Annotated in this window: 50 protein-coding genes, 1 tRNA gene and 1 pseudogene (2 of these 52 cut by a window edge); 17 read left to right on the top strand and 35 right to left on the bottom strand. The window is 66.2% G+C overall.

Going from position 1 to position 57,671, the window contains the following annotated elements:
* From JCQ34_RS07560 to dinB, 7 genes are all read right to left on the bottom strand, one after another.
* Window positions 1-721, bottom strand: partial view of a UDP-N-acetylmuramoyl-L-alanyl-D-glutamate--2,6-diaminopimelate ligase gene (locus JCQ34_RS07560; RefSeq protein ID WP_286403338.1) — the beginning only. It extends 911 nt beyond the left edge of the window; 721 of the gene's 1,632 nt are visible here — the first part of the coding sequence; the start codon lies at window positions 719-721; the stop codon falls past the left edge of the window.
* A 96-nt stretch (window positions 722-817) separates the two neighbouring features.
* Window positions 818-2,620, bottom strand: coding sequence for a peptidoglycan D,D-transpeptidase FtsI family protein (locus JCQ34_RS07555; protein ID WP_286403337.1), 1,803 nt, complete (start codon window positions 2,618-2,620; stop codon window positions 818-820).
* A 48-nt stretch (window positions 2,621-2,668) separates the two neighbouring features.
* Window positions 2,669-3,391 carry a hypothetical protein gene (locus JCQ34_RS07550; RefSeq protein WP_286403335.1) on the bottom strand — a complete coding sequence of 241 codons (723 nt, stop codon included), beginning with the start codon at window positions 3,389-3,391 and terminating at the stop codon, window positions 2,669-2,671.
* Window positions 3,388-4,380 (bottom strand): 16S rRNA (cytosine(1402)-N(4))-methyltransferase RsmH, encoded by a 993-nt coding sequence (gene rsmH, locus JCQ34_RS07545; protein WP_142134347.1) that lies wholly within the window; start codon window positions 4,378-4,380, stop codon window positions 3,388-3,390. The genes JCQ34_RS07550 and rsmH overlap by 4 nt, the downstream gene beginning before the upstream one ends.
* Before the next feature lie 167 nt (window positions 4,381-4,547).
* Window positions 4,548-4,976: a division/cell wall cluster transcriptional repressor MraZ gene (gene mraZ, locus JCQ34_RS07540; RefSeq protein WP_018763545.1), complete on the bottom strand. Its 429-nt coding sequence runs from the start codon at window positions 4,974-4,976 to the stop codon at window positions 4,548-4,550.
* 352 nt (window positions 4,977-5,328) lie between these two features.
* Window positions 5,329-5,700 (bottom strand): DUF3040 domain-containing protein, encoded by a 372-nt coding sequence (locus JCQ34_RS07535; protein WP_286403332.1) that lies wholly within the window; start codon window positions 5,698-5,700, stop codon window positions 5,329-5,331.
* 251 nt (window positions 5,701-5,951) lie between these two features.
* Entirely contained in the window at window positions 5,952-7,184 is a 1,233-nt protein-coding gene (dinB, locus tag JCQ34_RS07530) for a DNA polymerase IV (RefSeq protein WP_286404366.1), read from the bottom strand.
* Window positions 7,185-7,307: 123 nt separating this feature from the next.
* Here dinB and JCQ34_RS07525 point away from each other — a divergent pair, with 123 nt between their 5' ends.
* A complete protein-coding gene (locus tag JCQ34_RS07525) occupies window positions 7,308-7,832 on the top strand; it encodes a hypothetical protein (RefSeq protein ID WP_286403331.1) in 525 nt (174 codons plus the stop codon).
* Window positions 7,829-8,923, top strand: coding sequence for a polyprenyl synthetase family protein (locus tag JCQ34_RS07520; protein WP_286403329.1), 1,095 nt, complete (start codon window positions 7,829-7,831; stop codon window positions 8,921-8,923). The genes JCQ34_RS07525 and JCQ34_RS07520 overlap by 4 nt, the downstream gene beginning before the upstream one ends.
* Window positions 8,924-8,932: 9 nt before the next feature.
* Here the strand turns inward: JCQ34_RS07520 and JCQ34_RS07515 are convergent, their stop codons facing one another.
* The gene (locus JCQ34_RS07515) at window positions 8,933-9,286 is read right to left on the bottom strand and encodes an Rv2175c family DNA-binding protein (protein WP_286403327.1); all 354 of its coding nucleotides are present in this window, start codon (window positions 9,284-9,286) and stop codon (window positions 8,933-8,935) included.
* A gap of 249 nt (window positions 9,287-9,535) precedes the next feature.
* On the opposite strand from JCQ34_RS07515, the gene JCQ34_RS07510 reads away from it, so the two are divergent.
* Both JCQ34_RS07510 and pknB read left to right on the top strand, forming a co-directional pair.
* A complete protein-coding gene (locus tag JCQ34_RS07510) occupies window positions 9,536-10,924 on the top strand; it encodes a lytic transglycosylase domain-containing protein (protein WP_286403326.1) in 1,389 nt (462 codons plus the stop codon).
* A 101-nt stretch (window positions 10,925-11,025) separates the two neighbouring features.
* Window positions 11,026-13,122 carry a Stk1 family PASTA domain-containing Ser/Thr kinase gene (gene pknB / locus JCQ34_RS07505; RefSeq protein ID WP_286403325.1) on the top strand — a complete coding sequence of 699 codons (2,097 nt, stop codon included), beginning with the start codon at window positions 11,026-11,028 and terminating at the stop codon, window positions 13,120-13,122.
* Window positions 13,123-13,167: 45 nt separating this feature from the next.
* Here pknB and JCQ34_RS07500 read toward each other — a convergent pair whose 3' ends face one another.
* Entirely contained in the window at window positions 13,168-14,559 is a 1,392-nt protein-coding gene (locus JCQ34_RS07500) for a class II 3-deoxy-7-phosphoheptulonate synthase (RefSeq protein WP_286403324.1), read from the bottom strand.
* A 99-nt stretch (window positions 14,560-14,658) separates the two neighbouring features.
* Complete coding sequence (locus JCQ34_RS07495; RefSeq protein ID WP_286403322.1) at window positions 14,659-15,483, bottom strand: lysophospholipid acyltransferase family protein; 825 nt, start codon at window positions 15,481-15,483, stop codon at window positions 14,659-14,661.
* A gap of 111 nt (window positions 15,484-15,594) precedes the next feature.
* Between JCQ34_RS07495 and JCQ34_RS07490 the strand changes: the two genes are divergently transcribed.
* From JCQ34_RS07490 to JCQ34_RS07480, 3 genes are read left to right on the top strand one after another with little or no spacing between them, the layout of a single operon-like run.
* Window positions 15,595-16,383 (top strand): alpha/beta hydrolase, encoded by a 789-nt coding sequence (locus tag JCQ34_RS07490; RefSeq protein ID WP_286403320.1) that lies wholly within the window; start codon window positions 15,595-15,597, stop codon window positions 16,381-16,383.
* A complete protein-coding gene (locus JCQ34_RS07485) occupies window positions 16,380-17,186 on the top strand; it encodes an alpha/beta hydrolase (RefSeq protein WP_286403318.1) in 807 nt (268 codons plus the stop codon). The genes JCQ34_RS07490 and JCQ34_RS07485 overlap by 4 nt, the downstream gene beginning before the upstream one ends.
* The gene (locus JCQ34_RS07480; protein WP_286403316.1) at window positions 17,173-17,730 is read left to right on the top strand and encodes a hypothetical protein; all 558 of its coding nucleotides are present in this window, start codon (window positions 17,173-17,175) and stop codon (window positions 17,728-17,730) included. The genes JCQ34_RS07485 and JCQ34_RS07480 overlap by 14 nt, the downstream gene beginning before the upstream one ends.
* Before the next feature lie 54 nt (window positions 17,731-17,784).
* Here JCQ34_RS07480 and JCQ34_RS07475 read toward each other — a convergent pair whose 3' ends face one another.
* Window positions 17,785-18,873 carry an ROK family glucokinase gene (locus JCQ34_RS07475; protein WP_286403314.1) on the bottom strand — a complete coding sequence of 363 codons (1,089 nt, stop codon included), beginning with the start codon at window positions 18,871-18,873 and terminating at the stop codon, window positions 17,785-17,787.
* Window positions 18,874-19,044: 171 nt separating this feature from the next.
* On the opposite strand from JCQ34_RS07475, the gene JCQ34_RS07470 reads away from it, so the two are divergent.
* Complete coding sequence (locus tag JCQ34_RS07470) at window positions 19,045-20,853, top strand: AMP-dependent synthetase/ligase (RefSeq protein WP_286403312.1); 1,809 nt, start codon at window positions 19,045-19,047, stop codon at window positions 20,851-20,853.
* A gap of 63 nt (window positions 20,854-20,916) precedes the next feature.
* Here JCQ34_RS07470 and JCQ34_RS07465 read toward each other — a convergent pair whose 3' ends face one another.
* Complete coding sequence (locus JCQ34_RS07465) at window positions 20,917-24,315, bottom strand: pyruvate carboxylase (RefSeq protein ID WP_286403311.1); 3,399 nt, start codon at window positions 24,313-24,315, stop codon at window positions 20,917-20,919.
* Window positions 24,316-24,617: 302 nt separating this feature from the next.
* Here JCQ34_RS07465 and JCQ34_RS07460 point away from each other — a divergent pair, with 302 nt between their 5' ends.
* Window positions 24,618-25,436 carry a ParA family protein gene (locus JCQ34_RS07460; protein ID WP_286403309.1) on the top strand — a complete coding sequence of 273 codons (819 nt, stop codon included), beginning with the start codon at window positions 24,618-24,620 and terminating at the stop codon, window positions 25,434-25,436.
* 95 nt (window positions 25,437-25,531) lie between these two features.
* On the opposite strand, the gene JCQ34_RS07455 is transcribed toward JCQ34_RS07460, so the two are convergent.
* The 5 genes from JCQ34_RS07455 to gcvH all read right to left on the bottom strand — a co-directional run bounded on the left by JCQ34_RS07455 (window position 25,532) and on the right by gcvH (window position 28,620).
* Window positions 25,532-26,125 carry a MerR family transcriptional regulator gene (locus tag JCQ34_RS07455; RefSeq protein ID WP_142134380.1) on the bottom strand — a complete coding sequence of 198 codons (594 nt, stop codon included), beginning with the start codon at window positions 26,123-26,125 and terminating at the stop codon, window positions 25,532-25,534.
* 232 nt (window positions 26,126-26,357) lie between these two features.
* Window positions 26,358-26,861: a bifunctional nuclease family protein gene (locus JCQ34_RS07450; protein WP_056331728.1), complete on the bottom strand. Its 504-nt coding sequence runs from the start codon at window positions 26,859-26,861 to the stop codon at window positions 26,358-26,360.
* Complete coding sequence (gene ftsR / locus JCQ34_RS07445; protein ID WP_018763526.1) at window positions 26,861-27,577, bottom strand: transcriptional regulator FtsR; 717 nt, start codon at window positions 27,575-27,577, stop codon at window positions 26,861-26,863. The genes JCQ34_RS07450 and ftsR overlap by 1 nt, the downstream gene beginning before the upstream one ends.
* Before the next feature lie 23 nt (window positions 27,578-27,600).
* A complete protein-coding gene (locus JCQ34_RS07440) occupies window positions 27,601-28,077 on the bottom strand; it encodes an FHA domain-containing protein (protein ID WP_142134384.1) in 477 nt (158 codons plus the stop codon).
* A gap of 156 nt (window positions 28,078-28,233) precedes the next feature.
* On the bottom strand, window positions 28,234-28,620 hold the full coding sequence (gene gcvH / locus JCQ34_RS07435; protein ID WP_142134386.1) for a glycine cleavage system protein GcvH: 387 nt from the start codon (window positions 28,618-28,620) through the stop codon (window positions 28,234-28,236).
* 167 nt (window positions 28,621-28,787) lie between these two features.
* Here gcvH and JCQ34_RS07430 point away from each other — a divergent pair, with 167 nt between their 5' ends.
* Window positions 28,788-29,657 (top strand): Fpg/Nei family DNA glycosylase, encoded by an 870-nt coding sequence (locus tag JCQ34_RS07430; RefSeq protein WP_286403305.1) that lies wholly within the window; start codon window positions 28,788-28,790, stop codon window positions 29,655-29,657.
* A 115-nt stretch (window positions 29,658-29,772) separates the two neighbouring features.
* The gene (locus tag JCQ34_RS07425; protein ID WP_286403303.1) at window positions 29,773-31,551 is read left to right on the top strand and encodes a polysaccharide deacetylase family protein; all 1,779 of its coding nucleotides are present in this window, start codon (window positions 29,773-29,775) and stop codon (window positions 31,549-31,551) included.
* Window positions 31,552-31,717: 166 nt separating this feature from the next.
* On the opposite strand, the gene JCQ34_RS07420 is transcribed toward JCQ34_RS07425, so the two are convergent.
* From JCQ34_RS07420 to JCQ34_RS07375, 10 genes and pseudogenes are all read right to left on the bottom strand, one after another.
* A tRNA-Pro gene (locus tag JCQ34_RS07420) sits at window positions 31,718-31,791 on the bottom strand.
* A gap of 136 nt (window positions 31,792-31,927) precedes the next feature.
* The gene (der, locus tag JCQ34_RS07415; protein WP_286403301.1) at window positions 31,928-33,475 is read right to left on the bottom strand and encodes a ribosome biogenesis GTPase Der; all 1,548 of its coding nucleotides are present in this window, start codon (window positions 33,473-33,475) and stop codon (window positions 31,928-31,930) included.
* A gap of 12 nt (window positions 33,476-33,487) precedes the next feature.
* Window positions 33,488-34,163, bottom strand: a pseudogene (locus JCQ34_RS07410) (lysophospholipid acyltransferase family protein); the annotation flags it as partial.
* Window positions 34,164-34,194: 31 nt separating this feature from the next.
* Window positions 34,195-34,908 carry a (d)CMP kinase gene (gene cmk / locus JCQ34_RS07405; protein WP_286403298.1) on the bottom strand — a complete coding sequence of 238 codons (714 nt, stop codon included), beginning with the start codon at window positions 34,906-34,908 and terminating at the stop codon, window positions 34,195-34,197.
* A complete protein-coding gene (locus JCQ34_RS07400; protein ID WP_286403296.1) occupies window positions 34,908-36,014 on the bottom strand; it encodes a prephenate dehydrogenase in 1,107 nt (368 codons plus the stop codon). The genes cmk and JCQ34_RS07400 overlap by 1 nt, the downstream gene beginning before the upstream one ends.
* Before the next feature lie 3 nt (window positions 36,015-36,017).
* Entirely contained in the window at window positions 36,018-37,226 is a 1,209-nt protein-coding gene (locus JCQ34_RS07395; protein WP_286403294.1) for a pseudouridine synthase, read from the bottom strand.
* A gap of 123 nt (window positions 37,227-37,349) precedes the next feature.
* Window positions 37,350-38,039 (bottom strand): SMC-Scp complex subunit ScpB, encoded by a 690-nt coding sequence (gene scpB / locus JCQ34_RS07390; RefSeq protein WP_286403293.1) that lies wholly within the window; start codon window positions 38,037-38,039, stop codon window positions 37,350-37,352.
* Window positions 38,036-38,851 carry a segregation and condensation protein A gene (locus JCQ34_RS07385; protein WP_286403291.1) on the bottom strand — a complete coding sequence of 272 codons (816 nt, stop codon included), beginning with the start codon at window positions 38,849-38,851 and terminating at the stop codon, window positions 38,036-38,038. Before JCQ34_RS07385 ends, scpB begins: the two co-directional genes overlap by 4 nt.
* Window positions 38,852-38,858: 7 nt before the next feature.
* Window positions 38,859-39,758 carry a ParA family protein gene (locus tag JCQ34_RS07380; RefSeq protein ID WP_286403289.1) on the bottom strand — a complete coding sequence of 300 codons (900 nt, stop codon included), beginning with the start codon at window positions 39,756-39,758 and terminating at the stop codon, window positions 38,859-38,861.
* A gap of 231 nt (window positions 39,759-39,989) precedes the next feature.
* Window positions 39,990-41,333, bottom strand: coding sequence for a cation:dicarboxylate symporter family transporter (locus JCQ34_RS07375; RefSeq protein WP_286403288.1), 1,344 nt, complete (start codon window positions 41,331-41,333; stop codon window positions 39,990-39,992).
* Window positions 41,334-41,491: 158 nt separating this feature from the next.
* On the opposite strand from JCQ34_RS07375, the gene JCQ34_RS07370 reads away from it, so the two are divergent.
* Both JCQ34_RS07370 and JCQ34_RS07365 read left to right on the top strand, forming a co-directional pair.
* A complete protein-coding gene (locus JCQ34_RS07370) occupies window positions 41,492-43,126 on the top strand; it encodes a sensor histidine kinase (RefSeq protein WP_286403286.1) in 1,635 nt (544 codons plus the stop codon).
* On the top strand, window positions 43,123-43,836 hold the full coding sequence (locus JCQ34_RS07365) for a response regulator (RefSeq protein ID WP_286403285.1): 714 nt from the start codon (window positions 43,123-43,125) through the stop codon (window positions 43,834-43,836). The genes JCQ34_RS07370 and JCQ34_RS07365 overlap by 4 nt, the downstream gene beginning before the upstream one ends.
* Window positions 43,837-43,869: 33 nt before the next feature.
* Here JCQ34_RS07365 and JCQ34_RS07360 read toward each other — a convergent pair whose 3' ends face one another.
* Window positions 43,870-45,774, bottom strand: a complete 1,905-nt coding sequence (locus tag JCQ34_RS07360) for a propionyl-CoA synthetase (RefSeq protein ID WP_286403282.1) — start codon at window positions 45,772-45,774, stop codon at window positions 43,870-43,872.
* Between the two features lie 172 nt (window positions 45,775-45,946).
* Between JCQ34_RS07360 and JCQ34_RS07355 the strand changes: the two genes are divergently transcribed.
* From JCQ34_RS07355 to JCQ34_RS07340, 4 genes are all read left to right on the top strand, one after another.
* Window positions 45,947-46,603 (top strand): GntR family transcriptional regulator, encoded by a 657-nt coding sequence (locus JCQ34_RS07355; protein ID WP_286403281.1) that lies wholly within the window; start codon window positions 45,947-45,949, stop codon window positions 46,601-46,603.
* The gene (locus tag JCQ34_RS07350) at window positions 46,596-48,116 is read left to right on the top strand and encodes an MmgE/PrpD family protein (protein ID WP_286403279.1); all 1,521 of its coding nucleotides are present in this window, start codon (window positions 46,596-46,598) and stop codon (window positions 48,114-48,116) included. The genes JCQ34_RS07355 and JCQ34_RS07350 overlap by 8 nt, the downstream gene beginning before the upstream one ends.
* Window positions 48,116-49,018 carry a methylisocitrate lyase gene (prpB, locus tag JCQ34_RS07345; protein ID WP_286403277.1) on the top strand — a complete coding sequence of 301 codons (903 nt, stop codon included), beginning with the start codon at window positions 48,116-48,118 and terminating at the stop codon, window positions 49,016-49,018. Before JCQ34_RS07350 ends, prpB begins: the two co-directional genes overlap by 1 nt.
* Window positions 49,019-49,105: 87 nt before the next feature.
* Window positions 49,106-50,245, top strand: coding sequence for a bifunctional 2-methylcitrate synthase/citrate synthase (locus JCQ34_RS07340; protein WP_286403275.1), 1,140 nt, complete (start codon window positions 49,106-49,108; stop codon window positions 50,243-50,245).
* An 85-nt stretch (window positions 50,246-50,330) separates the two neighbouring features.
* On the opposite strand, the gene JCQ34_RS07335 is transcribed toward JCQ34_RS07340, so the two are convergent.
* The 7 genes in view from JCQ34_RS07335 to JCQ34_RS07305 are tightly spaced (at most 38 nt apart) and all read right to left on the bottom strand, a layout consistent with a single transcriptional unit that may run on beyond the window.
* Entirely contained in the window at window positions 50,331-50,813 is a 483-nt protein-coding gene (locus JCQ34_RS07335; RefSeq protein ID WP_286403273.1) for an 8-oxo-dGTP diphosphatase, read from the bottom strand.
* A 9-nt stretch (window positions 50,814-50,822) separates the two neighbouring features.
* Complete coding sequence (gene xerD / locus JCQ34_RS07330) at window positions 50,823-51,842, bottom strand: site-specific tyrosine recombinase XerD (RefSeq protein WP_286403271.1); 1,020 nt, start codon at window positions 51,840-51,842, stop codon at window positions 50,823-50,825.
* Window positions 51,842-52,501, bottom strand: a complete 660-nt coding sequence (locus tag JCQ34_RS07325) for an NUDIX domain-containing protein (RefSeq protein ID WP_286403269.1) — start codon at window positions 52,499-52,501, stop codon at window positions 51,842-51,844. The genes xerD and JCQ34_RS07325 overlap by 1 nt, the downstream gene beginning before the upstream one ends.
* 25 nt (window positions 52,502-52,526) lie before the next feature.
* Window positions 52,527-54,302, bottom strand: a complete 1,776-nt coding sequence (locus tag JCQ34_RS07320; protein WP_286403268.1) for a CTP synthase — start codon at window positions 54,300-54,302, stop codon at window positions 52,527-52,529.
* Window positions 54,303-54,340: 38 nt separating this feature from the next.
* The gene (gene recN, locus JCQ34_RS07315; protein WP_236801979.1) at window positions 54,341-56,080 is read right to left on the bottom strand and encodes a DNA repair protein RecN; all 1,740 of its coding nucleotides are present in this window, start codon (window positions 56,078-56,080) and stop codon (window positions 54,341-54,343) included.
* Between the two features lie 4 nt (window positions 56,081-56,084).
* Complete coding sequence (locus tag JCQ34_RS07310; RefSeq protein WP_236801978.1) at window positions 56,085-57,110, bottom strand: NAD kinase; 1,026 nt, start codon at window positions 57,108-57,110, stop codon at window positions 56,085-56,087.
* Between the two features lie 13 nt (window positions 57,111-57,123).
* A protein-coding gene (locus JCQ34_RS07305; RefSeq protein WP_286403264.1) for a TlyA family RNA methyltransferase crosses the window boundary here: on the bottom strand, window positions 57,124-57,671 show its 3' portion. It continues 268 nt past the right edge of the window; only the last 548 of its 816 coding nucleotides appear in the window; its start codon lies off the right edge, out of view; the stop codon is at window positions 57,124-57,126.

Below are 57,671 nucleotides of genomic sequence, written 5' to 3'. Positions count from 1 at the left end.
GGTCCTGGGTGAGGTTGGTGAAACCCGCGACGTCGAAGAGCAGGCCGTCGACGCGCTGGTAGGAGATGGCGTGGGAGGAGACCTCCATGGCGGCGGCGTCAAGCCCGCGTTCGCGCATGAGCGCCACGAGCCCGTGGACCTCGGTGGATTCCGGCGTGGTCAGGAGGCTGGGGATCGGCTTCCCGCCGGCCAGGATCTCGATGGTTCCGATCAGACCGGTCTTCTGCCGCAGGGCACGCAGCAGGGAGGTGATGAAGTAGGTGGTGGTGGTCTTCCCGTTGGTTCCGGTGACACCGAACAGCCGCAGTGGCTGCCCGTCATCGGCCTGGCTGCGGTAAATCATGGCGGAAAGCGGTCCCACCTCGTTGCGGGGATTCCCGACGACGAGCACCGGGACCGGTGTGTCCGCGGACAGGGCGAGCAGCCGTGCCCCGGCGTCGTCGGTGAGGACGGCCACTGCCCCTGCACCGATGGCGTCGGAGGCGAAGTCCGCCCCGTGCCTGGTGGCTCCGGGGAGCGCCACGTACAGGTCGCCAGGCTCCACAGTGCGCGAGTTGAGCGATATGCCGGTGATCTCCGCGTCAGCGGCAGGTTCGGGCACGGCTACGCCAAGGGCCTGCCCGACGGCGGCCAGCGGGACGGCAGCTACGGCTGCGGGCCGGAAGCGGCCTGGACTTTCGTCCCGGCCAGCGTCGCTGCCGGGCGTGGTGAACTCTGACAAGGGGATCTCCGATGGTGCTAGTGCGTGCCCGGCATGGTTCGCCCCGGGCACTGTGATGCGCTGGATGCTGCTGGTACTTCCGGCCCCGCGCGGCGGCTATTTGGCGTACTGGGGCATCCTGGCCGGCGTACCGGTTGAAGGCTGGACGTTGTAGGTCCGCAGCGCCTGGCTCATGACGGACCGGAACACCGGCCCGTTGGTGATGCCGTAGATGCTGCCCTTCGGCCGCTGGAGCACCACCTCCACAATAAACCGCGGATCATCCATCGGCGCCATTCCCACGATGGAGGCCGTGTAGCCGCAGTAGCCCGACTTGCCGTCGTCGCATGGCGACTCGGACGTGCCGGTCTTGGCTCCCACCCGGTAACCGTCGATCCCGGCGTCCTTGATTTCGCCCTCGGTGACGGCGCTTTCCAGGATATCCTTGACCTGCTGGGCCGTACTGCCGGAGACAACCTGCCGCGACGGCTGGGCCGGCACCTTCTCCTCGGTGCCGTCAGGCGAAATGTAGGAATCGATCAGCCGTGGCTGCAGCATGACGCCGTTGTTGGCGATGCTTTGGTAGGCACGGACGGTCTGCAGCGTGGACTGGGAAACGCCCTGCCCGAACAGCACGGTGTACTGCTGGCGTCCATCCCACTGGTCCGGCGGTGTGAGGATGCCCGAAGCGGTCGCCGGCAGTCCGATGTCCGGCGCCTCGCCAATGCCGAACTTCTTCAGCCAGTCATACCGCTGTTCCTTGCTGAGCCGCTGGCCGGCCATGACAGTTCCGGTGTTCATGGAGTACCCGATGATGCCCGCAAGCGTCCGTTCCTCGGTTCCGTGGGTGAACGCGTCGCTGAACGTCTGGCCATCAACCGTGTAGGTGGGCGGGATAGTGAAGGTGTCCAGCGGTTTTGCAAGTCCCTCGTCGATCACAGCTGCCGCAGTCATCATCTTCTCCACGGAGCCGGGCTCGTAGGCTGCGGTCACGGAGCGGACACCGCGGTCCTTGGCAGCCACGAGTCCGGGGTTGTTCGGGTCCGGTGAGTTCGTGTCTGCCAAGGCCAGGAGGTTCCCGGTCTTGGCGTCCATCACGATGATGACGCCCCATTCGGCGCTGAGCTTGTCCGCCTGGCTCTGGATGGCCTGCTGGGCAAAGTACTGAAGATCGGAGTTGAGCGTGAGCTTGACGTCCTTGCCGTTCTGGGGCGGGGTCAGCTCGTCAAGGCCCACCGGAATGCGCAAGCCATCGGCGCCAATCTCGAACAGGCGCTTGCCGTCCTTGCCCTTGAGTTGGTCGTCCTGGGTTTGCTCAATACCGGCCAGGCCGGTGGTGCCGTCCTGGAGGAAACCCACCACTCCCCCGGCCACGGCACCGTTCGGGTAGACGCGCTTGCTCACGCCCTCGGCAACGATGCCGGGCACCTGGAGTTTGGAGATGCGGTCCTCGACGTCAGGCTTCACGTCCTTGGCCACGATGTAGTAGGGCTGCTGGCCGGTGACGGCATCCCGGACAGCATTCGTGTCCATGCCAAGGGCGGCCGCAAGCTCGGAAATTGCCTGGTCGCGGCTGACGTCCACCAGCTTTTCATGGCCGTCCGTCTGGTCCAGCCGCTTGTAGGATTCCGTCTTGGTGTTGACCCGCTGGTCCACCACGATGTTGTAGCGGATCACGCTGTTGGCCAGGACGGTGCCGCGGGAGTCCAGGATGCTGCCACGCTCCGCAGGCAGGATGGCGGAGGTCATCCGGCTGTTCAACGCCGCTTCAGCCATGCCCCCGACGTCCAGCCCCTGGACCAGGAAAAGCTTCCCGCCCACCACCAGCAGGAGCGTGAGCATGACGCCCAGTCCCAGTCGCAAGCGTTTCGTGGCGTTGGGTGCCTTGCCTTGTCCTGCCTTGCCGGTCTTCTCCGCCACCGTGATATTCCTTGCTGCTCGACGCTGCTGCCTGACCTGCCCCTTGGCCTAGTGTCCGGGGACCTTCTGCTGGGGCGCCGGAACGGAGCCGCCGTGAAGCGCGGGTGCCGGAGCCGCCGCAGCAGCCTTGGCGGCGGCTGCCGCCTGGGCTGCGGCTGCCGGCTGGGCCACATTGGCCGGTGCCGTGCCCGTAGCTGGGGCCGGGCCTGCCGACGGAGCGGGGGCCGCTTTGCCCGCGTCCGGCGTCGTGGCCTTGTCCGCTGTTGCACCCGTGGGAGCCGGTGGAACAATGAGCTGCCCGGCCACGGCCGGCGCCGGAATCACCGCTCCTCCTGCCGCACCCTTGACTGCAGGGGTGGCTTTTCCGGTGACTGAGAGGGTGGACAGGTCAATCTGGCCCTTCACCGTGGAGGCCACCATGCCAAGCTCGGTGGCTTTGGCCGCCAGGTTCTGCGGGGCCTCGTAGTTCTGCACCTGCTGGGTGAGGTCCTGGTTCGTCTTGGTCAATGAGCTCTGCTTGGCGCGCAGCTCCACCAGCTGGTACTGGGCGGTGGATACAGAGATGTTCAGGACCAGTACAGCGACCAAGGCGACGGCGAGCATGGCAAAGCAGAGCACGACGAAGGGGGCCCGGCGCCTTTTGGGCGCCGTGCGGACCACGGAAAGCGGTGTACGCCCCTTCCGGCCGCCGCCGGGTTCACCTGCAGGCTTGGCATCTGCCGCCGAACTACCGGAAACGATGGGAAAGTTCTTGACGGCGGCGGTGCTCATGCAGCTCTCCTGGCTCTGATTCGTTCTGCCGCGCGGAGCCTGGCGGAGGCAGCGCGCGGGTTTTCAGCAATTTCGACGGCGGTAGGCACCTCAGTGCCTTTGGTCAGGGTCTTAAGTTCAGGCTTGTGTTCTTCCAGCTCGACGGGGAAGCCAAGCGGAGCTGAAGACTTGGAACGGGCCTGGAGGACACCCTTGACGATCTTGTCCTCCAGGGAGTGGTAGGACATGATCACGATGCGCCCGCCCAGAGCCAGTGAGTCGACGGCGGCGGGGACGGCCCGTTCCAGGACGTCGAGTTCTTCGTTGACCTCGATCCGCAGGGCCTGGAAAGTCCGCTTGGCAGGGTGTCCGCCGGACTTCGCCGCAGAGGCGGGAACCACGGACCGGATCTGCTCGACGAGCTCGCCGGTGGTGGTGAACTCCTTCACCGCACGTGCTGCAACGATCCTGTTGGCGATCCGTCCGGCGAACTTCTCCTCGCCCCACTTGCGGATGATCCGGACCAGGTCCGCTTCGCTGTAGGTATTGACCACATCCGCTGCCGTTTGGCCGCGGCTGGTGTCCATCCGCATGTCCAGCGGGGCGTCGAACGAGTAGGCGAAGCCGCGCTCCCGTTCATCGAGCTGCAGCGAAGAGACACCAAGGTCCATCAGGATGCCGTGCACTTCGGCCACGCCGAGGTCTGCCAGAACGTCCTGGATTTCGTCGTAGACCGCGTGGACCAGGTCGGTCCGGGCGGCGAAAGGAGCCAGCCGCTCCCCCGCGAGGGCCAGCGCTTCCTCGTCACGGTCGATGCCGATGAGGTGGAGGTCGGGGAACCTCTGGAGCATGGCCTCCGAGTGGCCGCCCATCCCCAGGGTTGCGTCTACGGCGATGGGGGTTTCGCCGCGGAGCCTCGCCGCTTCGAACCCCGGTGCCAACAAATTGATGCACCGGTCGCGGAGGACCGGCACATGGCGTTCGGACGTGGGCTTGGGTTGATCGGTCATGCCTGGTCCTTTCCCGCCGTCGTTGTCACCTGCTGCTTCTGGGACCAGATCCCCATCCGCGCCTACCGTTCCGCCCGCCTGGCTCCGGGGAAGGTGAGCCAGGTTGGCAGCCGGTGGGCCGGCTGGAGATCTCATCCAAGAAACCACCTGCTGCCCCGCTCCGGGATTCAGAGAATGCCTGGAATGGGATCGTCAGTTTCGGAAAAGGCCGTCTCCTTCTCCGCGAGGTACTCATTCCAAGCCTGGGCGTCCCAGATCTCGGCGCGGGTACCGGCGCCGATGACGGCAAGTTCCCTTCCGAGTCCTGCATACTCCCGGAGCGCCGGTGGAATGGTCACGCGCCCCTGCTTGTCAGGTACCTCGTCAGAGGCTCCAGAGAGAAATACGCGGATGTAGTCACGTGCCTGCTTGGAGGAAATTGGCGCCTCCCGCATTTGCTCGTGAACCCGTGCAAATTCCTTCTCACTGAAGACGTAGATGCAACGTTCCTGGCCCCTTGTGAGCACCAGGCCGCTGGCAAGCTCCTCGCGGAACTTAGCGGGGAGAATGATCCGCCCCTTTTCATCCAGACGCGGCGAGTGAGTGCCCAGAAACACTGGCCCACCGCCTGTCCGCTGTCAGGAACTGCACATCCCCTATGTTGCAACCACCCTCTTATGTCCTCCACATTACTCCACTTTCCACCACAGTCAACGCAAAACGGCTCCTGCGGCGCTGTAATTATGGGATGAAAGGCCTGAAATGGCGGGAAATACGCGTGGTGGTGGAAAGTGGAGGGCTTTTGGCCTTGCTGGGCCCAAGCGAATCCCTCAGTGGCCGGGCACCGGCAGAATGCGTGGACTGTGTTCCTTAAACGCGAAAAGACCCGCCGTAGCGGGTCTTCACGGGCGCTCCCCCTGTATCAGGGGAGCGGAATGGAGGGACGTGGGACGCGGAGTCCCAAGGTGGTTACGGCTCCCCCCTGCGGCGCTCGTCCCAGCGCTCTTCCAGGCTGCTCATGAATGAACTCCGTTGCTTGCCTGGCTTTGTTCCCCCGCCCTTGGCGGCAGAACCCCCACGGGAACTTCGCATTGTGGCGAAGTACACTCCGCCGCCCATGACCACGAAGCCCAGGACCCCGACGAAGATGTTCTGGAGGGTGACACCGACCAGCAAGAGGAAGACACCTGCCAGCGCGCACAGGACCCCAATAACAACATGCCTCGTGGACCATGAACGCCCGGGGTCCGAACCCATTGAGTTCGCGAACTTCGGGTCGTCCTCGTGAAGCTGCTTCTCAAGCTGCTCAAGCAGCTTCTGTTCGTGCTCCGACAGCGGCATCACGACCTCCTTTTGTAGGCCAACGTCCGGGCTGATCCCAGCCACTACTTCTACTCCGTAGAACGCCTGCCGTTGCTGGTAAGTTCCCCGTTTTGCCGGCCGTGGCAAAACGGGAATTCAGCATGCGGTCGCGGGAGCGGGAGCATGTCCAAGAGGGTCCGGCAGTAAGTCCATTCACTCGAAACTATGTATCTATAAGGATAGATTGTTGAGGGCTGATCTGAAAGACGGCAATGACTTCGGCGAACCCGTCAGGCAGGCCGTTGCGTGCCGTCTCCGGGCCGGTTTTCCGGCTCCATCAGACGTGCGGGCAGGACAGACTTGCTGCCAAACCTCCGGGTCACCTCATCAAGGGCCTGCTCGGCCGCCCTCCAGTTCTCGTCCCGGCGGTCGATGCTTAGCTGGAGCGACGTGCGCGCTGCCTCCTCGAGCTGCTCCGCCCGGACTCCAACGAGCCTTACGGCCATGGCCCTGGTTCCGAGCGACTCCAGGAGCTGCAGCGCCACTGCGTAGATCAGCTGGGCGCTGTCCACCGGAGTATGCACCGTCCTGCTGCGGGTTACCGTGGAAAAATCGGCGAAGCGCAGCTTCAGCGCCACTGTCCTGGCCACCATTCCGGAGCTCCGCAACCGGGCGGCGGTGCGGTGCGAGAGCCGCAGGAGTTCACGGCGAAGGAGTGCCTCGTCGTCGGTATCCGTGGCAAAGGTCTCTTCGGCTCCGATGCTCTTCTCCAGCCGCACCGGGGTAACCGGTCGGGGGTCGATGCCCCAGGCAAGCTGGTGCACATGCTCCCCGGTGGCCCCCAGGACCTTCTTGAGCGAGGACACCGGTGTTGCGGCAACGTCCGCCACCGTCCTGATTCCCATCTTCGCCAGGACCTCCCCGGTCTTGGCGCCCACACCCCACAGTGCACCCACGGGGAGGCTGTGCAGATACGGCACGGTTTCATCCGGTCCGATAAGCAGGAGCCCGTCGGGCTTGCATCGGGTGGAGGCAATCTTCGCTACGAATTTGGTCTCTGCGATCCCCACGGAGGCAGTGATGCCCAGCTCCGCGGCGACCCGACGGCGGATCAGCTCACCGATTCCCCTGGGCGGCCCCAGCCGGCGGAGTGCGCCGGTGACGTCCAGGAACGCCTCGTCCACGCTAAGCGGCTCCACGAGCCCGGTGATGGATTCGAAGATGGCCATCAGCTGCCCCGACACCTCGTAATAGAGCTTGTGCCGGGGTTCAATGACCACCGCCTGCGGGCACATGCGCATGGCCACGGCCATGGGCATTGCGGATTTCACCCCGAAGGCGCGGGCCTCGTAGGAGCCGGAGAGGACAACTGAGCGCTCTCCCGGGAAGCCCACTATCACGGGCTTGCCGCGAAGTTCGGGGCGCGTCCTGAGCTCCACGGAAACGAAGAAAGCATCCATGTCCACGTGCATGATGCATGTGCGCCTGCGCCCCTGGGGGCGCGCGGCTGATGGCTGGTTCATACCTGCGGGCCCCACGGCTGCAATCCTATCGGCTTGTGGCGGCTTTGCTGTTTGTCAGGGGCGCAGCGCAGGCTGGCTAAACTGGAGGCTGGTTTTGCCAACAACACCAGGAGGAAAGTCTCTGTGACGGCTATTGGAATCTCTAAGCCAGCAGGCTTGGCCGCGCTTGCCGCTGCGGCGGTGCTGGCCCTGGCCGCCTGCAGCCAGACCCCATCCGGACAGGCAGAGCCATCCCAGTCCGCGTCCGTTGCTGCCACCCAGTCCACCCTCACGGCCGCTCCCAGCCCGTCGGCGTCACCGAATACCTCCGCGACGGTCGGCGCGGTGGTGGCGGGCTTTCCGCAGCAGCTCCTCCCCCTGATGACCGGGGCAACAGTCGTGTCCAGCAGCTTCGACAAGGCCTCCGCCCCGGCCACGGCCGCCCTTGTCGGGACCGTCACGGCCCCCACCGCCTCCGTCCTTGACTTCTATACAAAAGCCTTGGAAGGCCAAGGCTTCAAGGCCGTCCCCGGGGACAAGGTGGGCGGAGTCGCTTCCAAGGATTTCGTCCGCGGTGACAACGAGACCGTCAACCTCTCAGTGGTTGAAGCCGCCGGCGTTTCCACGTTCACCATCGGCGCCAACGTGGCAGCTGAGTCAGCCAAGTGACCGGGGCAGAGCAGCTACGGAATGAACAAGCCGACTTCGTGGCGGGTGTGGCAGGCGAACTGACTGGGTTCCTGACCGAGAGGCAGTCAGTAATGTCCGGCATCTCCCCGGATATCGAACCAATCATGGGTTCCATCTCGAACCTGGTCACCGGCGGCAAGCGCCTCCGTGCCCTGATGTGCTACTGGGGCTGGCGCGGCGCAGGGGGCGAGGCCGGAGCCAGCCAGGTGGTCACAGCCGGCGCTGCGCTTGAGCTGTTCCAGGCCGCCGCATTGATCCACGACGACATCATCGACCGCTCCGACACCCGGCGCGGTGGTCCCAGCGTGCATCGGCGCTTCAGCCAGCTGCATACCTCCCAGGGCTGGGCCCTGGACAGCGAACGGTTTGGCCAGGCGGCAGCCATCCTTGCGGGCGATCTTTGCCTGTCCTTCAGCGAGGAGGCGTTTACCGATATCGGCGAACGGGCTGCGTCGGGAAGCAGGGCGAGGCTGATTTTCAACCTGATGCGCGCAGAGGTCATGGCCGGCCAGTACCTGGACATCCTGGAGGAAGTGGCGGGACCTGTCCGGGACCGGGCGGGGGCGGTCGGAAGGGCGCAGTCCATCATCCGGTTCAAGAGCGCCAAATACTCCACCGAGCACCCCCTGGCCCTGGGCGGAGCCCTCGCCGGAGCAACGAATGAATTGCTCCGCGGCTATTCCGCCTTCGCCCTTCCACTCGGCGAAGCCTTCCAGCTCCGCGATGACGTCCTTGGCGTGTTTGGCGATCCTGTCACCACCGGCAAACCGGCAGGCGACGATTTGCGCGAAGGAAAGCGCACTGTCCTGGTGGCCCTCGCCCTGGCCCAGGCTTCCCCTGAAGAGTCCGCATTCATTGATGCGAGCCTGGGCAGCCCCGGGCTTTCGGACGATGACATCGTGGAAATCCGGCGCATCATCGAGGATTCCGGAGCGTTGCAGGCCACCGAGGTCCTTATTAGTGAATTCGGCGCTGCGGCCTTCGAGGCACTTGACGGGCTCCCCTTGGAGGAGTTGCCCAAAACCGCGCTGCGGAAGCTGGCTGAAGCGGCCGTCAGCCGAGCCTCCTGAGGCGGACGTTTACCAGGCCAGGGTCTGGGCCCTGCGCCTGATTTCGGTCTTGCGGCCTTCGCGCAGGGCATCTATAGGGCGGCCGCGCAGTGACTCGTCGGCAGTAAACAGCCAGACAATAAGGTCCTCGTCCGAGTAACCGGCGTCAGCCAACACCACAATGGTGCCCTTCAGGCTGTCCACCACCTGGCCGTCCTGGATGAATTCGGCCGGAACGGACCGGATTTTTCGTTCCCCCACCCGCAGCGCCGCCAGCGCACGTTCATCAATAAGGCTGTGGACCTTGGTGATGGAAACATCCAATAAACGGGCGACATCGGGCAGTGGCAACCACTCGCCCACCAGGTTTTCTACATTACTCACGGATCAAGGTTGCCATGTGGCCCGCCCCGGCGCCTAGTCGGGGCAATTCATTCCGGCCCTGGCCTGCGGACACTCCCGAAAAGAAGGCATTACACGGAATCAGGAATTTCTTGTGCTAATCGCAAATTCATGAGAGATTCACATTCATCACAGTTGTAACACGAATAACTTAAGTCACAGTAGTATCAAGATTGACAGCGGCATCCCCGTCCGCGTCCGCACCCGCAGTTGAGAAGAGGATTCTTTCCGATGACGATGTCCCGCTCGCCCAAGCAGCCCCCCAAGCCGAGTCTGCCGATGATTGCCGCCACCACCGCGGCACTGCCAGCGGTCGTCCTGTCATCCCTGGCCCTTGCCCAGCCCGCTGCAGCGCAGCAGCCCGCGCGGAGCATCCCCAGCAGCCTCGCAGCTGCAATGAAGGCCCAAGCCGACGCGAAGGCAGCCGGCGCTGTGATCCCGGCTTCTGTAGTCTCCACCACCATTCCGGCAGCATTCCAGCCGGCCCAGCCGGCGGCCCCCGCCGAGTACACGATCGTCCGCGGCGATACGGTCAGCGCTATCGCGGGCCGTTTCGGCCTGGACACGGGTGAGATCCTCAAGCTGAACAACCTGCAGGCCAACACCATCATTTACCCTGGCCAGAAGCTCAAGCTGTCCGGTTCGCCTGCTCCCGCCGCACCCGCGCCTGCGCCCGCCGCTGCCCCTGCAGCCCCGGCGCCCGGCACCGGGGCAACCTATACAGTGAAGTCCGGCGACACCCTGGGCGCCATCGCGGCCAGGCACAACGTGGCGCTGTCGGATGTCTTCACATGGAACAACCTCTCCATGCGTTCCATCATCTATCCCGGACAGAAGATCAAGGTGGGCGGCGGGTCCGCCCCTGCTCCGGCCGCACCCGCGCCGGCGGCTCCAGCACCCGCACCCGCCGCCCTGGCCAGCACCTCGGCACCGGCAACAGGGTCCTACACGATCAAAGCCGGCGACACACTCTCGGCCATTGCATCCCGCAACGGCGTAAAGCTGTCGGACCTGCTGTCTGCCAACAAGCTGAGCATGAGCACCATCATTTATCCAGGCAGCAAACTGGTCATCCCCGGTGGCTCCGGCCAGCCGGCAGCGCAGCCCGCGGCACCCCAGCCGGCTGCTGCTCCCCTGGTGCCCAGCTCGTTCCTCGGATTCAGCTACCCGGCTGCTGTTGTCAGCTCGGCCAATGAGAACAAAGCTTTGCTGAACGCTTCACCCGTTCCCTCGCGGGAGGAGATGAAGAACATCGTTGCCGACACGGCGCGCCGCATGGGTGTGGATACTTCCCTGGCCCTTGCCTTTGCCTTCCAGGAGTCCGGTTTCAACCAGCGCGCCGTATCACCGGCGAACGCAATCGGCACCATGCAGGTCATTCCCAGCTCCGGTCAGTGGGCGTCGGACCTGGTGGGACGGAAGCTGAACCTGCTGGACCCTTACGACAACGCCGCAGCCGGCGTGGCCATCATCCGGCAGCTGCTGGCCACCAGCAAGGACCAGGACACTGCGATCGCCGGTTACTACCAGGGCCAGTACTCGGTGAGCAAGTACGGCATGTACGACGACACCAAGGCATACCTTGCAGCGATCAAGGCCCACCAGAAGAACTTCAGGTGAGCTCCTGACACTGACCAGTGCAGTAGTGCGGGTCCGAACCGTTACCGGTTCGGACCCGCTTTCGTTTCGGGCGCGTTTTGCTGCGGGATTAGGATCATAAGGTGCAGGAACACGTGTCGGACCCCGTTGCAGGGACGCTGGTGGACAACCGCTACGCAGTCATCTCCAGGCTTGCCCGCGGCGGCATGTCAACTGTCTATCTCGCCGTGGACCAGAGGCTGGACCGCGAAGTGGCGCTCAAGGTGCTGCATCCGCACCTTGCTGCTGACGAGAACTTCCTTGGCAGGCTGGGCCGGGAAGCAAAGGCAGCTGCCCGGCTGTCGCATCCCCACGTGGTGGGCGTCCTGGACCAAGGCAATGACGGCACCACGGCCTACCTTGTCATGGAGTACATCAAGGGCCACACGCTCAGGGATGTCATCCGGGACCGGGGCGCCCTGCCGCCCAGGCTGGCGCTGGCACTGATTGATCCCGTGGTGGAGGGTTTGGGCGCGGCGCACGCAGCGGGTTTCATCCATCGTGATGTGAAGCCCGAAAATGTCCTGATCGCCGATGACGGCAGGATCAAGATCGGTGATTTTGGCCTGGCCCGTGCCGTCACCAGTTCAACCAGCACCGGAGCGCTGATCGGGACGGTGGCCTACATCTCACCGGAGCTGGTTTTGGGCAAGCCGGCAGACGCGCGCAGCGATGTCTATTCCGTGGGGATCATGCTGTATGAAATGCTGACCGGCCGGCAGCCGTTCGAGGGCGAGGTTCCCATCCAGGTGGCCTACCAGCACGTCAACGGGACGGTTGGGCCGCCGTCGGACCAGGTGCCCGGTCTGGCGGGAGAGGTGGACGAGCTGGTGCAGTGGTGCACGGCCAATGATCCCGAGAACCGGCCGGTGGACGGCAACGCGCTGCTTCAGGAACTGCGGCATATCCGGACCCACCTCACGGACGCCGAACTCGACCTGCTGCCGCCCGCAGCGGTTGGTCCCGCGTCGCAGCACCACACCGAGGTCCTGGCGCGCGCCAGCAACCCGACAACGTTGCTGCCGCCTTCGCGGCCTGCTGCGCCGCCGCACCCGCCCGGGCACTTAACGCCCGGACAGCACACGGTGGACGAAGGACAGGCTCACACCGCCCGCGTGGCCTACCACCAGCGCCCCGGGCTGGCACTGCCCGACGACGACGATTCGGACGGCGAGTGGTCTCCCCCGCCGCCCCGGCTGGGCAAACGGGCCCAGCGCCGTGCCGACAAGGAAGACGAAAAACTCCGGGCCGTGGCCGCTGCCACCCCGGTGCGTACGCTGCGGGAGGGAAACCCACGGCGACGCGGCGTCCTCTGGGTCCTGGTCCTGATCCTCGCCGCATTGCTGGCCACCGGCGCGGGATGGTTTTTCGGCATGGGGCCCGGCGCGGCCGCCGCCGTACCCGCCGTAGCCAACAAGACAGTGGCCCAGGCCCAGCAGGTCCTGAGCGGGGTGGGTTTCCGTTCCACGACGAGCGATGTGTTCGACGACGAGGTGCCCTCCGGACTGGTGGTGGGCAGTGAGCCGGCTGCGGGGACCGAGATCCGGAAGTTCCAGCCCGTCTCCCTGCTGGTCTCCAAGGGTCCTCAGCTGTTTCCCTTGCCGAACCTCACCGGTGGCACGCTGGACCAAGCAAAGAGTTCCCTGAACGCGGCGCAGATGGCCCTGGGGACCGTGGCCGAAAAGTTCGATGAAGACGCGGAGGCGGGCATCGTCCTGTCGCAGGACCCGGCAGCCGGCACCCCCGCACGTCATGGCACCCCCGTGGCACTTGCGGTTTCCAAGGGTCCACAGCCGATTGCAGTTCCCTCCGTCATAGGTAAGTCCGAGGATGACGCCGTGGCGGCAATCGAGGCCGCGGGCCTTACAGCCCGGGTGGCCCCGGATGAGGTGTTCGACCGGAACGTCCCGGAGGGCGACGTGGCCAGCCAGTCCCCGGCCAACGGGACACTGACCAGGGGCGGGACGGTGACCTTGACCATCTCCAAGGGCCCCAGAATGGTGAACGTCCCCAGCTACATTGGCAAGCAGGCCTCCGAGGCGCGCAAGGCGCTGGAGGCACTGGGTTTCCAGGTCCGGGTAAATAACATCCTCGGTGGTTTCTTCGGCACCGTGCGGGACCAGTCGCCGGTGGACCGGGAGGTCCCGGAGGGCTCGGTCGTCACCATCACCGTGGTATAGCAAAGGTGGGCCGGCACCGCCGGCCCACCTTTGGCAGTGGTGTCCCTAGTGCTTGGCGAGGGCGCCGGCCACCAGGAAGGCCATTTCGAGGGACTGCATGTGGTTCAGTCGCGGATCGCAGACAGACTCGTAACGGTCCAGGAACGCATCCTGGTCGATCGGGTCCGCGCCGCCCAGGCATTCGGCCACGTCGTCGCCGGTCATCTCCACGTGGAGGCCACCCGGCACCGTCCCCAAGCCGTGGTGTACCTCGAAGAACCCGCGCACTTCGTCGATGACGTCGTCGAAATTTCGTGTCTTGTAGCCGTTGGGCGAGGTGACCGTGTTGCCGTGCATGGGGTCGGTGACCCACAGGACCTGCGCGCCCGAGGCGGTGACCTTCTCGACGACGGCGGGCAGCTTTTCACGGATGTTGCCGGCGCCCATGCGGGTGATGAACGTCAGGCGGCCGGGCTCGCGGTCCGGGTCCAGCTTGTCGATCAGGCGCAGGGCGTCATCGCCGGTGGTGGAAGGGCCGAGCTTGACGCCGATGGGGTTGCGCACGCGTGACAGGAAGTCGACGTGGGCGTGGTCCAGTTCGCGGGTGCGTTCCCCGATCCACAGGAAGTGCGCGGAGGTGTCGTAGGGGAAGCCGGTGCGGGAGTCGATGCGGGTCAGGGCCCGTTCGTAATCCAGCAGCAGGGCCTCGTGGCTTGCGAAGAACTCGACCCGCTTGAGTGCCTCGAAGTCGGCGCCGCAGGAGTCCATGAACTTGATGGCACGGTCGATGTCCCTGGCCAGCGACTCGTAACGGGCGTGCGCGGGATTCTCGGTGAACCCCTTGTTCCACTGGTGGACGGAGCGAAGGTCCGCGAAGCCGCCCTGTGTGAAGGCCCGGATGAGGTTCAGGGTGGACGCGGAGGTGTGGTACGCGCGCAGCATACGGGAGGCGTCGTGTCCGCGGGATTCCGGGGTGAACTCGTAGCCGTTGACGATGTCGCCGCGGTAGGCCGGCAGGGTGACGCCGTCGCGGGTTTCGTCGTTGGAGGAACGGGGTTTGGCGAATTGGCCTGCCATCCGGCCCATCTTGATTACGGGCATGGCCGCACCGTAGGTGAGCACCACGGCCATCTGGAGGATGGTCTTGACGCGGGCGCTGATCTTGTCCGCCGTAGCGGCTTCGAAGGTTTCCGCGCAGTCGCCGCCCTGCAGCAGGAACGCCTTGCCCTGGGCCGCAGCGGCCAGCCGCTCACGAAGCACGTCCACTTCGCCTGCGAATACCAGCGGCGGAAGGACGGACAACTCCTTCACAGACGCATCAAAGACTTCCCGGTCCTGCCAGCTGGGCTGCTGGGAAATGGGGAGGTCCCGCCAGTGGTCCAGTCCGGGATAGTTGGCCGCTCCGCTCTGGGCGGTGCTGGACAGCGAAAAGGCGGGTTTTGCAGATAGCTCAGTCACCCTCTAAGACTAGCGGCAGGGGGACGCCGGAGGGCACCGGGGCGTCACGCTGCCGGCTCTGCCCGTCACAACTGCGGTGTGTCCCCCGCGAAGGTTCCCCTATCCCGCCGCTGTTCTGCCGGCGTCGTCCTCCACGTCAGGAGGCCCGGCGGCCGGACTGCCGGCACCGGTGTCCAGCACGAACTCTCCCTCGGCTGCCACCGGGGCGGCCAGGGGCTCGGCTGCCGCCTTTGCTTCCCCGGGCTTGCCGGCCAGCCGAAGTTTCACCACGGCCGCATATTCGTCCACGTACTCCTGCCCCGAGAGCCGCAGCAGGCTGGACATGATCTCGTCCGTGACCGTGCGCTGGACCGTCCTGTCCTCGGCCTGCTCCCGGTACTGGCTGAAGTCCAGGGGTTCACCGAAGATCATGCCGATCCTTCGGATGTTGGGCAGCCTTTTGCCAATGGGCTGCACTTTGTCGGTGCCGATCATGGCAACGGGGATGACGGGGACGCCCGCCTGCAGTGCCAGCCTGGCCACGCCCACCTTTCCGCGGTACATCCGCCCATCGGGGCTCCGCGTGCCCTCGGGGTAGATGCCCAGCAGGCCGCCTGCGTTGAGCACTTCCATTCCCGCATTCAAGGATGCGGCGGAAGCCGCGCCGCCGGACCTGTCCATGGGCAGCTGGTTGGTGAGGCGGAAGAACGCGGCTGTCAGCCTGCCCTTGATGCCCGTCCCGGTGAAGTACTCCGATTTTGCCAGGAAGACCACGGGCCGGCGCACCATGAGGGGCATGAAGATCGAATCGGAAAACGAGAGGTGGTTAGAAGCGATGATGGCCGCCCCCTGCGCCGGGATGTTGTCCAGGCCTTTGACCCAGGGCCGAAAAAGCAGCTTGATCACCGGACCGAGGAAGATCCTTTTCATGACCCAATAGAACACGTGGTGAACCTCTCCGGAAGGCAGCTTCCAGTCCCCGCATCGGGCCTGGCCAGCGATTCAATGCAACCCTACTCTAGTGAGATTTGGGTGGAACAGTGACACGATGGAGTCATGACTGAAAGCAGCATTCCGCCCCGTCCGGCCGCTTTCAGCTATCCAGGCCACGGCGCCAATGCCCGCATCGGGGTGGCCTTATGCCATGGATTTACGGGCAGCCCGCTGAGCATCATGCCGTGGGCGCAGCACCTTGCGGACCTCGGGTACGCGGTGACCGTACCCCTCCTCCCCGGGCACGGGACAGACTGGCGCCAACTCGCACTGACCGGCTGGAAGGACTGGTACCGCAGCTACGAAAAGGCTTACCTTGACCTTGCTGCGCGGACGGACGCCTGCTTCACCGCGGGCCTGTCGATGGGCGGTGCCATCGCACTCCTTGCTGCTGCCCGCCATCCGGTGGCGGGGGTCAGCGTGGTCAACCCGGGCCTGAGCTTCTACGACTGGCGCGTCCGGATCATCGGCCTCCTTAAATACGTCCAGCGCACCACCGTCCCCCTCCAGGAGGACCAGACCGGCGCCCCCGCAACCGACGACGGCGACTACGCGCTGACTCCCCTGTCTGCGGTGCACGAGCTGAAGAAACTGTTCCGTGCAGCCGTGCGCGGCCTGCCCAGCGTGGACGCTCCCGTCCAGGTTTTCAAGTCCCGCACGGACGCCGTGGTGCCGCCCACCTCCCTGGCCCTGCTGCGGAAAGGGCTGGGCGCGAACCTCGTGGAGGTGGAGGAGCTTGCCAGCAGCGGACATGTGGCTACTCTGGACGTTGACGCGCCCGCCATCTTCGCCGGATCGGGCGAATTTATCGCCGGGCACGCCCGCCGCACCACTACCTTGGAGACGCCATGACGTCCGGTCCGGACCACAGCCCGTTCAGCAGCGCCTTCAGCGGCGAAGGGCCGCGCACGGGAGTGGTGCTGTCCCACGGCTTCACGGGGAGCCCGCATGGCCTTCGCGCCTGGGCCCAGGCATTCGCGGCGGCCGGTTTCGCCGTCCGGATGCCTCTGCTGCCGGGGCATGGGACCACGTGGCAGGAGCTTGCCCGCACCCGCTGGCAGCAATGGCACGGCGCCCTGGATGATGCCTTCCTGGAATTGGACACCGAATGCGACCAGGTTTTCGCAGCCGGCCTGAGCATGGGCGGGGCCCTCGCCCTGCGCGTCGCCGCCACCCGCCCCGTGGCTGGTGTGCTGCTGGTGAACCCCGGCCTGGTGATTGACGATCCGAGGGCGCCGCTGGCCGGACTCCTCAAGCTGGTTTTGAAGAGCACCCCATCGATTGGCAACGACATCCTTAAAGCGGGGGTGGATGAGGGCGCCTATGCCCGCACGCCCGTGGCCGCGGCCCACGAATTGAACAAGATGTTCAAGGACACGGTCCGGCTCCTTCCCCGGGTCACAGCCCCCGTCCAGGTTTACCGCTCCACCGTGGACCACGTGGTGTCTGATGCGAGCATGGACGTCCTGCGGCGCGGCCTGTCGCATGCCCAACTGGAAGTGGTCCGGCTTGAGAACAGCTACCACGTGGCCACCCTGGACAACGACGCCGACCGCATCTTCGAGGGTTCAGTGGACTTTATCCGGCGCGTGCTGCAGATAACGGCGGCCAGCCCTGCACGGTCAGGACAGGAGGTGCGCGGTGAACAGGCCTGACTCGGAACAGCCTGACCAGGGGGCCAACCAGGACGACGCCGTATGGCTGGACCTGGTGGCACGGCTTGAGTCGGACGCGGTGGCGATACGCCCCGATTCCCCCGGAGCCGGGGAACAGCCGCCCGCCGGGACGGAAACCGCCCCGGAAACGCCGGTGGCGCCCTCCTTCCGCGACTTCGATCCGCTGGGCCTGGCTGGGACTGCCCCTGCCGAACTGTCCGCGGCGGAACGCCAGGCGGAGGCAGGAGGGCAGGGCGCAAGCGCCGCCCCGGAGGGTCCCAGGGACTATGAACTGGACGACGGCGACGAAGAGTTCGTGCCGGAGGAACCGCCCAGCCTGGCCGGCACCGAGCCGCTGACCATGCTGGCCTGGCTCGGTGCCGTGGGTGGCCCCGTGGCACTGCTGTTGTCGGCGATGTTCTGGCGCTCGGCGCCCCTGCTGGCCATTGTCGGCATCGTTGCCGCGTTCGTCCTTGGGACGGTGTACCTGATCATGAAGCTGCCGCAGGAAAAGAACGGGGACGACGACGGCGCCAGGGTGTAGCGCGCCCCGGCCCGCCGTCGTCGTCAGCTAAGTTGTAGCCAACAAGCCCCGCGGTCAGCTGCGGACGCGGCTGCTGACTCGCGAAAGGTCCGCGGCGCCGATGAGCCCCGCGTTGGGACCCAGGGCCGCAAGCTCGATGCCCGCGGCCGGGCGGAAGCCCCGGCCCGTCAGGTTACGGGCGAAGGCTTTGCGGGCGGGCTCCACCAGCAGGTCGCCGGCCGAGCAGAGGCCGCCGCCGATCACGAAGAGGCCCGGGTCCAGGGCTGCCGCCAGGTTGGCCAGACCAAGTCCAAGCCATTCCCCGACTTCCTCGATCAGCTCGCGGGAAGCGCGGTCGCCGGCCAATGCCAATTCGGTCACGATGGCGCCGGTGATAGCTTCGGGATGTCCGTGCACGGCTGCCAGCAGGTCCTGCGCCACCGGCGAGTTGGACCGGGCCAGCAGCCTCGCTTCCCGCCCCAGGGCGTTGCCGGACGCATACTGTTCCCAGCATCCACGGTTGCCGCATTCGCACCGGTGGCCGCCGGGCATGATGATCTGGTGGCCGAACTCCCCTGCCACGCCGAACCGGCCGCGCTCCACCCTGCCGTCCATCACCATGGCACCGCCAATACCGGTGCCCAGCGTGATGCAGACCAGCCGGGCCTCCCCCTGGCCGGCACCGAAGCGCCACTCGGCCCATGCTGCCGCGTCGGCGTCGTTGGTCAGGAGTACCGGCCGTCGGAGCAGCCGCTGGAGGTTCCCACGCAACGGCTCGTTGCGCCAGGCGAGGTGTGGGCTGAAGAGGACGGTTCCGCCGGCCAGGTCCATCCACCCGGCAGCGCCGATGCCCACAGACCAGATTCGGTGCCCCTGGCTGAGCTCCTCCACCAGTTCCACGATGACCTGCTCCACCGCGCGGGGATCCGTTCCGGGAGTGGAGCGGCGGGCCTCGCTGAGGATGCGCCCCTCTGCATCCACCACACCCGCGGCTACCTTCGTTCCACCGATATCTATCCCGATGGCCAGTCCCTTGCGGCCCAGGCGGAGATGTCCACCGGATCCGCCATGGAGCTGTCCGGCGCGGTAGGTGGCGGGACGGCGGCGCCAGGGGGCTGGTCTTTTCAGGGGGCCGGCCTGATCGCCGGGCAACGGTCCGTACATAGTCCACCATTCTAGGCGGGCGGCAAGATTGTCTTGACATATCAGGCCGCACGCCGCGTCCATTGACGGCTAAGTTACTCGCCAGTAGGTTTATGTACTGCACTGTTCCGCCCGGGGTACTAGTCTTTAGGCAACCCCCTGCGCGGGACTTCAGATATCAAAGGAGCTATAGTGCGCGAATTCAGTGTTCCGCCCCTGGTTGTTGTCCCGCCGGAAACCAACATCACCGACCTGGTGTTGCGGCAGGCGGAGAAGCCCAGCAATCCGGCACTGTTTTCCCGCCTGGACCCGGCAGGTTCCTGGCGCGACGTCCCAGCCTCCGAGTTCCTCGCTGACGTCAAGGCGCTGGCCAAAGGCCTGATCGCCAGCGGAGTGGGCGCCGGGGACCGTGTGGGCATCATGTCCCGTACCCGCTACGAGTGGTCCCTGGTGGACTTCTCCATCTGGTTCGCCGGCGCAGTTTCCGTTCCAATCTATGAGACCTCATCCCCCTCCCAGGTCGCCTGGAATCTCGGGGACTCCGGCGCCGTTGCCGCTTTCGGCGAATCCGCCCACCACGAGAACGTCATCCGCCAGGCCGTCACCGCCGAAGGGCTCACAGCGGTCCAGCACGTGTGGCAGCTCGAGGGCAACGGCTTGGACAGCCTCCGGGAGGCGGGCCGGGACGTCAGTGATGACCAGCTGGAATCCCGCCGCAGCGCAGCCGGGCTCCACGATGTGGCCACCATCATCTACACCTCCGGAACCACCGGACGTCCCAAAGGCTGCGAGCTCACGCACGGCAACTTCGTGGAACTCTCGGACAACGCCCTGGCCATCATCGGCGAGATCGTCCATGAGAAGGCCAAGACCATCATGTTCCTGCCTCTGGCCCATGTGTTCGCCCGCTACATCTCGGTCCTGGCCATGGCCGCCGGAACCACGGTGGCCCACACCCCTGATATCAAGAACCTGCTGGCCGACCTGCAGAGCTACGAACCGACCTTCATCCTGGCCGTGCCCAGGGTCTTCGAGAAGGTTTACAACTCCGCGCTGACCAAGGCAGAGGACGGCGGCAAGGGCGCCATCTTCCACCGCGCCGCCGAAACCGCCATCGCCTTCTCGAAGGCCCGGCAGGACGGACGGGTGGGGCTGGGCCTGAAGCTGCGGCACGCTTTGTTCGACAAGCTGGTCTACGGCAAGCTGCGGGCGGCCATGGGTGGACACGTGGCCCACGCGGTGTCCGGCGGCGGCCCCCTGGGCGAGCGGCTGGGGCACTTCTTCCAGGGCATCGGCCTGCAGGTGCTGGAGGGCTACGGCCTCACCGAGACCACCGCCCCCATCACGGTGAATACGCCGTCGCGGATCAAGATCGGCTCGGTGGGCAAGCCGCTGCCGGGCAACGCGGTGAAGATTGCCGACGACGGCGAGATCCTGGCCAAGGGCGTCTGCGTCATGCGGGGCTACTACCAGCGGGATGACCTCACCGCAGAAGCCTTCACTGACGGCTGGTTCCACACCGGGGACATCGGCCGACTGGATGACGAGGGCTTCGTCTGGATTACCGGCCGCAAGAAGGAAATCATCGTCACCGCCGGCGGCAAGAACGTCATACCTGCCCTGCTCGAAGACCAGATCCGGGCCGACGCCCTGGTGTCACAGGTGCTCGTGGTGGGCGACAACAGGCCCTTCATCGGGGCCCTCGTAACCCTGGACCAGGAAGCCCTGCCGGGCTGGCTCCAGCGCCACAACCTCCCCGCAGACACCACGCTGGAGCAGGCAGCCGCCAACCCCGTGGTGAAGGCGGCAGTCCAGGACCTGATCACCGCAGCCAACACATCAGTTTCCCAGGCCGAGGCCATCAAGTCCTTCCGCATTGTCCCGGCCGACTTCACCGAAGCGTCCGGCCACCTGACCCCGTCCATGAAGGTGAAAAGGGCACAGGTCATGAAGGACTTCGAAACCGTCATCGAAGAGATGTACTCAGCCCCGCGCCCCTGACGCCTACAACAACGAAAGGGTCCTCCCGCCTTGGGAGGACCCTTTCGTTGTGCCTGGAACTTCCTACTGCTCGATGACCAGTATCAGGTCTCCGCCCTGGACCTGCTCGACGGCGGAGATGGCGAGGCGGGAGACCTTGCCGGCCACCGGCGTCGTGATGGATGCTTCCATCTTCATGGCCTCGATGGTGGCCACGGTGTCTCCTGCCTTGACCGTATCGCCGGGCTTGACCGTGACGGTAACGGCGCCGGCGAACGGTGCGGCCACCTGGCCGGGCTGGGCGGGATCGGCCTTTTCGGCGGCCTTGACGTTGCTCACCACGGAACGGTCACGCACCACCACGGGACGGGACTGGCCGTTGAGGGTGCACATGACGGTGCGCATCCCCTTCTCGTCCGGCTCCGAGACGGCTTCCAAGGAGGCGATGAGGCGGACGCCGCGCTCCAGCTGGATCTCGTGCTCGGTGCCGCGCTGGAGGCCGTAGAGGTAGTCGCGGGTGTCCAGGACGGAAATGTTGCCGTACGTCTCCACGCTCTTCAGGTAGTCCTTCGTGGGGCCATCGAAGAGCAGCCGGTTCAGCGTATGCTGGCGGGTCTTCGAGTCGGACTTCAAGGCGGCGCTGTCCTCGGAGCTCAGTTCGACGTCGCGGACCTTCACGCTCCTGCCCTGCAGGGCCTTGGTGCGGAAGGGCTCGGGCCAGCCCCCGGGAGGATCACCGAGCTCGCCGGACAGGAAGCCGATGACGGAGTCGGGGATGTCGTAGTTCTGCGGGTTCGCTTCGAAGTCCGCCGGATCGGCGTTAAGGCCCACCAGGTGCAGGGCGAGGTCGCCCACCACCTTGGAGGACGGCGTGACCTTCACCAGGTGGCCCAGGATGCGGTCGGCGGCGGTGTACATATCCTCGATCGCTTCGAACCGCTCCCCCAGGCCCAGGGCCATGGCCTGCTGGCGCAGGTTGGACAGCTGGCCGCCGGGGATCTCATGCTTGTACACCCGGCCGGTGGGCCCGGGCAGCCCCGATTCGAAGGGGGCGTAGACGCGGCGGACCGCTTCCCAGTACGGCTCGAGTGAGCTGACGGCGTCCAGGCTGAGGCCGGTGTCCCGCGGTGTGTGGGCCAGGGCAGCTACAAGGGCCGACGCCGACACCTGGCTGGTGGTGCCGGCCAGCGACGCGGACGCCACGTCCACGGCATCCACACCGGCGTCGACAGCCGACAGGAGCGTAGCCAGCTGCCCACCTGCGGTGTCATGGGTGTGCAGGTGGACCGGCAGGTCGAAGCGATCCCGGAGCGCCGCGACGAGCTTCGCGGCAGCGGCGGGCCGCAGCAGCCCGGCCATGTCCTTGATGGCCAGGATGTGGGCCCCGGCGTCGACGATCTTCTGCGCCAGCCCCAGGTAGTAGTCCAGGGTGTAGAGCTTCTCTTCCGGGTCCAGCATGTCGCCGGTGTAGCAGAGTGCCACCTCTGCCACGGCGGTGCCGGTGGCCCGGACTGCGCGGATGGCCGGAGCCATCTGGTTGACGTCGTTCAGGGCGTCGAAGATGCGGAAGATGTCGATGCCGGTGGCGGCGGCCTCGTTGACGAAGGCTTCGGTGACCTCTTCCGGGTAGGGCGTGTACCCCACCGTATTGCGGCCGCGCAGCAGCATCTGGATGCAGACGTTGGGCATGGCCTTGCGCAGGGCCGCCAGCCGGTCCCAGGGGTCCTCGCCCAGGAAGCGCAGCGCCACATCGTAGGTGGCGCCACCCCACGCCTCAACGGACAGCAGCTGCGGCATCAGGGCTGTAACGGCGGGGCCCGCGGCTACGAGGTCGCGGGTGCGGACGCGGGTGGCCAGCAAGGACTGGTGCGCGTCGCGGAAGGTGGTGTCGGTGACGGCAACGGCATTCTGCTCACGCAGCGCCTTCGCAAAGGCTTCCGGGCCAAGCTCAAGGAGCTTCTGCCGTGAACCGGGTACTGCCTGCCTGTCCTTCACATCGGGCAGCTTGTGGGCAGGGTCCGAGTGAACGGCCAGCTCACCGTTGGGCTTGTTGACGGTGACGTCGGCCAACCAGGTGAGGAGCTTGGTGCCGCGGTCGGCCGAGACACGGGCCTTGAGCAGCTCCGGGCGCTGGTCGATGAAGTTGGTGGCCACATCCCCGGCGATGAAGTCGGGATCGTCCAGTACGGCCTGGAGGAAGGGGATGTTCGTGGAGACACCGCGGATGCGGAACTCAGCCAGGGCACGGCGGGCGCGGGCGACCGCAGTGGGATAGTCCCTGCCGCGGCAGGTGAGCTTGACCAGCATGGAGTCGAAGTGGGGGCTGATTTCGGCGCCGGAGTACACCGTGCCGCCGTCCAGGCGGACACCGGCGCCGCCGGCCGAGCGGTACCCGGTGATCTTTCCGACGTCGGGACGGAAACCGTTGGCCGGATCCTCCGTGGTGATCCGGCTCTGGAGGGCTGCGCCGCGAAGCTTGACCGTGTCCTGGGAGAGGCCAAGGTCGGCGAGCGTCTCGCCGGCGGCAATCCGCATCTGGGCCTGGACCAGGTCCACGTCCGTGACTTCCTCGGTAACCGTGTGCTCCACCTGGATGCGCGGGTTCATTTCGATGAACACGTGCTGGCCTGCCCGCTCACCCTCGGTGTCCACCAGGAACTCCACCGTTCCGGCGTTGACGTACTTCAATGCCTGGGCAAACTTCACGGCGTCCCGGTAGAGGGCCTGCCGGATGTTGTCGTCCAGGTTGGGGGCAGGAGCGATCTCGATGACCTTCTGGTGCCGCCGCTGGATGGAACAGTCACGCTCGAACAGGTGCATGACGTTGCCCTCGGCGTCCGCCAGGATCTGCACTTCGATATGCCGCGGGCGGAGGACAGCCTGCTCAAGGAACATGGTGGGGTCGCCGAATGCGGCATCAGCTTCCCGCATGGCCGACTTCAGGGCCTCGGGCAGGGCTTCGCGGGTATCAACCCGGCGCATGCCGCGGCCGCCGCCGCCGGCAACAGCCTTGGCGAAGATGGGGAATCCGATCTCATCGGCCGCTGCCAGGAGCTCATCGAGGTCCTTGGACGGCTCGCTGGACTTGAGGACCGGCACGCCGGCCTCGCGGGCGGCCTTCAGGGCCGCCACCTTGTTGCCCGCAAGCTCCAGCACTTCGGCGGGCGGCCCCACGAAGGTGATGCCCGCTTGCTTTGCCGCACGTGCCAGCTCCGGGTTCTCCGAAAGGAAGCCGTAGCCCGGGTAGATGGCGTCAGCTCCAGACTCCTTGGCGACCCGCACCACCTCCGCCACATCGAGGTATGCCCGGACGGGGTGTCCCTCCTCGCCAATCAGGTAGGCCTCGTCCGCTTTCTGGCGGTGGATTGAGTTTCGGTCCTCTTGGGGAAAAACGGCAACGGTCTTGGCGCCCAGCTCGTAGCCTGCGCGGAAGGCCCTGATCGCGATTTCACCGCGGTTGGCCACCAGAACTTTGGAAAACATACTTCTCCTGCATCATTGCTGGGTGGATCGATGAGTGGTCACAGTGTCTAGGACCTCCAAGGACAAACACAAATCTTTGTGGTCACGGTCACAGATTTTCCCGTCATGTCCCGAACGCTTTCAGCCCGGCTGGCCGAAACCGCCCCGGCAGCACAGTCGCTGGCATGCCGACGCCCGATAAAGCAGGATTCGCCGACGCATCAACATATGATGAGTAGGGCGGCAGGACCGTCCGGCTTCGGCTCTGCCGAGGCAAACATTACTCCCAACACGGCATCCGGCGTTAGGTTTTGGTCTCTCAAGTGCAAGTAGTCAGCATCAGCAGCCTCAAGGGTGGAGTCGGCAAGACTTCCGTCACCACAGGATTGGCATCTGCGGCGCTGGCCGCGGGAGTACGCACGCTGGTGGTGGACCTCGATCCGCATGCCGACGCCACCACCGCCCTGGGCGTCCAACCCGGCGACCAGTTGGACATTGGCAGGATGCTCAAGAGCCCCCGCAGGGCAAAAATCGCGGAGAACGTGGTCCGCAGCAGCTGGGCTGACCGCACTCCCCCGAACGGTTCCGGGCCCGCCGTCCTGGATGTCGCCGTCGGCTCCGCCTACACCGGGATCTACGACCGGCCGGACCTGGGCCGCCGCGACCTCCGACGGCTTTCCGCCGTGCTTGCAGGTGCCAACGACTACCAACTGGTGCTGATCGACTGCCCGCCGTCCCTCAACGGCCTGACGCGCATGGCCTGGGCCGCCAGCGACAAGGTTGCCCTGGTTGCCGAACCCGGCCTGTTCTCGGTGGCCGGCACGGAACGCACCATGCGGGCCATTCAGCTGTTCAAGCAGGAGTTCGCTCCCAATCTGTCTCCGGCCGGGATTGTGGCAAACCGTGTCCGGAGCGGCTCATCGGAGCACACGTACCGGCTGGCCGAAATGGAGTCCATGTTCGGGGAACTCCTGCTGAGCCCCCGCATTCCGGAACAGGCCAACTGGCAGCAGATCCAGGGCGCCGCCCATCCCGTCCACCACTGGCCCGGGGACTCGGCCAAGTCCGCGGCCGGCCTGTTTGACGACCTTCTGTCCAACCTCATGGCCTCCCGCAGCGGCCTGCGGAGCCGGGCCCGCTAGACGGACGGCCGGTCAGCCCCGCAGCGCGCCCACGCTTAAACGTCCAGGGGCCGCCCTCCAGCCGGAGGGCGGCCCCTGATTCGTTGATCTACGGGTCAGCTGATCTTCCGCGCGGCGCGGCGCTTGCTGAGTTCGTCGTCGGGAAAGGACTGCTCGGCGGCGTGTTCGCTGGGCAGCGAAGCCAGGCTGCCTTCCACCTCGCGCCATACCCGGCCAACGGCAATGCCGAAGACGCCCTGGCCGCCCTGGACCAGGTCAATAACCTCATCCGCCGACGTGCATTCGTAGACGCTGGCGCCGTCGCTCATAAGCGTGATCTGCGCCAGGTCCTCAACCCCACGCTCGCGCAGGTGTTCCACGGCGGTGCGGATCTGCTGCAGGGACACGCCGGTATCGAGGAGCCGCTTGACCACCTTGAGCACCAGGATGTCGCGGAATCCGTACAGCCGCTGGGACCCGGATCCTGCAGCGCCACGGACGGCCGGTTCGACAAGACCGGTACGGGCCCAGTAATCGAGTTGGCGGTAGGTGATGCCCGCAGCCTTGCAGGCGGTGGGCCCGCGGTAGCCGGCGTCTTCGTCCAGCACGGGAAGGTCCTCGGTGAACAGGAGGCCCTGGGCACCACTTACGGGCACAGCAACACCAGCCTTGGGCTGCTTTAGCCCGCCTGCTTCGCCTTTGGGACTCACCTGGATCCTCCTTGTCGTACGCTCCCTTGGTACTGATACGGCTGCCTGGCATGAAGACCATGCGTGTAATTTTTCCGCGGGGCGCACTTTCCAGTGTGACTTGCGCGGCTGCCGTAAGCAAGGAAACTTGATACTTCGACGTTAGGCCCGGCGGGTCCCGAGGTCAAAGACCTTCGGGGCTTGAAAGAGGCGTGTCGAAACTTTCAGCCTTAACTTTAACCTTAACGTGACCTTAGCCGTCGAAATCCTCGGGTTCCACGTCGTCCAGGAACTCTCGGAAGCGGCGTAGTTCGCGCTCCTCGTCGACGGTGGGGCCAGGCTCGGCGTCCTCCCCCTCGTCGTGCTCGGTAATCCGGACGCCGGCCTCGTCCATCACCGAATCGGCGCACCAGATCCGGCACTTGGCGCGCAGTGCCACCGCCAGCGCGTCCGAAGCGCGCGAGCTGACCGTGGTTCCGTTTTCGAACTGCAACTGCCCGTAGAAGATGTTGTCCTCCACGGCCACGATGTTGACGCTGACCACGGAGTGGCCAAGTGACTCCACGACGTCCACGAGCAGGTCATGGGTCATGGGCCGGGGCGGGACCACGCCCTGCTGGGCCAGGGCGATGGCGCTGGCTTCCGGGGTGCCGATCCAAATGGGCACGTGGCGTTCGCCGTGCATCTCCTTGAGCAGGACCAGCGGCTGGTTGGAAGGCAGTTCGATGCGAACGCCTACAATCTCGACTTCGATCATCAGATGTCCATGCGTGAGATGTGGTCCTGCACCAGGGCCCTGTGCAGGGTGAGGCAGAGGTCGCTGATCTCGCGGGCGGCCTCCGCTGCCCGCGCCTGCGATGCCGAGTCCTTGCGGGAGGCAAGCGGCGCGACCGCACGTTCCACCAGGCCGAATTCCCGTTCGGCCGCTGCCTGGAAGGGCCTCAGGTGCCGGGGTTCCAGGCCGTGGCTTTCCAGCTGGACGCAGGCGCGGGCAACCTGGAGGGCGTGCTCGTCGAACTGTCCGTTGCTGTGGCTGATGAGGCCGAAGCTCAAGAGTGACTGCAGGAGGGGAACGCTGGCGCCGGATTCGGTGCGGAGCTGTTCCTCGCTGAGCTTCCGGCCGCGGTTCTGCAGCTCCGCGGCCAGCTCGTCGGAGACGATGCGTGGGGAAACCACGACGCCGGGCGGCAGGTTCTCCGGGCGCTCTCCCCTGTCAATGGCATCAAGATAGTCCTTGATGACTTTCAGGGGCAGGTACTGGTCCCGCTGCAGGGCCAGCACAAAGCGCAGCCGCTCCACGTCGCCGTCCGAATACTGCCGGTATCCAGCAGGGGTGCGCCGCGGGTTGATGAGTCCCTTTTCCTCGAGGAAGCGGATCTTCGACGCGGTCATGCCCGGGAAGTCGGCGCTCAGCTGGGCGAGGACTTCGCCGATATTCAGGACCTGGGGGCCCCGGCGTTCCGGTTGTGCCATTGCCACAGGCAGCGGTCCCCGGGTCAGCTGCGGCCTGCAGCCGTGGCAGGGCTCAGGTAGAAGGTGAGGCGGAACTTGCCGATCTGGACTTCGCTGCCGGACTTCAGCTCGACGCGGTCCACGCGGTCATGGTTGACGTAGGTGCCGTTGAGGCTGTTCTTGTCCACCACTTCGAAGCTGCGCGCGGTGCGCCGGAATTCGACGTGGCGGCGCGACACCGTGACGTCGTCCAGGAAGATGTCCGCGTCCGGGTGGCGGCCCGCGGTGGTCACGTCCGAGTCCAGCAGGAACCGGGCACCGGCATTCGGGCCGCTGTGGGCTACGAGCAGCGCCGATCCCGCGGGCAGCGCCTCAACCGAGTTGCGCTCATCCGAGGACAGCTTGGGGGCGATGGTGGGTTCGTCGGTGACGGGGGTGAGATGGATCGAGGTGGTCTCCGACGCCCTAGCCGCACCCGTGCCGTAATCCCCATCGGCAGGGTTGTGTCTGTGGCCAGCCATGGATTCCTCCTCTTAGACGTTGCGGGCACCAAACCCACAACCAACGTTTGCTCTACCGGCCCTGCCAGCAGGTCCGGCGCCGGCTCCCGTTCCCGGCTTGACGTGCGAAGACGCATTGCCTGCGGCGCGGGGCCGGACCGGAATTACCGGTTAGCTTTAGCCTACCTGTTGTTCGTACTCGGATGCACTGAGCAGGGACTCAACGGCGTCAGGTTCGGCGAGTTTGACCTCGATGAGCCAGCCGTCACCGTAGGGATCGGTGTTGATCAGGGCCGAATCGCTGTCCAGGGAGTCGTTGCGGCCCACGACTTCTCCGGAAACGGGCGCGTAGATGTCGCTCACGCTCTTGGTGGACTCGACTTCGCCCACCACTTCGTTTGCCGTAATCTTCGTGCCCACTTCGGGCATCTGGGCGTAAACGACATCTCCAAGGGCGTCTTGGGCAAAATCGGTGATTCCCACGCGGACCACGCCATCGGCATTGGGGGCGGTGACCCACTCATGTTCCGCGGTGTAGGACAGGTCTTCGGGAATGTTGCTCATGGGGGGCCTTTCATCGGGGTACACGCCAATGTCAAAAGGGGCCCGCAGAACGGGCCGCCGCTGAAAGTATAGGCATAACTGCCGGGGCCGGCACGGGGGCTTTCTGACAAGATGGGGCCATGAATGCAAGCATCGGTGCAGCGTCCCTGGAACTGGGCGGGTAGGCCATGCCGGAACTGCCTGAAGTCGCCGGCCTCGCCGGGTTCCTGGATGAACAGCTGCGGGGCTGCCTGGTCACCAAACTGCAGATCGTCTCCTTTGCCGTACTCAAGACGGCGGATCCGCCCTTCAACGCCATAGAGGGACGCATGGTGTCAGGCGTACGCAGGTTCGGAAAGTTCATCAGCATCGACACGGACGGCGTGTCGCTGGTGTTCCACCTGGCGAGGGCAGGCTGGGTGCGTTTCACCGACTCCCCTGCCGACAGCCAGCTCCGGATGGGCAAGGGCCTCATCGCGGTCCGGTGCGCATTCTCGGGTCCGGATGGGCCCCGCGGGCTGGACCTGACGGAGGCGGGCACCAAGAAGAGCCTGGCCGTCTACGTGGTGCGGGATCCGCAGGAGGTGCCGGGCATCGCCACGCTGGGCCCCGATCCTTTTACCGAAGCGTTCGACGCCGACATGCTGGCTGAAATCCTGGCCGGCAGTTCACAGCAGATCAAGGGACTCCTGCGCAGCCAGAGCGTCATTGCAGGCATTGGGAATGCCTACAGCGACGAAATCCTGCATGCCGCCCGGATCTCGCCGTTCGCAATCGCAAAGTCCCTGGACCGGGACACCGTGCAGGTGCTGTACGACGCCATCCACAGCGTGTTGGGCGAGGCGCTGGCGGAGGCCAGCGGCAAGCCTCCAAAGGACCTGAAGGACGTTAAGCGCAGCCACATGCGCGTGCACGCCCGGACCGGCCAGCCCTGCCCTGTCTGCGGCGACACTGTCCGGGAGGTGTCGTTCGCGGACACGGCCCTGCAGTACTGCCCCACGTGCCAGACCAAGGGCAAGATCCTGGCTGACCGCAGGACCTCGAAGTTCCTGAAGTAGGATGATCCGGCACCGAAGTCTGCAATTCGGGACTTCCGGTCCTGCCCGCGCAGGCCCCTGCGGCGTAACGTCCTGATCAAGGCTCGCAAGTCTCGATCAGTTCTAAGGGGCCACCATGCGCCGGTCTCGATTCGCCGTCCTCGGAATAGCCTTGGCCCTCGCCCTCGGCGGTGGTCCCGGGGGCACTGCCTTGGCGCCGCCCGCGGCTACAGCGGCGGCAGCCTCGCAGCAGAGCGTTCCGGCGTCGATGGCGGTCCTGCAGGCTGGCGACGACGCCATCATCCAGCACTATGAGCAGCTCGGGGGCAGCGCATCATTCCTCGGCACGCCAGTCGGCGGCGCGTATGACATCGCTGGAGGCCGCGCCCAGGACTACACCGCCGGCACGATCTACTGGAGCCCCGGCACCGGGGCGCGCGAGGTGCACGGGGCGATCCGCGGACGCTATCTCGCGCTGGGCGGCCCGGCCGGGTTCTTTGGCTTCCCCTTAACGGACGAGACCGCCACCCCGGGCGCCCCCGGCCGGTACAACGACTTTGCCCGTGGCACGATCTACTGGAGCCCCGGCACCGGAGCCCACGAGGTGCACGGGGCCATCCGCGGACGCTATCTGGCGTTCGGCGGACCGGGCGGCTACCTGGGCTTCCCGCTCACCGACGAGGCCGCCACTTCCGGCGGTGGCGGCCAGTACAACGACTTCGAGCGCGGCACAATCTACTGGAGCCCCGGCACCGGAGCCCACGAGGTGCACGGGGCCATCCGCGGCACCTATCTGGCACTGGGCGGGCCCGCGGGGTTCTTTGGCTTCCCGGTGACGGACGAGACCGCGACTCCGGGCGGTGGCGGCCAGTACAACGACTTCGAGCGCGGCACAATCTACTGGAGCCCCGGCACCGGAGCCCACGAGGTGCACGGGGCCATCCGCGGACGCTATTTGGAGCTAGGGGGGCCGGCCGGCTTGCTCGGATTCCCAGTGACGGACGAGACTGGCGCCCCCGACGGGACCGGCAGGTACAACCACTTCAGCGGCACGAACGCCGGCTCGTCGATCTACTGGTCGCCGGCCACTGGAGCCCACGAGGTGTATGGGGCCATCCGGGCCCAGTGGGCGGCCCTCGGTTGGGAGCGCAGCCGGCTCGGTTACCCGGTCAGCGGCGAGTACGGCATCACGGGCGGGCGCCGCAACGACTTCCAGCACGGATCGATCCTGTGGCACGCTGCCAGCGGCAGGACCGAGGTCGTCTACACGAGCGTCCCGTCAGCGCTCCTGGGCGTAGACCTTGAGCGCATTCCGACTACACAGAAGGTTGTCGCGCTTACGTTCGACGCCGGCGCCAACGACGCCGCCCTCCGTTCGGTCCTCGCCACCCTCGCCGCCAACGGCGTCCCTGGTACGTTCTTCCTCACCGGAGACTGGGTCAACCAGTTCCCCGCAGACCCGGCGCTGATCTACAACGCGGGGCATCGGATCGGCAACCATTCGATGACCCACCCGGATTTCACCACCCTGACCGACGCCCAGATCGCAGCCGAGATCAACAGCGCGCAGAGGACCATCGAGGCCGCTGGAGCCGACCCGCTCCCGTTCTTCCGCTTCCCCTTCGGCGCCCGCGATTCCCGTACGGTCGCAGACGCCAACTCCGCCGGCTACGCGGCGATTCGGTGGACCGTTGACACCCTGGGCTGGGCAGGCACCATGAACGGAACGCGCGGCCCGGGCTTCATCGTCCAGCGCGTCATGGCTTCCGCGCAGCCCGGGGAGATCGTCCTGATGCACCTCGGCTCGAACCCCGACGACGGTTCAACGCTCGACGCCGCTGCACTCCCCGAGGTGATTTCCCAGCTCCGGGCGGCGGGTTACGGCTTCGTCACCCTCGACGCCGCCCTCGGCTAGCCGGCCCGCTGTGATGGCGCGTCCCGCCCAGGACACCCCCATCCGGACAAACCACCCCCGGCCTCCGGGGTGATTTGTCCGGAGGAAGGTGCGGGGCCACTCATGGCCACGACGCCAAAAAAGCGGAAAGCGCCGGAGAAATTCTCCGGCGCTTTCCGCTTTTCGGTCGGGCTGACAGGATTTGAACCTGCGACCCCTTGACCCCCAGTCAAGTGCGCTACCAAGCTGCGCTACAGCCCGCTGGTTCCGCCGTTCTCCGCTGAACTCAACCCGAAGGTTTTCATCAGCAGTCCGGCCGAACCACCTAGAAGAGCTTACACGATCCGGAAGGGTGCCTGTGACACTTTCCGGCGATCGGCTCGAAGGTGTGTCGCAATTAACGCTTCCGGCCGCGCTTCTCGCGCACGCGCATGCTGACCTCAATTGGCGTGCCCTCGAATCCGAAGGTTTCGCGCAGCCGGCGCGTGATGAACCGGCGGTACCCGGGGTCCAGGAATCCGGTAGTGAACAGCACGAACTTCGGCGGCCGGCTGGACGCCTGGGTGCCAAAGAGGATGCGCGGCTGCTTGCCACCGCGGACCGGGTGCGGATGCGCGGCCACGAGCTCCCCGAGGAAGGCATTCAGGCGCCCGGTGGCAATGCGCCGGTCCCAGTTCTCCAGGGCCAGGTCCAGCGCAGGAACCAGGCGGTCCTTGTGCCAGCCGGTCTTTGCCGAGATGTTGACGCGCGGCGCCCAGTCGACGTGTGCCAGGTCCTGCTCGATCTCGCGCTCCAGGTAGCGGCGGCGTTCGTCATCGAGCAGGTCCCACTTGTTGAAGGCCAGGACCAGGGCGCGCCCGGACTCGATGGCCAGCTGAAGGATGCGCACGTCCTGTTCGCTGAGGACCTCGTCCACTGCGAGGAGCACGACGGCGACCTCCGCCTTCTCGAGCGCGGCCTGCGTCCGGAGGGAGGCATAGTAGTCCGCACCCTGCGCCATGTGCTGGCGGCGACGGATGCCGGCGGTGTCCACGAAACGCCAGGTGCGGCCACCGAGCTCGATAAATTCGTCCACGGGGTCGCGGGTGGTGCCTGCGGTGTTGTCCACCACCACGCGTTCGGATCCCGCGAGCTTGTTCAGCAGCGAGGACTTGCCTACGTTCGGGCGTCCAATCAGGGCGATGCGGCGCGGACCGCCGGAGCGTTCCACACCCTCAACGGTGGAGAACTCGGGCAGGACGTCCATGACGTGGTCCAGGAGGTCGGCCACGCCGCGGCCGTGGAGGGCCGACACCGGGTAAGGCTCGCCGAAGCCAAGGCCCCAGAGTGCTGCGCTGTCGGCTTCCTGGGCAAAGTCGTCCACTTTGTTGGCCACCATGATGACCGGCTTCTTGCTGCGGCGCAGCATCTTCATGACGCCTTCATCCGTGGCCGTAGCACCGACGGCGGAGTCCACCACGAACAGCACGGCGTCGGCGAGTTCCACTGCCATCTCGGCCTGTTCGGCAACGCGGGCGTGGATGCCGCGGGCGTCATGCTCCCACCCGCCGGTGTCCACCAGGGTGAAGTTGCGGCCGTTCCAGTGCGCCGAGTACATGACGCGGTCGCGGGTAACGCCCGGGGTGTCCTCCACCACTGCTTCCCGGCGGCCCAGAATGCGGTTTACCAGGGTGGACTTGCCCACGTTCGGCCGGCCGATGATGGCCAGGACGGGATCCAGCTTGAGGGGGCCCTCAAAGTCCTCGTCGCCGTACTCGCCGCTCAGCAGGGCGGCGTCGTCCTCGTCAAGCTCGTAATCCTCCAGGCCGGCCCGGAGGGAAGCGGCACGCAACTCCGCTTCGTCGTCGTCAATGGCTGCCAGCCGCTCGGCAACCTGGTCGGTGCCTGTGGGCCTGTAGTCGTCGTCGGCGCCGGAATGCCCGGAAGTCTGGGTGGTGTCGCTCATTGCAAGTCCTTTGTGGTCATCTGCCGGCGTCCCCGGCTACTGCTGTCAAGTCTTTGTGGTCAGCATTGGGCAGTGGCTGCCCGCTGACCTGGATCGTGTCCTGGACGTGCCCTGCCAGCGCTGCACGGATCTCCTGCGCCGCCCTGTCCATTGAAGCACGCCCGGTTTCGCCGGCCCGGCGGGCCAGGGTGAGGGCGGAGCCGAAGCTGACGTGGAAGCGCCGCCCGGGCCGCGGAACGAAGTCCAGGTGTTCATCGCCCTGGCGTGTTCCCAGGATGGCGACCGGCACTACTGGCGCCCCGCTGTTCAATGCCAGCCAGGCCACGCCGCCGTTGATGTCCGCGGCTGCCCCGCTCCCCCGCGTCCCTTCAGGAAGGATTCCGACGCAGCGCCCGGCGTCGAGCACGTCCCTGCAGCGCTGCAGCGCTGCGCGGTCGCCGCGCCGGTCCACCGGAAGCTGCCCGGAGGCGGTGAGCACCCGGCCCAGGAATCCTTTGAACATCTCCTGTTTAACCAGGATATGCATGGGGCGCGGCGCCGCGCCGAACATCACGGGCCCGTCAAGGAAGCTGATGTGGTTGGCCGCGAAGATCACCGGCCCGCCGGTGGGTACGTTGCTCCTGCCGGTCACGGTGGTCCGGTAGACCAGATGGTCGAGGATCCACCCCACCGGCCTGCTCCACGCCATGGTCAGGCCGGATGGAAGGGCGGCCGCGGGCTCAGTCACGGTTGAGGACCTTGGTGACGATCACCAGGGCGGCGTCCACGGTCTGCTCGAAATCCAGGTCCGAGGAGTCCAGGGTGACCACGCCGTCGGCCGCCTTGGTGAAATTCACCACGGTCGAGTCCTTGGCGTCCCTGCGGGTTACCTGGGCCGCGAGCTGCTCGGCGTTTTGCGTGCCGCCCAGCTGGATGCCCCGCCGGCGCAGCCGTGCTTCCTCGCTGGCCGTGAGGAGCATTCGTACCTCAGCCCCGGGCGCGACGACGGTGGTGATGTCCCTGCCTTCCACCACCATGCGGCGGTGGTGCTTTTCGATGAGTTCGCGCTGCCGGCGGATCAGTTCAGTCCGGGCACCGAGGGTGGTGGCAACGGCACTGACGGCGGACGAGATGGCCGGCTCACGGATGGCATCCGTAACGTCCACGCCACCCACCCGGACGTACTCATCCTGCGGGCTGGTGCTCACTTCCAGGACGAAGTCCCTGGATGCCTGCTCGACGGCGGGTGTGTCGTCAAGGTCGATGCCTTCGGTCACGCAGTACCAGGTCAGGGCACGGTACATCGCGCCGGTGTCCAGGTATGCCAGCCGGAGCCGGCGGGCAACTTCCTTGCTCACGCTGGATTTGCCGGAGCCGGAAGGCCCGTCGATGGCGACCACCAGGGGCCGCCCAATGCGCAACGCGCGCATGGTTTCGAGGAGTTCCTGTGTCATTACTGAAGTACCCGCCATCCGCGGTCGTTGAGAGCTTCGATCAGGTGGTCGTGCTTGTTCGGCAATACAGACAATTCCACCATGCCCACGTTCTGTCCGGAGGAATGGTCCAGCCGAAGGTCTTCGACGTTGACGCCGATTTCACCGATTTCGGTGAGCAGCTGCGCGATCTGGCCGGGCTTGTCGTCCACCAGGACGGTGAGCCAGGAGTATGCCTGCGGCGGGCCGCCGTGCTTGCCGGGGATCCGGGCCTGGCCTGCGTTGCCCTCGCTGATCAGCTGCGCCAGGTCCAGCCTGGCGCCCGGTGCGGAGGGGTGCTCCAGTGTGCCGATCAGGCGGTTCAAGTCCTCGCGGACGCCGTAGAGGATCTGGACCACTTTGGCCGCGTTGCCGCCCAGGATCTGCACCCATAGCGTGGGATCGCTGGCCGCGATCCGCGTGACATCGCGCAGGCCGTTGCCGGCCAGCGACAGCGCATGCAGCGGCGTCCCCTGCAGGCGGCTGGCCAGCAGGGATGACATGACCTGCGGCAGGTGCGACACCAGTGCCACGGCTTCATCGTGTTCGTCCGCGCTGAACTGCGACACTACCGCGCCCAAATCGGAGGCAAGCGAACGGGCCACCTGCAGGGCACTGCCTGAGGTTTCCTCCGAGGGGCAGAGCACCCACGGCATGGACGTGAACAGCTCGCCGCGCGCCGCCACGGGCCCTGACTTTTCCCGGCCGGCCATCGGGTGGGTGCCCACGTACCGCGAGAGGTCGGCGCCGAGGCTGCGAAGCCGCGACTGGATATCCGCCTTGACGCTGGCAATGTCCACCACGACGGACTCGGGGTAGTCAGCCAGTGCCCGGCAGACGACGTCGGCCGTCACGTCCGGCGGGGCAGCAACCACCACCAGTTGGGGCGTGCCGCCCAGCTCCGCCAAGGGGCGGCCCGCACCGATGTCCACAGCCACGGCCTGGTTGGTGGGCGACGGGTCGGAAAGGAACACGGGCACGCCGCGCCCCCGGAGGCCCAGCCCGATGCTGGTGCCCAGCAGTCCGGTACCAATGACCACCACCGGGCCATCCAGGTGGCCGCGGCCCTGGCTTTTGAACGCGGACATGCGTCAGAGCCCTACGGATGCCAGCAGGTGGCCGACTTCCTGCTTGCCGAGGTTGCGGATGCTGCCCTGGCGCTGGTCGCCGAGGCCGATCGGGCCCACCTTGACCCGCACGAGCCGCTGGACCGGGAAGCCGACCGCATCGAACATGCGGCGCACGATGCGGTTCTTGCCGGAGTGGAGCACAACTTCGATCAGCACGTGGCCGGGGGTGGAATCCACCAGGCGGAAGGAGTCGACGGCGGCCATGCCGTCTTCCAGTTCGACGCCGGACTTCAGCTGGGCGCCGACGCCCTGCGGGAACGGCCCCCGAACCTGCACCAGGTAGGTCTTGGGCACCTCGTAGGACGGGTGGGTCAGCCGGTTGGCCAGTTCGCCGTCGTTGGTCAGCAGCAGCAGGCCCTCGGTGGCGACGTCGAGCCGACCCACGTGGAAGAGACGTTCACCCGTGTTCTTGTTGTTCTTGAGGAAATCGCTGATGCAGGGCCGGCCCTCGGGGTCCTCCATGGTAGACACCACGCCCTTGGGCTTGTTGAACACCATGTACACCAGGTTTTCGTCCAGCTGGATCCGCAGGCCGTCAACGTGGATCACTGCGGTCTTGGGATCAACGCGGACACCGAGTTCGGTGACAACCTGGCCGTCTACCTCAACGCGGCCCTCGGCGATCATTTCCTCGCAGACGCGCCGGGAGGCGACTCCTGCGGAGGCCATGACCTTCTGCAGGCGCACGCCGTCGGCGTCGTGGAGTTCGGACTGGGGAACATTGCCGCGGGGGTGCTTCTTCCGGGCCGGCTTACGGACCGGGCCAAGGTTCTGGCCGAAGCGTTCGCTGCCGAACGCGCGGGAAGCTGCCGCTCCGGGCGCGCCGGTGCGCGGCTTGGGCTTGGGCGCGCCGGGAGTTCCGGGAGCCTTTTTGGCGCCGGGCTTCCTGGCGGCAGGCTTGCGCGACGACGGCTTGGCACTCCTGGCGCCCTCGGCGCCGCGTTCGGGCTGGTTCCCGGCGAGGTCGGGGTCGATGAAGCGTTCCTCGCGCGGTTTTGGAGCGCGGTGCGGACGGTCGCCGCCGAACCCTGCAGCACGTTTTCCTGTGCCGCCGCGGGAGCCCCCGCTGAAGCTGCCTCCCTGTGAGTTGCGCTGCTGGGAATTGCTGCGTTCGTTCCCGCCGCGTCCCGAACCGTTACGTGGTGAACCCTGGCGTCCCGCCTGTGTCATGACCCGTCCTTCAATGTGTTTTGGCCGGCAGCGATGTCCAAGGACAACCCTAGCCAGCCGTGCAGACTTCGTCTGCCCTGATAACTAAACCTGTAAATAATTGTTGCGGGCAGGGTGCCCTGCCTACATGGTTTCGGCGTCGTAGAACTCGGCGATTCCGTCGAGCCCCGGAAGGTGCGGCGAGAGCTGGGGCAAGTCCTCAACCGAACTGATTCCCATCCGCTCGAGGAAATAGGAGGTAGTCCGGTACAGGATTGCGCCGGACTCGGGATCCGTTCCCGAGTCCTCAATCAGCCCGCGCTGGGTGAGCGTCCGTACGACGGAGTCAACATTGACGCCGCGAATTGCAGACACACGTGCACGGGAGACAGGCTGCCGGTATGCGATGACTGCCAGTGTTTCCAACGCCGCCTGGGTGAGCCTGGCTGTCTGTCCTTCCAGCACATATTTGCCAACAATGTCGGCAAATTCAGTACGGGAGTAGATCCGCCAGCCACCAGCGATGTTCCGCAATTCAAAACCCCGGGGGCTGGAACCGATACCAGCGTGGCTGGCACTATCCATCTCCGGGGCTTTAACAGTATAGCCGTCATACTCACGCTGCAGTTCGGCCAGAAGAGAACGGACTGACTGGACCGTCAAGCCAAGCCCTGCTGCCAGTTCTTCCTCGTTGGCGGGTTGGTCCAGGACCATGAGCACCGCCTCGAGGGCGGCCTTGGCACCGCCGGGAAGATGGTCAAAGTCCGTGCCGTGGCCGGGGTCCTCCTGCTGCTCCGACTCCTGTGGCTGCCTGTCCTGCCATGGCGGGTTCACGGTTGCTCCTCATATTCTTCGCTTAGATTGTCCGCTGACCAGTCCCGGCCTTCGGCCGTCCAGTGGATGGCAAGCTCCGCCAGCGGTGACAACTGGTCGAATGCGACTGCCCGGTCCCGGAACAGTTCCAGGAGGGCCAGGAACCGGGCCACCACCACCAGGGTGGAGCCGGCGTCGGCAATCAGCGACCGGAACGTCATCGGTGACTCCTGCTGGAGCCTGAGCCCCAGCAGTTCCGCCTGCTCCTTGACGCTGACGTTGCTGCCATGCAGGTGGCCAAGTCCCACCTGCGGTGGCTGCGCCGGCGCCTTGGGCCGGAGCGCGGCTTCAGCCAGCGCCGCAAACTGCTGGGGCGTGTGTTTCCAGACCAGTTCGGGCAGCATCGCCGCGAAGTGTTCTTCCAGTGCCACTTGCCGGGGAAAACGGCTGCCTTCCTGGTCCAGGGTCTCACCGAGGATGCCTGCCACCTGCTTGAAGGCCTTGTACTGAAGCAACCGGGCGAACAGGAGGTCCCGAGCCTCCAGCAGGGCGATATCCTCGTCGTCCTCGACTTCACCTGCAGGGAGGAGCCGCGCCGCTTTGAGGTCAAGCAGGGTGGCGGCAATCACCAGGAACTCGCTTGCCTCGTCCAGGGCCCATTCTTCACCGAGCTGCTGCAGCTTCCGGATGTACTTGATGAACTCATCGGTGACCGTGGCGATGGCCACTTCGGTGATGTCCAGCTGGTGCTTGGCAATCAGTCCCAGGAGGAGATCGAAGGGACCCGTGAAGTTGGCCAGCCGCACCTCAAAGCCGGGCTTGGATTCGGCCACGGCGTGGTTAGGGTGCGCCGCCGCGGGAGATCAGCTCCTTGGCGAGCCGGCGGTAGGCGTCAGCCCCCACGTGGTTTCCGGCATAGCTGGTGATGGGCTCGGCAGCCACGGTGGCATCCGCGAACTTGATGGAGCGCTTGATCACGGTCTCGAAGACCTTGTCACCGAACGCCTCCACCAGCCGGGTAATCACTTCGCGGCTGTGCAGGGTCCGGGCGTCGTACATGGTGGCCAGCACGCCGTCCACTTGCAGCCGCGGGTTCAGGCGGTCCTGCACCTTGTCGATGGTTTCCACGAGGAGTGCCACGGCGCGGAGGGCAAAGAACTCGCAAATGAGCGGGATGATCACGCCGTGGGCTGCTGTCAGTGCGTTGACCGTCAGGAGCCCCAGGGACGGCTGGCAGTCGATCAGGACGACGTCGTAATCGTCTTCGACTTTCTTCAGCGCACGGTCCAGGACCTGTTCACGCGCCACCTCGTTGACCAGCTGCACTTCGGCGGCCGAGAGGTCGATGTTGGCCGGCAGCAGGTCGACGTTATCGACGCCGGTCTGGTGGATGGCGTCGCGGATGTCCACCTTGCGGTCCATGAGCACGTTGTACACGGTGAGGTCCAGCTCATGCGGGTTGACGCCCAGGCCGGCGGACAGCGCGCCCTGGGGGTCGAAGTCCACCAGCAGGACACGGCGGCCGTACTCCGCAAGGGCCGCAGCGAGATTGATGGTGGAGGTGGTCTTCCCCACGCCGCCCTTCTGGTTAACCATGGCGATGACACGGGCCGGACCGTGGGAGGACAGCGGCGCGGGTTCCGGGAACTCGCGGTATGGGCGCCCGGTGGGCCCCATCACCGCGTTCTCGAGGTCGAATTCCGTGCCCTCCAGAGTTGCTGAACCCTGTTCGCTGCTCACGTATCTGTCCACACTTTCGATGACGGTGATTTCCTGCCGCCGGCTTGCCGGCGGCGTTCGTTCTGCTCCCTACGTTACAGCGCCCGACACGGTATTCGAGGGAACTTGACTTTCTGCGAATGTTGAGCCTTGACCCTCTAGCTGAGGTCGAAGGTTGAGTCCGCAGCGAACGAAAAACCGCCCCCGCAGGCAGGCTGCGGGGGCGGTTTCGCGTGGGTGTCGGGCCGGAGGCTAGGCCTTGGCTGCCTCGCGGGCGCCTTCTTCCTTCGGCGCCATTTCGCCGTGTCCGGCGATCATGGTCTGCTCGTCGAAGGGTACTTCGCCGGAGAGGACCCGGGAGACCTGTCCCCCGTCGATCTCCTTGACCCAGGTGCCCACCAGGACCGTGGCCACGGCGTTGCCGGTGAAGTTGGTCAAGGCGCGGGCCTCGGACATGAAGCGGTCGATGCCTACGATCATGCCCACGCCGCCCAGCAGTTCCGGCCGGTGGGCCTGCAGGCCTGCGGCCAGGGTGGCGAGGCCGGCGCCGGTGACACCGGCGGCGCCCTTGGAGGCGATGATCATAAAGACCAGCAGCGAGATCTGGGCGCCGAGGTCCAGCGGGGTGCCCATGGCGTTGGCCACGAAGAGGGAGGCCATGGTCAGGTAGATGGCCGTGCCGTCAAGGTTGAAGGAGTAGCCGGTGGGAACGGTGACGCCGACGACGGGCTTGGAGACACCCAGGTGCTCCATCTTGGCGATCAGCCGCGGGAGGGCGGCCTCGGAGGACGAGGTGGAGAAGATGATGAGGTATTCACGGGCCAGGTACTTCATGAGCTTGAAGATGTTCACTCCGGCAACCACCTGGAGCAGGCCGCCCAGGATGACCACGATGAACAGCGCGCAGGTGATGTAGAAGGCGACCATCAGGGTGAACATGCTCACGATGGCCTGGACGCCGGTTGCACCGACGACGGCGGCGATGGCACCGAAGGCGCCGACCGGGGCGAGCCACATGATCATGATGAGGATGCGGAACACCAGTGCCTGGCCGTGGCCGATCGCCTTGAGGATCGGAGCGCCCTGGGCGCCCATCTTCTGCAGCGCGAAGCCAACCAGGATTGCTGCCAGCAGCGTCGGCAGCACGGGGATATCGCCGGGAATGATGCCCAGCAGGAAGTCAACGGTGCTGTCCGTGGCAGCCTTCTTGTTGGGATCGTAGGGCGTGAGCTTCAGGCCCTCACCCGGGTGGATCAGGTTGCCCACCACCAGGCCGATGGCCAGGGCGAAAGTGGACATGATGATGAAGTAGCCCAGCGCCAGGCCGCCTACTTTGCCGACGGTCGCTGCCTTGGCAATTGAGCCGATGCCCAGGACGATGGTGCAGAAGATGACCGGAGCGATCATCATCTTGATGAGCTTGACGAAGCCGTCGCCCAGGGGCTTGAGGGACTTGCCCACCTCCGGGAAGATCAAGCCGACCAGCGCGCCCAGAATGACGGCGGCGATGACGGCGATGTAGAGGTAATGGGACTTGTCCAGTCCCTTGCGCCGCGGTGTCGCGGTCTCGAGCGACTCTCCTCGTTGAGAAGCCATGTGTGTCTCCTTGTGGATATTCTGATAGACGCTGCGGCGCAGTCTCTGGGCTCAACACGTCCTTGCAATGTGATACCCATCATTCGGCACCCCGTGATCCAGCTCACCGTTGCGTTCATATTGGTCGCGCACCCGCAAAGGTCGGATGGGAGGTCCGCATGATCCACCGCTGGAGCATTGCCCGCCGGCTTTTCCTGGCGAACCTGCTGATTGTCGTCTCGTTCATCGCCATTGTCGGGACGGCAGCCTATGTCGACGCGCGGGACCGCACGTATGACGAAGCGGGCCGCCGCATGGAAGGGGTGGCCGCGTCCATCGCAGCCAATCCCCTGGTGCTGCAGGCCGCGGCGACGCCGGACCCGTCCATCCTCCTGCAGCCCTACGCCAGGGATGTGTCTTCCGCTGCCCACGTCGACTTCATCACCATCATGTCTCCTGACCGGACCCGTTGGACGCACCCGCGGGATGAGGAACTGGGCCGCCCCTACATCGGCTCCATCGACGCCGCCCTGCGCGGCCAGGCGTTTACCGAGGTCACAGCAGGGACCCTGGGTCCCTCCGTCCGGACCATCGTTCCGGTCAAGGACTCCGCGGGCGCGGTCAAGGCGCTGGTGGCTGCAGGGGTTACCGTCCGCAACGTCGACGTCGCCCTCGCCGGCCGCCTGCCGGTCCTGCTGGCCGTGGGCATTGCCCTCCTGTTGGGCGGTTCGCTGGCATCCTGGCTGCTGGGCCGGTACCTGCGGCAGGTGACCCGCGGCTGGGGACCTGAACAGCTGGCGCAACTGTTCGCCTACTACGAATCGGTCCTGCACTCAGTCCGCGAGGGCCTCATTCTGGTTGACGCCAGGAAGCGTGTGGTGATGTACAACGACCAGGCTGCCGAATTGCTGGGCCTGCCGGAAACCGGCAGCAATGATCCCACCCAGCCTCCCTCGCTGGCGGACCTGCCCCTGGACGCCGAACTGCGCAGCCTGTTCGAATCCGGACGCGCTACCAAGGACGAGATGGTCCTGACCGGCTCCCGGGTGCTGGTGGTGAACCAGGGCAAGGCACGGGGCCCCGAATCCCGCGGCTCACGGGGGAAAGTTCCGGTATACGGAACAGTGGCCACCCTTCGGGACCGGACCGAGATCGAAGCGCTGGGCAACGAACTGCAAACCATGCGGACCCTTTCCGACGCTCTCCGGGCGCAAACCCATGAGCACGCCAACAGGCTCCACACCATGGTTTCGCTCCTGGAACTTGGCCGTACCGGGGAGGCCCTGGACTTCGCCACCCAGGACCTGGCACTGAGCCAGCAGTTGACGGATGACATGGTGAGCTCCATCGATGAACCCGTGGTGGCGGCACTGGTCATGGGCAAGGTGGCCGAGGCCCACGAGCGCGGCGTCCAGCTGGAACTGTCCACCCTCGGTTCGGGCGCTGCCGCAGGCATTGCCGTGCAGGACCTGGTGACTATCTTGGGCAACCTGCTGGACAACGCGATTGACGCTGCCGCGGATGCACCGCCGCCGCGGCGTGTGGTGCTGACCCTGGAGGCGGACGACGAGGGACTCGACGTCGCCGTCAACGATTCGGGGACACCGATCAGCGGTGAGGATGCAGAGAAGATTTTCCGGCACGGATTCAGCACGAAGCCGGCGGGAACCGGCGGCCGGGGCATCGGCCTGGCACTGGTCCGGCAGGCTGTGCAGCGCTTGGGCGGTACGCTGGCCATCAACGGCCGGCGTGGCGCCAAGTTCGAAGTATTCCTGCCCGCAGCGGTTCCCGCGGAGAAGGAGCACAGACAGTGAGCAATATCCGGGTCCTCGTCGTCGAAGACGAGGCCATCGCGTCGGCAGCACATGCAGCATATGTGGGCCGGCTGGAAGGATTCGAGCTCGCCGGAACGGCCCCGGACGGACAGTCCGCCCTGCGGCTTCTGACCGAATTCGTGGCGGCCGGCGAGCCGGTGGAGCTGGTCCTGCTGGACATGAACCTGCCCGACCTGCACGGCCTGGACATTGCCCGGCGGATGCGTTCAGCGGGAATCCTCGCGGACATTATTGCCATTACCGCTGTCCGTGAGCTGGCGATTGTCCGCAGCGCCGTGGCCATCGGTGTGGTCCAGTACCTGATCAAGCCCTTCACGTTCGCCACGTTCTCCGACAAGCTGGAGAACTACCGCCAGTTCCGCATGCAGCTGGCCGGTTCCAGTGCGGGCGCCGGCAAGGGCGGCACTTCCCAGAGCGAGGTTGACCGGGCTTTTGCCAGCCTCCGGGCTCCGTCTGAACTCCCGCTTCCCAAGGGCCTCTCCACCTCGACCCTCGGCTCGGTGCAGGAGTTCCTCCGCCAACAGCCGGAGGCAGTGTCTGCCACCGAAGTCATGGATGCCCTGGGCATGTCCCGCGTAACCGCCCGGCGCTACCTTGAGTACCTCGCCGACGCCGGCACCGTTTCCCGGACCGCCCGCTACGGAACGCCGGGCAGGCCGGAAAACGAGTACCGCTGGAACGCCCGCTGACGTGCCCGTGGCTGGACGTTCCAGCCACAAGTGTCAGCCGGCCTGGGCCCTGCCGACCCGAAGCACTCCGGCCAGCTGGTCAATGACCCCTGGATCTTCAATGGTGGAGGGCACCGTGTATTCCTCGCCATCGGCTATCTGGCGCATGGTCTTGCGCAGGATCTTCCCGGAGCGCGTCTTGGGCAGGGCGTCCACCACCGTCACGTGCTTGAAGTCCGCGACAGCGCCGATATCCCGGCGGACCAGTGCCACCAGGTCCTTGGCCAGAACCTCTTCAGGGATGTCGACCCCGGATTTGAGCACCACGTAGCCACTGGGCCGCTGGCCCTTCAGAGGGTCCGCGAGGCCGATGACGGCACATTCGGCAACCGCCGGGTGCTGCCCGATGACTTGTTCCATGGCGCCGGTGGACAGCCGGTGGCCGGCGACGTTGATGATGTCGTCGGTGCGGCCCATGACGAACAGGTAGCCGTCCTCATCGCGATATCCGGAGTCGCCCGTCGCGTAGCAGCCCTCAAAGGCCTGCAGGTAGGAGGAGACGAACCGTTCATCGTTCCCCCACAGAGTGGTTAGTGTTCCCGGTGGCAGCGGCAGGCCCAGCACGATGTTGCCCTCGGTCCCGGACTCCACCTCCCCGCCCGCGCCGTCGAGGATCTGCAGCCGGAAACCAGGCATCGGAACGCTTGGGGAGCCGGCCTTGATGGGAAGCCGCTCCAGCCCGCGCGGGTTGGCACAGATGGCCCAGCCGGTTTCGGTCTGCCACCAGTGGTCCACCACCGGCACGCCGAGGACCCGGGATGCCCAGTGGAAGGTGTCCGTGTCCAGCCGCTCACCGGCCGTGAAAAGCGTCCGCAGGCTGGAGACGTCATAGTCCGCCAGCAGCGACGCTTCCGGATCGGCCTTGCGGATGGCCCGCAGTGCCGTGGGGGCGGTAAAGAGCACGTTGACCTTGTGGTCCTGGACCACCCGCCAGAATGCACCGGCGTCCGGCGTTCCCACCGGCTTGCCTTCGTACATCACGGTGGTGGCACCGGCCAGCAGCGGGCCATACACGATGTACGAGTGCCCCACCACCCAGCCGACATCGGAGGCGGTCCACATCACGTCCCCGGGACCGACGTCGTAGATATTTTCCAGCGTCCAGCGCAGGGCGACGGCGTGGCCACCGTTGTCCCGCACCACCCCCTTGGGCGTGCCGGTGGTGCCGGAAGTGTAAAGGATGTAGAGCGGGTCCGTGGCTTTCACATCGACAGGGCCAGCCGGCTGGGCGGATGCCATTGCTGCGTCCCAGTCCAGCCAGCCGGCGTGGTCCGCCGCCGTTGACGCAAATCCGTCGCGCGCTTTGACCAGTACGGGAAGGTCCCCCGCGCCCGCCAGCTCAAGTGCCTCGGCGACGGCCGGGAGGTACTCGATGCGTCGGGAGGGTTCGATCCCGCCCGAAGCGGTGACCACTGCCGCAGGTGCCGCATCCCTGATCCGGGCCGCAAGCTCCTTGGGCGCAAAGCCGCCGAACACCACGGAGTGGACCGCGCCCAGCCTGGCGGTGGCGAGCATGGCAATGGCCGCTTCCGGGATCATCGGCATATAGATCACCACCCGGTCACCCTTGCCTACGCCATTGCCGCGCAGCACACCGGCAAATCGCGCCACGAGGTCCGTGAGTTCTGAGTAGGTATAGCGCTGCTGTGTTCCCAGCATGGCGGAGTCATGGATCAGGGCGTCCTGCCCTCCGCGGCCCTCGGCAACATGCCGGTCCAGCGCGTTGTAGCAGGTGTTCAGGACGCCGTCCGGAAACCAGCTGTACAGCGGCGCCCGGCCGGCGTCCAGTGCTTGGCTTGGAGGAGAAGTCCAGGAGATCTTTTGCGCTGCCTCCAGCCAGAAATCTTCGGGCTGTTCAACGCTGCGCCGGTAGCTGTCCCGGTAGCTGTTGGTGACCATGAGGTAATCCCGTCCACGACGTTGTGATGCAGCTCATGCTAGTGGCAATGCAGGCCAGCCTACAAGGGCCTTGTATACATAGGTACTGTTTTTTGGCGATGAACGGAAAGAACGCTGTTATTCCCCCGCCGTTCTGTATACACTGATCCAGTTATCGAGGAAGGAGGACGCCATGCGCGCCAGCGACAAGGCGTACGCCGCCCTGCGCGACGACATCATCGAATGGCGCCTGGCGCCCGGAACCGTCCTTGCCGAAGTGGAACAGTCCGAACGCCTGGGCGTCTCGCGCACACCGCTGCGGGAAGCGCTGGGGCGCCTCACAGCGGAAGGGCTGACGACGGCGGGCGGCCGCGGCGTCGTCGTTACGGACATTTCCCTGGAGGACATCGATGAGCTCTTCGAACTCCGCGAAACACTTGAGGGCAGGGCCGCAGCGTTGGCCGCCCGGCGCGGCGACGCCGCAACGTTCCAGCGCCTGCAGCACGAGCTGCTCCGGGCCCCCGAGTTGATCAGCGGCGGCGAGCCCGGCCTCCATGACTACTACCAATTGGTGGGGCGGCTGGACACCGCCATCGACGCAGCCATCTCCAATTCCTACCTGGCCCAGGCCATGCGCAGCCTGCGCGTCCACCTGGTCCGGATCCGGCGGCTGGCAGCCGACGACGCTCGCCGCCTCACCGCCGCAGCCGCAGAACACGCGGCCATCGCTGAGGCCATTGCGGCCGGCAACCCGAAGCTCGCCGAGGCGGCCACCATCGTCCATCTGCACCGAAGCCTCTCCCACGTCAAAGCAACCCACGCATCCCACCCAAAGGAGCATCATGGTTAAGGAACACCACGTCCGCGTCTACAAGAGCGAAGAGAACCTCCCCCGCGAGGACCAGCTCGCCTACAAGATCGCCCAGGTGGCAGCGGACCCCGTCGCCGTCTCCGATGAGGTGACTGACATGGTGATCAACCGCATCATCGACAACGCCTCGGTTGCCATCGCCTCCCTGAACCGGGCTCCCATCGTCGCGGCCCGTGCACAGGCACTCACCCACGGCCCAAGCACCGGTGGCCAGGGCTCCAAGGTGTTCGGCATCGAGGAGCGGGTGGCACCGGAATGGGCTGCCTGGGCCAACGGCGTGGCCGTCCGCGAGCTGGACTACCACGACACCTTCCTCGCCGCCGAGTACTCCCACCCGGGCGACAACATCCCGCCGATCCTGGCCGTCGCCCAGCACGTTGGCTCCAGCGGCCACGATCTGATCCGCGGCATCGCCACCGGCTACGAAATCCAGGTCAACCTGGTCAAGGCCATCTGCCTGCACAAGCACAAGATCGACCACGTCGCCCACCTGGGCCCCTCCGCCGCCGCCGGCATCGGCACCCTGCTGGGCCTCGATGTGGAAACCATTTTCCAGTCGGTGGGCCAGGCGCTGCACACCACCACCGCCACCCGGCAGTCCCGCAAGGGCGAAATCTCCACCTGGAAGGCCCATGCCCCGGCCTTTGCCGGAAAGATGGCCATCGAATCCGCGGACCGGGCCATGCGCGGCCAGACCTCCCCCGTGCCCATCTACGAGGGCGAAGACGGCGTTATCGCGTGGATGCTGGACGGGCCGGACGCGTCCTACATGGTCCCGCTCCCCACCCCCGGCGAAGCCAAGCGCGCCATCCTGGACACCTACACCAAGGAACACTCCGCCGAATACCAGGCCCAGGCCTGGATCGACCTGGCCCGCAAGCTGCACCGTGAGCACCCGGAGGTGACCGACCCCGCCAACGTGGAATCCGTGCTGATCAAGACCAGCCACCACACGCATTACGTGATCGGCTCCGGCGCCAACGACCCCCAGAAATACAGCCCCACCGTCAGCCGGGAAACGCTGGACCACTCCATCCCCTACATCTTCACCGTCGCTCTGCAGGACGGGGCCTGGCACCACGTGGACTCCTACGCGCCGGCACGCGCTGCACGGCCGGACACCGTGGAGCTGTGGCACAAGGTCACCACCGTGGAAGACCCCGAATGGACCCGCCGCTACCACTCCCTGGACATCTCCGAGAAGGCTTTCGGCGGCTCCGTGGAGATCACGCTCAAGGACGGCACCGTCATCACGGACCAGATCGCAGTGGCCGACGCCCACCCGCTGGGTGCCCGCCCCTTCGCACGCGGGCAGTACGTCAACAAGTTCCGCACCCTCGCCGCAGACCTGGTGGAGGAGGCCGAAATCGAAAGGTTCCTTACCGCCGTCGAACGCCTCCCCGAACTCGCAGCCGGCGAACTGGACCAGCTGAACATCACCGCCGCCCCGGGCGTCATCGACCTGGCCGCGGCACCGAAGGGACTCTTCTGATGCTGTACTCCAAGACCACACCGGAGCAGAAGCGAATCCGCTTCCGCGAGCTGCTGTCCTCCGGCACCATCCAGCAGTTCCCCGGCGCGTTCAACCCGCTCTCCGCCCGCTTGATCGAGGAGAAGGGCTTCGCCGGGGTCTACATCTCCGGTGCCGTCCTGGCCAACGACCTGGGCCTGCCGGACATCGGACTGACCACGCTGACCGAGGTGGCCACCCGCGCCGGGCAGATCGCCCGCATGACGGACCTGCCCTCGATCGTGGACGCCGACACCGGCTTCGGTGAGCCCATGAACGTGGCCCGCACCGTGCAGGAACTCGAGAATGCAGGCCTTGCCGGCTGCCACATCGAGGACCAGTTCAACCCGAAGCGCTGCGGCCACCTGGATGGCAAGAACGTGGTGGACCTGGACACCGCCACCAAACGGATCCGTGCCGCCGCAGACGCACGCAGGGACCCGAACTTCCTGATCATGGCCCGGACCGACATCCGTGCCACCGACGGGCTGGAAGCGGCCCAGGACCGGGCAAAGGCCCTGGTTGAGGCCGGAGCGGACGCCATCTTCCCGGAGGCCATGAAGGATCTCAGCGAGTTCCAGGCCATCCGGGACGCCGTGGACGTGCCGATCCTGGCCAACATGACGGAGTTCGGCAAAAGCGACCTGTTCACCGTGGACCAGCTGGCCGGCGTCGGCGTCAACATGATCATCTATCCGGTGACACTGCTCCGTAGTGCCATGGGCGCTGCTGAGCGTACTCTGGAATCGATCAAGTCCGACGGCACCCAGGAGGCACAGGTCCCAAACATGCTGACCCGTGCCCGGCTCTACGACCTCGTCGACTATGAGGCCTACAACCGCTTTGACACCGGGGTGTTCAACTTCCAGATCCCCGGCATCTGACACCCAACCCTGACACCCACCGGAATGCCGGCAGCAGCCGGCCAACGGCTCCAGGAACACAGGCTTTAGGAACAAAGGAGTTTCAGCATGGCTGAAAATGAGATCAAAAAGGGCCTTGCCGGCGTCGTGGTGGACTACACCGCGGTTTCCAAGGTCAACCCGGACACGAACTCGCTGCTGTACCGGGGCTACCCGGTCCAGGAACTGGCCGCCAAGTGCAGCTTCGAGGAAGTGGCCTACCTGCTTTGGAATGGTGAACTTCCCACGCAGGAGCAGTTGGCGGAGTTCACGGCCAGGGAACGCGCCGGCCGCGCCCTGGACCCCGTAGTCAAGCAGGTCATCGACGCCTTGCCGGTCACCTCCCACCCGATGGACGTCTGCCGGACCGCGGCTTCCGTGATGGGCGCCCGGCACCCGCTGGCCGAGGACTCCTCCCGCGACGCGAACATGGCCAAGGCCGTGGACCTGTTCGCGGCCATGCCCGCGGTGGTGGCCTATGACCAGCGCCGCCGCCACGGGCAGGACGTCGTGGAACCCCGGGACGACCTGGGTTACTCCGCGAACTTCCTGTGGATGGCCTTCGGCGAGGAACAGGTCCCGGAAGTGGTGGAGGCCTTCAACGTCTCGATGATCCTGTACGCGGAGCACTCGTTCAACGCTTCCACGTTCACCGCCCGGGTGATTACGTCCACGCTCTCCGATCTTCACTCCGCAGTGACCGGAGCCATTGGTGCCCTCAAGGGTCCGCTGCATGGCGGAGCGAACGAAGCCGTGATGCACACGTTCGACGAGATCGGCATCCGGCAAGAGGAGTCGCTGGAGGAGGCCGCCGCCCGGGCCAAGGCCTGGATGGAAGATGCCCTTGCACAGAAGAAGAAGGTCATGGGCTTCGGCCACCGCGTCTATAAGCACGGCGATTCCCGGGTTCCCACCATGAAGGCGGCCCTGGACAAGATGATTGCCCACTATGGCCGCCCCGAGCTGCTGGGTCTGTACAACGGCCTGGAAACGGCGATGGACGAGGCCAAGGCCATCAAGCCGAACCTCGACTACCCGGCGGGGCCCACGTACCACCTGATGGGTTTCGACACCCCCACGTTCACTCCCCTGTTCGTGGCCAGCCGGATCACGGGCTGGACCGCGCACATCATGGAGCAGCTTGATGCCAACTCGCTGATCAGGCCGCTGAGCGAATACAACGGCGTGGAGGAACGGCACCTTCCATAGCTCCTGGCAGGAAGATTACGACGGCGGGTGGGCACTTTGGTGGCCACCCGCCGTCGGACGTTTAACAGCACGGGCGCTGCCGGACTTACTCCAGGCGGCTTTCGGACGAGGCAACCGACTCGTTGTCGGTGTGCATGGTGACCACCACGTTGATCCGGCCACCTTCCAGCACCACCGGCAGCCAATGGTCCGCGTCCTGCCACATGCGCTCCACCGGCAGGGCCGCAACGCTGAACCATTCGGGCAGGATTTCTTCGCTGGGCTCCGGATCACCCTGCCAGGTGCGCGCCGTGAAAAGCGTGGTCTTCATGTCCCAGTCGGGTCTGGCCGGGAACACGAAGTGCACCGCGCCGGCGTCGGCCAGGGCCGCTTCCTCCAGCACCACCCCGGTTTCCTCCAGGACTTCCCGGATGACGGCCTGGGCGGAGGTCTCCCCCGGCTCCACGTGGCCGCCGATGCCTACAATCTTGCCCCTGCCGAAGCCTGTCTGCTTCAGCCCCAGGAGCACCTCCGTGCCGTTCTCCCCCTCCCGCAGGAGGAAGCAAAGGGTTACTGCCGCTGCAGCCACGCCTATCCCCTAGCCCAGGGCCCGGGGATGGGCGGCGGCGTAAACCTCGCGCAGGGTGTCGGCCGTAACCAGGGTGTACACCTGGGTGGTGGTCACGGACGCGTGGCCCAGCAGTTCCTGCACCACGCGCACGTCGGCGCCCCCTTCGAGCAGGTGGGTGGCAAAGGAGTGCCGCAGCGTGTGCGGCGAGACGTCCCGGGTGATGTTCGCTTTCTCCGCCGCCGCCTTCAGGATGGTCCAGGCGCTTTGCCGGCTGATCCTGCCGCCGCGGGCATTCAGGAACAGCGCCGGGGTGCCCTTTCCCTTGGCGGCGAGCAGTGGCCGGCCGCGGACCAGGTAGGCATCCAGCGCACGTGCGCCGTAGGAGCCCAGCGGAACTATCCGTTCCTTCGATCCCTTGCCGAACAGGCGGACAACGGCCGGTCCGGATTCGGGTTCCGCCAGGGAGATATCGTCCACGTCCAGGCCTACGGCTTCGCTGATCCTCGCGCCGGTGGAGTAGAGGAATTCAAGGAGGGCGCGGTCCCGCAACCCCGTGGCGGTGTCGGTTCCCGCGGCCTCGAGGATACGGGTCACCTCATCGACGCTGATGGCTTTGGGCAGCCGCTTGCCGGCCATCGGCGGGTGGACCTCGCTGGCTGGGTCCGCGGGCGTGTACCCCTCAAGGGCCCAGAACTTGTGCAACCCCCGGACGGCCACCACCGTCCGGGCTGCCGAACGCACTCCAAGGGTGGAACCGCCGTCGGACCCGTCGGAGAGAGCACGGACGTAGCCGGTGACATGCTGCCGGGTGATCTCCTCCGGCCGACTGCACCCGGCAGCGGCCAGGTAGCGGGCGTAGCGGGCCAGGTCGCGGCGGTAGGCCGCCAGGGTGTTCACTGCCAGCCCCCGTTCCACGCCCATGTGCTGGAGGTAGTCAGTGATTCCGCGGTCGATTGCGGGAGGAATGGCCGCCGGGGCCGCATCGGAGGCCGGCGCCGCGGCCGGCGGGACGGACGGTAGTGCTTCAGCCGAAGGACCCGGGACCATCAGCGCTGGCTGGGGTGTGCGGGCCAGGGGGCGTCGGCGGGCCGGAGGTCTTCATAGTTGGCGGCCCGGGCGGCTGCGGCGGCAAGGATCCCGACGACGGCGGACGGGTTGTGCAGGCGGCCGGCCAGTACGGAGGCCACGGCGTCGTCCAGGTTGATCCAGTGGAACTCGATCTCCGCTTCCTCGTCCGTCCGCTCATGGCGTTCGTGGTGCGGCACCTCGGTGAGGTCCCGGGCAAGGTAGATCCGGATGGCCTCGCTGGAGGATCCCGGGGAGTTGAAGACATCAGCCAGCACGTTCCAGGTCCCTGCGGCCAGGTCTGCTTCCTCGGCAAGTTCGCGTGCCGCCCCCACCACGAAGTCTTCGCCTTCGACGTCCAGCAGGCCCGCGGGGACCTCCCAGAGGTCCATTCCCACCGGGTGCCGGTACTGCTTCAGGAGGAGGATCTGGCCTTCGTCGTTCATGGGCAGGATCGCTACAGCGCCGGGATGGTCAATGTAGTCGCGGGTAAGGGGGTCCCCGGACTCCGAGAGCTGGAAGGTGTCGCTGACGACGTCCCAAATCCGGCCCTCATAGACCTTCTCGGAAGACAAGAGACGGCGCGGGCTTGGTGCATCCGAAACCTGCTTGGCAGGGGTGGCTTCAGGTGTACCAGGCATCGCGCCGTCCTTTGTGTTCTCTTGACTACTTAGCGGTAACGCTACCCGATGCTGCAGGCTCGCCGTCCGCGGGCGCCGCCGTGTCGGCAGCGTCCTGGTGGTTCGCGTTCTGGTGGTCCAGCGCAGCCTTGACCAGGCCGGCGAACAGCGGGTGCGGGCGCGTGGGCCGCGAGCTCAGCTCGGGGTGCGCCTGGGTGGCAACGTAGTACGGGTGGACATCGGCGGGCAGCTCGACGAATTCCACCAGCTTGCCGTCCGGGGAGGTGCCGGAGAAGACCAGGCCCTTGTCCGCGATTTGCTCGCGGTACTTGTTGTTGACCTCGTAGCGGTGCCGGTGGCGTTCGCTGACGGTGGTCTTGCCGTAGGTTCCGGCGATGACAGAGCCTTCGTCGAGCTTGGCTTCGTACAGGCCCAGGCGCATGGTGCCGCCCAGGTCGCCGCGGCCCTCGACGTACTCCAGCTGCTCTTCCATGGTGGCGATGACCGGGTACTTGGAGTCCGGCTCGAACTCGCTGGAGGAGGCGCCTTCCAGCCCCACCACATTGCGGGCGTACTCGATCACCATGCACTGCAGGCCAAGGCAGAGGCCCAGGACCGGCAGCTTGGTTTCGCGGGCGAACTTCAGCGCGCCCAGCTTGCCTTCGAGGCCGCGGATGCCGAAACCGCCCGGAACGCAGATGGCGTCCACGCCGTCGAGGGCCTTTATGGCCCCTTCGCGGGTCTCGCACTCATCCGACGGGACCCAGCGGATCTTGACCTTGGCCTCGTTGGCGAAGCCGCCGGCCCGCAGCGCCTCGGTGACCGAAAGGTAGGCGTCCGGCAGGTCGATGTACTTGCCCACCAGGGCGATCTCGACGTGGTGCTTGGGGTTGTGCACGGCCTCGAGGAGGCGGTCCCAGCTGGTCCAGTCGACGTCCTTGAACGGCAGGTCCAGGGCGCGGACGATGTAGGAGTCCAGTCCCTGGCCGTGCAGGGTCTTGGGGATGTCGTAGATGCTGGGGGCATCGGCGGCGTTCACCACGGCGTCGATGTCGACGTCGCACATGCGGCCGATCTTTTCCCGCATGGCCTCAGGCACTTCGCGGTCCGACCGGATCACGATGGCCTCGGGCTGGATGCCGATGGAGCGCAACGCGGCCACGGAGTGCTGCGTGGGCTTGGTCTTCAGTTCCTGGGAAGGCCCGATGTAGGGCACCAAGGAGACGTGGAGGAAGAACACGTTGTTCCGGCCGATGTCCTGGCGGACCTGGCGGGCCGATTCCAGGAAGGGCTGGGACTCGATATCGCCAACGGTGCCGCCGATTTCGGTGATGATCACGTCCGGGGCGTTCTTGCCCTCGGCGGGCAGCCGCATGCGGCGCTTGATCTCATCGGTGATGTGCGGGATGACCTGAACGGTGTCCCCGAGGTATTCGCCCCGGCGTTCCTTGGCGATAACGGTGGAGTACACCTGCCCCGTGGTCACGTTCGCAGAACCTTCGAGGTTCTCGTCGAGGAAGCGTTCGTAGTGCCCGATGTCCAGGTCCGTCTCGGCGCCGTCGTCCGTGACGAAGACCTCACCGTGCTGGAAGGGGTTCATCGTGCCCGGATCCACGTTCAGATAGGGATCGAGCTTCTGCATCGTGACCGACAGGCCGCGTGCCCGCAGTAGATGACCAAGGCTGGAGGCCGTCAGTCCCTTACCGAGCGAGGACGCCACACCGCCAGTGACGAAAATATGCTTGGTCGTCTTGGAGGAGCCCGGGAACCGGGAATTTACACGGGAATTTGATCGCTGCACCACGGAATTCGAGCCTATCATCATTTGCGCCTTCCCGTGGGTGGCCAGAGCCGTCCCGCTCAGGCCCGCTGCGGCAGGAGTTTGGCGTCGTCCAGCAGTTCCTGGGCGTGCGCCTGCGCCGATTCCGAGTCCTCCTGGCCCGCCAGCATGCGCGCAAGCTCACGCACCCGCTCCGGTCCGTCAAGCAGCCGGACGTCACTGGAGGTGAACCCGGTGGCGGTGCCGCCGTCGGCTCCCCTGACCGATGTCTTGGTCACGGTGATGTGCTGGTCCGCGAAGGCGGCCACCTGCGGAAGGTGCGTGACCACCAGCACCTGCACGTGGCGTGCCAACATGGCCAGCCGCCGGCCGATCTCGACGGCGGCGCGCCCACCCACGCCCGCGTCCACTTCGTCGAAGACAAATGTGGGGACGGGATCGACGGCCGCCAGCACCACTTCGATGGCCAGCATCACGCGGGAGAGCTCACCACCGGAGGCACCCTTGCCCAGCGGCCGGGCCGGGGCGCCCGAGTGCGGCTGCAGCAGGAAGCTGATCTCGTCCGCGCCGTAAGGGCCCAGCTGCGCGGCGGGGTCGAGGTTGATCACCAGGGTGGCGTCGGCCATGGCCAGGGCCTTCAATTCGGCGCTGACCCGGGCGGAGAGGTCCTTGGCGGCCTTGGCCCGGATCTTGCTGATGGCCGCCGACTGCTTCTTCAGGTCCGCTTCGGCGCGGACCACTTCCCCGTCCAGGGCCTCGATGCGGGAGGAATCGTCCTGCAGCTCGTCGAACCGGACGCGTGCCTTCTCCGCCCACTCCAGCACCTCATCGATGGTGGGGGCGTATTTGCGGACCAGCTTGGCCAGGGCGGCGCGCCGGTCTTCGATCTCGGCGAGCCGTTCCGGGCCCTCGGAGTCCAGGCCCGCCTGGTAGCTGGCCAGCTCGGTGGCGATGTCGTTGAGCAGAAAGCCCACCTCGGCCAGGCGCGCGGCCGCAGATCCCAGCTCGGCGTCGTGCTCGGCCACGTGTTCAAGGGTCCGTTTGGCCGAGTCCACCAGGGTGGTGGCGTCACCCGCTTCGCCGAAGTCCTCGGCAATGAGGGCTTGGTGCGCTGTGCTGGCGGCAATTCGCAGTTCCTCAACATTGGCAAGCTTCACGGCCTCGGCCTTGAGCAGCTCGTCCTCCCCCGGCTGTGGGTCCACCTCATCGATCTCCGCCAGGGCCGCCTCCAGGGATTCAGCTTCGCGGAGCCTGTCACGGGCGGCGCTGCGCAGGGCATGCAGTTCCGCCTGGCTGGCCTTCCACCGGCTGTACAGGTCCTGGTAGGCGACCAGGGGTTTGGCCAGTGCCTCGCCGGCGAACTTGTCCAGGGCTTCGCGCTGGGCCGTGGCGCCCTTGAGCCGGATCTGGTCCGTCTGGCCGTGCACCACCACCAACGATTCGCCGATCTCGGCCAGGACGCCCACGGGTGCGGCGCGGCCGCCAAGGAACGCGCGGCTCCGTCCGTCCGCACCCAGCCGGCGGGCCAGGATCAGTTCAGTGCCTCCGTCGAACTCCTCAGCGTCGGCGCCGGCTTCGAGGGCACGGGCGACGGCGGGATGTCCGGTCTCAAGCTTGAGCACGGCTTCGGCGGTGGCGCTCTTCGCACCGCTGCGGACGGCCCCTGCGTCCGAGCGGGCGCCCAGCAGCAGTCCGACGGCGGTGACCACCATGGTCTTTCCGGCGCCGGTTTCACCGGTCACCACGCTCAGTCCCGGGCCGAGCGGAAGCGTTGCGTCGGTGATGACGCCCAGATCGCGGATTCTCAGTTCTTCAAGCATGGATTCACTTTGCAGTCGACGGATCGGGATCGCTGTCCGGGTTCTCAACGTGCGGTACGGGCAGCGGCGGCATGGGCCGGGGCGTGCGCACCACGGGGATGGGGCCGGTGTGTACGGCGTCGGACTTGGGCAGTGGCCCGCGCCAGCCGTGGATGGGCAGCTCGAACTTGCGGACCAGGCGTGCCGAGAACGGGGTCTGGTGGGTGCGGGCCAGCCGGACCGGGGTGGCTGACTTGGTCACTTCCACGCGGGCGCCGGGCGGCAGGTCCACCGAGCGCCGCCCGTCGCACCACAGGACCCCCTGGGCGTCGGTCCGGCCCAGCACCTCAACCGCCAGCCTGGACCGGGGCGATACGACGAGCGGCTTGGCGAAGAGCGCATGGGCACTGATGGGCACGATCACCAGCGCCTCCACTTCCGGCCACACGACGGGTCCGCCGGCGGAGAACGCGTACGCCGTGGATCCGGTGGGAGTGGCCAGGACAATGCCGTCGGAGCCAAAGGACGTCAGCGGACGTTCGTCCACCTCGGTCACCACTTCCAGCATCCGTTCACGGTTGGCTTTCTCGATGGCGGCCTCGTTTAAAGCCCAGGTGTGCCAAATCTTTTGGCCACGGACCCAGACCTGAACGTCGATGGTCATGCGCTCTTCCACCGTGTACTCGCGGCTGGCGATCCACTCGACGGTTTGGGCCAGGTCCGCCCGTTCACTTTCGGCCAGGAACCCCACGTGGCCCAGGTTAACGCCCAGCAGCGGGACATCCACCTCGCGGACCAGTTCGGCGGCCCGCAGGATGGTCCCGTCGCCGCCGAGGACCATGACTAGTTCAACATCGGGCAGCTGCACGTGGTCGTGGAGCACTTCCACCGGCTGGGCCAGGTGCCCGAAGAACCGCTCCATGTCCCCCAGCTCGGACTCCTGCATCACGGGGACCATGCCCGAGGCGTGCAGCAGGGCGCAGGCTTCCCAGGCGGCTTTCAGTGACTCCTCGCGGCCGGTGTGGGCAAGGACCAGTACACGCCTGCTCATCAGGTTCCGCTCTCTAGTGGTTCGGCCAGATTTGTCCGAGCAACGCAGCGGCTGCTGCCTCTCGCTCTTCGATCTTAGGCAAGTCTTTGCTGATCCTGCGTTTTATCCACAGGAAGTATTCGACGTTTCCGTCCTGTCCGGGCAACGGACTGGGCGCCAGGCCGCAGAGGTCCAGCCTTGCGTCGAGCGCTGCCTTGGCAACCTTTTCGACCGCCATCCGCCGCTCACGCTCCGAGGTGACCACCCCGGTGCGGGCCAGCCGGTCCTTGCCGATCTCGAACTGCGGCTTGACCATCAGCACCAGGTCACCGCCCGGTTCGGTGCAGTCCGCCAGCGGCTGCACCACCAGGGTGAGGGAGATGAAGGACAGGTCCGCCACGGTCAGGGCGGCGGGGCCGCCAATGTCGGCCGGGGCCATGTACCTGACGTTCATCCCCTCGTGGACGTCCACGCGGGGATCGTTGCGGAGGTGTGGCACCAACTGGCCGTGCCCGACGTCGACCGCCACCACGTGCGCGGCGCCGCGCCGAAGCAGGACGTCGGTGAAACCTCCGGTCGAGG

The sequence above is a fragment of the Pseudarthrobacter defluvii genome, from assembly GCF_030323865.1.
Taxonomy (GTDB): domain Bacteria; phylum Actinomycetota; class Actinomycetes; order Actinomycetales; family Micrococcaceae; genus Arthrobacter; species Arthrobacter sedimenti.
This window is presented reverse-complemented; position numbering and strand designations above follow the sequence as displayed.

Coding starts and splice junctions, on each gene's coding strand:
- dinB (WP_286404366.1), bottom strand. CDS start 7,184: ATGAACCAGCCATCAGCCGCGCGCCCCCAGGGGCGCAGGCGCACATGC.
- JCQ34_RS07395 (WP_286403294.1), bottom strand. CDS start 37,226: ATGACACAGGCGGGACGCCAGGGTTCACCACGTAACGGTTCGGGACGC.
- JCQ34_RS07340 (WP_286403275.1), top strand. CDS start 49,106: ATGGCTGAAAATGAGATCAAAAAGGGCCTTGCCGGCGTCGTGGTGGAC.
- JCQ34_RS07325 (WP_286403269.1), bottom strand. CDS start 52,501: ATGCCTGGTACACCTGAAGCCACCCCTGCCAAGCAGGTTTCGGATGCA.
- JCQ34_RS07375 (WP_286403288.1), bottom strand. CDS start 41,333: ATGGCTTCTCAACGAGGAGAGTCGCTCGAGACCGCGACACCGCGGCGC.
- prpB (WP_286403277.1), top strand. CDS start 48,116: ATGCTGTACTCCAAGACCACACCGGAGCAGAAGCGAATCCGCTTCCGC.
- JCQ34_RS07490 (WP_286403320.1), top strand. CDS start 15,595: ATGACTGAAAGCAGCATTCCGCCCCGTCCGGCCGCTTTCAGCTATCCA.
- JCQ34_RS07400 (WP_286403296.1), bottom strand. CDS start 36,014: ATGTCCGCGTTCAAAAGCCAGGGCCGCGGCCACCTGGATGGCCCGGTG.
- JCQ34_RS07535 (WP_286403332.1), bottom strand. CDS start 5,700: ATGCCGCTGTCGGAGCACGAACAGAAGCTGCTTGAGCAGCTTGAGAAG.
- JCQ34_RS07355 (WP_286403281.1), top strand. CDS start 45,947: ATGCGCGCCAGCGACAAGGCGTACGCCGCCCTGCGCGACGACATCATC.
- recN (WP_236801979.1), bottom strand. CDS start 56,080: ATGCTTGAAGAACTGAGAATCCGCGATCTGGGCGTCATCACCGACGCA.
- JCQ34_RS07475 (WP_286403314.1), bottom strand. CDS start 18,873: ATGTACGGACCGTTGCCCGGCGATCAGGCCGGCCCCCTGAAAAGACCA.
- ftsR (WP_018763526.1), bottom strand. CDS start 27,577: ATGGCACAACCGGAACGCCGGGGCCCCCAGGTCCTGAATATCGGCGAA.
- gcvH (WP_142134386.1), bottom strand. CDS start 28,620: ATGAGCAACATTCCCGAAGACCTGTCCTACACCGCGGAACATGAGTGG.
- JCQ34_RS07320 (WP_286403268.1), bottom strand. CDS start 54,302: ATGATAGGCTCGAATTCCGTGGTGCAGCGATCAAATTCCCGTGTAAAT.
- JCQ34_RS07360 (WP_286403282.1), bottom strand. CDS start 45,774: ATGGTCACCAACAGCTACCGGGACAGCTACCGGCGCAGCGTTGAACAG.
- rsmH (WP_142134347.1), bottom strand. CDS start 4,380: ATGACCGATCAACCCAAGCCCACGTCCGAACGCCATGTGCCGGTCCTC.
- JCQ34_RS07310 (WP_236801978.1), bottom strand. CDS start 57,110: ATGAGCAGGCGTGTACTGGTCCTTGCCCACACCGGCCGCGAGGAGTCA.
- JCQ34_RS07440 (WP_142134384.1), bottom strand. CDS start 28,077: ATGGCTGGCCACAGACACAACCCTGCCGATGGGGATTACGGCACGGGT.
- JCQ34_RS07425 (WP_286403303.1), top strand. CDS start 29,773: ATGCGCCGGTCTCGATTCGCCGTCCTCGGAATAGCCTTGGCCCTCGCC.
- JCQ34_RS07465 (WP_286403311.1), bottom strand. CDS start 24,315: ATGTTTTCCAAAGTTCTGGTGGCCAACCGCGGTGAAATCGCGATCAGG.
- JCQ34_RS07510 (WP_286403326.1), top strand. CDS start 9,536: ATGACGATGTCCCGCTCGCCCAAGCAGCCCCCCAAGCCGAGTCTGCCG.
- cmk (WP_286403298.1), bottom strand. CDS start 34,908: ATGACACAGGAACTCCTCGAAACCATGCGCGCGTTGCGCATTGGGCGG.
- JCQ34_RS07370 (WP_286403286.1), top strand. CDS start 41,492: ATGATCCACCGCTGGAGCATTGCCCGCCGGCTTTTCCTGGCGAACCTG.
- JCQ34_RS07550 (WP_286403335.1), bottom strand. CDS start 3,391: ATGAGCACCGCCGCCGTCAAGAACTTTCCCATCGTTTCCGGTAGTTCG.
- der (WP_286403301.1), bottom strand. CDS start 33,475: ATGAGCGACACCACCCAGACTTCCGGGCATTCCGGCGCCGACGACGAC.
- JCQ34_RS07430 (WP_286403305.1), top strand. CDS start 28,788: ATGCCGGAACTGCCTGAAGTCGCCGGCCTCGCCGGGTTCCTGGATGAA.
- JCQ34_RS07485 (WP_286403318.1), top strand. CDS start 16,380: ATGACGTCCGGTCCGGACCACAGCCCGTTCAGCAGCGCCTTCAGCGGC.
- JCQ34_RS07450 (WP_056331728.1), bottom strand. CDS start 26,861: ATGATCGAAGTCGAGATTGTAGGCGTTCGCATCGAACTGCCTTCCAAC.
- xerD (WP_286403271.1), bottom strand. CDS start 51,842: ATGGTCCCGGGTCCTTCGGCTGAAGCACTACCGTCCGTCCCGCCGGCC.
- JCQ34_RS07350 (WP_286403279.1), top strand. CDS start 46,596: ATGGTTAAGGAACACCACGTCCGCGTCTACAAGAGCGAAGAGAACCTC.